Raw genomic sequence first — 57,671 nt, 5'->3', positions numbered from 1 at the left:
AACACCTTAGTCGATGCTAAGAATGTATTGTCGAATATGGATGATGCGCAATCCCCTGTGCTGGCACAAAAAGCCACCAAGGTATTTGGCCAGTTAACCGATTATCTAAATAGCAATCCAACACTGAGTGACAGCCAAAAGCAGTTATGGCAGGGGCTTAAATCGACCATGCAAGTGGCTTCCTCCATGGGGATGCAGCAATCGGCATCGGGGCAACTGAGTAGTTATCTTGCCTTAGCCAAGCGTTAACCCTGTCTGAATGCAAACCTTGGCTAAGGGCAAACGCCGAGCTAAGGACTCCTTTTATTCCAAGGACTTTTAATTCTAAGGATTTTTTATTACAAGGACTTTGGCTTTAGGGCCAAGGTCCTTTGTCGTGATTAGCGGGTATTTTTAGCGTCCGCTATCCTGCTTTATGGCTAAGGTCAAGGCTTAAAACTGAGATCATTGGGCTTGGCTACAGTTCTTCTTTGTTCTTTTTATCCATCCGATAAATCATGATCTGGATCATGGAATTTTAGGTGTTAATGCCGCCTAATTGCCTAGATATTGTGTTTTTTGACTATCTAAGCACTATATGTAGTGTTAATTTTAATCGGAATGGAGAGGAACTGAACAATGCCAGTCGTGATCAAGCGGGATGGTTGCCGCACACCTTTTGATGAAACAAGGATAAGAGATGCAGTGATAGCGGCTGCAAACTCGGTTGGGATAGAGGATGCAGACTATGCCGCGACGGTTGCCGCTTGTGTGAGGGAGCGAGTGGCCAATCTGGCAGAAGTCGAGATCCACCATTTACAGGACGCAGTTGAAAACCTACTGATGGAAGGGCCTTACAAGTCCTTGGCGCGTGTCTATATCGAGTATCGCCATGACAGAGATATTTGCCGCGATGCGACCAGTAAGCTCAATCTCGAAATCCGTGGTTTAGTCGAGCAGAGCAATGCCGCGCTGTTAAATGAAAACGCCAATAAAGACTCTAAAGTGATCCCAACCCAACGGGATTTACTCGCGGGTATCGTCGCGAAGCATTACGCCAAGAGCCATATTCTGCCTAAGGATGTGGTGGCCGCCCATGAACTTGGTGAAATCCATTACCACGATCTCGATTATTCGCCGTTTTTCCCGATGTTTAACTGCATGTTGATTGATTTGGCGGGCATGTTGACCCACGGTTTTAAGATGGGCAACGCCGAAATTGAAACCCCAAAATCCATCTCCACCGCTACGGCGGTAACAGCGCAGATCATTGCCCAAGTGGCGAGCCATATTTATGGCGGCACCACGATTAACCGTATCGATGAAGTGCTCGCGCCATTTGTGGCGAAGAGCTATGACAAACACTATCAAGTGGCGCTCAACTGGCAGATTAAAGATGCCAAGGCCTATGCGACGGCGCTCACCGAAAAAGAATGCCATGATGCTTTTCAATCCCTTGAATATGAAGTGAATACCTTACATACCGCCAATGGGCAAACGCCCTTTGTGACCTTTGGTTTTGGTCTTGGTACCTCGTGGGAGTCGCGTTTAATTCAGCAATCCATGCTGAAAGTGCGTATGACGGGCCTAGGTAAAAATCGTAAGACTGCTGTGTTCCCTAAGTTAGTGTTTGCGATTCGTGATGGCATTAACCACAAGGCTGGTGATTGCAACTACGATGTCAAACAAATGGCCCTAAAATGCGCCAGCATGCGCATGTATCCAGATATTTTGAACTACGAGCAAGTGGAAAAGGTCACGGGTTCATTTAAAACCCCTATGGGCTGTCGTAGCTTTTTAGGCTCCTATAAAGAAAATGGCGAACTGGTCCATGAAGGGCGCAATAACCTTGGGGTGGTGAGCTTAAACTTGCCCCGTGTAGCCCTCGAGGCCAATGGCAATGAAGCTGAATTCTATCGCATTTTAGATGAGCGTTTACTGCTTGCCCGCCGCGCATTAGACACCCGCATCGAACGCTTAAATGGCGTTAAAGCTAGAGTTGCGCCGATTCTGTATATGGAAGGCGCCTGCGGTGTGCGCCTGCGCGCCGATGATGATATCGCCCAAATCTTTAAAAATGGTCGGGCATCGATTTCATTAGGCTATATCGGTTTGCATGAAACCATCAATGCGCTCTATGGCACTGAAACCCATGTATTTGATGATGCCAAGCTTAGAGAAAAAGCGGTGGCGATTGTCGCGCACCTTAAAGCGGCTACCGATGCATGGAAGGCCGAAACCGGTTATGGGTTTAGCCTTTATAGCACCCCGAGTGAGAGCCTCTGCAGCCGTTTCTGCAAACTCGATGCGCGCCAATTCGGCGTGGTTGCAGGCGTAACTGATAAGGGTTATTACACCAATAGCTTCCACTTGGATGTGGAAAAGCGGGTGAATCCTTACGATAAAATTGATTTTGAGCAACCCTATCCTGCGATCGCCAATGGCGGATTTATTTGCTACGGCGAATACCCCAATATGCAGCACAACATTGAAGCGCTCGAAAATGTGTGGGATTACAGCTATAGCCGCGTGCCTTACTACGGCACTAACACGCCGATTGATGAATGCTACGACTGCGGTTTTACCGGTGAGTTTAGTTGTACCAGTAAAGGCTTTACTTGTCCTAAATGTGGCAACCATGAGCCAAGCAGGGTATCTGTGACGCGTCGGGTATGCGGTTACTTAGGTAGCCCCGATGCCAGACCATTCAACCATGGCAAGCAAGAAGAAGTGAAACGCAGGATCAAACACTTGTAACACTTTTGCCTTGTTTGTTTTGTTACACTGGCACAGTCGCACTGGTGGCGACTGTGCTTTGATCTTTAGCCCCTAACCATATTGGGCTTTAGCGCGGACGCAGCAATGAACTATCACCAATATTATCCCGTTGACGTGGTGAACGGCCCCGGTACTCGGGTCACCCTATTTGTGTCCGGTTGTGAGCACCAATGCCGAGGTTGCTATAATCAAAGTACTTGGGATGTGCGCTCAGGCCATTTATTTGATAAGGCGATGGAAGATACGCTTATCGCCGATCTGCAGGATGAGCGCATTGTGCGCCGCGGCTTGTCACTCTCTGGGGGCGATCCACTTTTACCCGCCAACCTTGAGGGAATGCTCGCGTTAGTGAAGCGGGTGAAAACCGAATGTCCGGGTAAAGATATTTGGCTGTGGACGGGTTATACCTGGGATGCGCTAACGGATAAGCAGCGGGCGGTACTGGAATATGTGGACGTGCTGGTGGATGGTAAATTCGAACAGAGCCTTGCCGATCCGAGTTTGCCATACCGTGGCAGCAGCAATCAGGTGATCCGTTTCTTATAAAAGCGGTAACGAGGATCGCTAACTTGCTGTTATAATCCCACACCTTGACACAGTGACCCAGACATTCAGGCTCAAAATAGTGCAAATATCGACTGGGATTCACTTAAGTAATTTAAGGTAACATGATGAATTTAAAGCAAGAACTGCAGCAGCTTAACGATAAGTTAGATAAGTTTCGTCGTAAACTGGCGGCAGCAGAGCAACGTGGCGATGCCGTTATTGTGGCGCAATTTAAACGCGAGATTGCGGCGGTCACTAAGCAAATCAATAGTGTAAAAACGCAGCAGTCGCGCCTTTTACAAAAGCAAGGTACAGATATTCAACACTTGCCATTCCACCGTGCCCTCACCAAAGCTGAGCAAGCCGACATGGGTCAACTGAAAAAGTCAGTCAAGGGCCTAGTGGTTGTGCATCCTATGACGGCATTAGGACGCGAAATGGGCTTAACCGAAGTCACGGGTTTTGCTCCAGCTAAGTTTTAAGTTTTATTGGCAAGTTATTCATTGAGTTGCAAAATAAGGCACATACTTATTTTGCAGCGCCTTGAATGGTTGTTCGACGGATTGAGCTATACCCGTGATAGCGCCGCAGGTTTCGATTTATAGTTGATTAAATTACTAAAGTATTTCGTGATTATGGAAAACGCTTTAGAATAGGCGCTCAGTAGGCGAAGAGCCCAATCATCGTTTTGTTTATGGATGTTCCTTCCGTCTCATGGAATGAGAGTAGTCGTTAAGGTTAAGTCATGTCGATAAAATATGTCGCGACGTCAAAATTACCCACTCCCTGGGGCGTTTTTGCCATGCACGGTTTTGAAGATACCGAAACCAGTAAAGAGCATGTTGCCCTCACGTTTGGCACCCTAAGTAGCGATGCCCCCGTATTAGGCCGTATTCACTCTGAGTGTCTTACGGGCGATGCCTTGTTTAGCTTACGCTGTGACTGTGGCTTCCAGCTGCAAACTGCGATGCAAAACATTGCCGAAACTGGCAGTGGATTTATCTTATATTTGCGTCAGGAAGGCCGCGGTATCGGTCTACTCAATAAGATCCGCGCCTATGAATTGCAGGATAAAGGCGCCAATACGGTTGAGGCGAATGAGCAATTAGGTTTCCCGGCGGACATGCGTAAATACGATATGATCCAACCTATGCTTGAACAAATTGGCGTGAAGCATGTACGCTTAATGACCAATAACCCTCGCAAAGTCAAAGCGATGAAAGAAATCGGCATCGAAGTGGTTGAGCGTGTTCCCCTGCAAGTCGGTAAAAACCGCTACAATGAAGCTTACTTAAAGACCAAATCCACCGAACTTGGCCATATGATGTCTGAGTATCATTTTACGGATGAAGAGTAATCTTTAACCAAAGCGATAACCGATTAGGCTTAGCAAATCAGGATCTGTTTGCATAAATTGAAGACCATTTTTAGCCGGTTACTCGTTAAATGCTTTTGCTGTTCGGCGCTATCAATGGGGTGCGTCTTCCCACTGTTGGCGTCGACCGCTCCCATTGTAAGCCACACCCAACCGCAGGCTGCGCAGCTATCTCAGTCGTTTGCTCAAATGAGCCCCGAATCACCGATTGATGGGCAAAATAATCCCAACTCTGTTTATGCCTTTGGCAGTTATCTTGGCACGGGTGTGTATCGGGCTGCCGATCAAAATGCCACTGTGGTGAGCATTCCCTTAAGCTTTGATTTCTTAAAGGACGAAAGTAGTCAAACCTGGCTGCGTTTACCCTTGTCCTTCGGTTTTTTTGACTACTTAGCCAAAGATATTACCGATGGTGAATTGCCTTCCTCGGTCGGCACTATGACGATGACGCCAGGCATCGAACACCACTGGCAGGCAACGGCAAATACGCGGATGGAAGCCTATCTGGATGTGGGGTTTGGGACGAATTTCGATACCGATGCGAACGTGGCGATTTTAGCCTCGGGCGTGAGTAGCCTGTATGATTTCAGCCTAGCGGGTGAAGACAGCGTTTGGGTATCTAGGCTAAGGTTTGCGGGCTACAGTGAGCGGGTAGGAAAATTAACCGACCAATTTGCGGTATTGCAAACCGGAGTCGATATTGGCCTTTCACCCCGCTGGCAATGGTTGAATATTCAGATGCAGCCGAGAGTTTTTGCAGTCGGTTATTGGTATTTCAACGAGCTGGACTTTAGCCAAAATGCTGAAGATGAAACCATAGTCTCCGGCAGCTACGAGTTTGGCGCTACACTCGCCTTTGCTAAGCCTTTGGGTGGCGATCTCCTCGGCATAGATAGAATTGGGATCAGTTATCGCACTGGCGACGGATTAAATATCTGGCGTTTATTATTTAGTTTTCCTATTTAATCTGTTTCAACCCAAGCTCATGACGTGTTGATATACAAAGACTAACGCAGATTGGCGCTAAGTCTTAGCCTGCAGATTTTTGCGCATCCCGCATTTTCTTATCCATTAACACGGCAATTTGATTACCGAGTTGCATAATTTGCTCCTGCAATAGCTTACGTTGTTGAGCCGCAGCTTCAGAATCATCTCCTTCGAGTTTCGTGAGCATTTCCTGCAAGGCTTTGATTTGTTCCTTTATGCGTTTAATTTGCTCATCAATAATCGATGTGGGCTCTTCGGTATCAGTTGTTTCCGTTTGCTGCAATTTTTCTGCTGCTTGCCCCCTTAAAGCTGAACCTACTTCAGTGGCGAGGGCTTGTCTTCCCGCATTGGAGATATTGACCGTTTCTTGAGGTGACGAGTCTATGGTCTCTGTTGAGCCGTTGGATGAAGGCGTGGTGGTGATATAGGCACTGGACACTGACTTAAAGGCGCCGCTGTTTGCAGTAGTATTTAATCCATTAATGTTCACGATAGATTCCTTTAATACTTCAATGTGGTCGCTCAACTATGTTCAATAGCGTAACCAATGTGAGTGACAAGTGTGCTTTATCGAGCTATCGGCTGATGGATAAAAAACTCAAGCAGATTTTCATCCTTATTTTGCAAAGGACGCGATATGTGGGATTGAGAAAGGGCAAATTGGCAGTGAGTTATTTGTTAAGGAAACTTCCAAGTCGGATTGACATGCTAAATCAGGGGATTTGGTAATACGGTATATCTAAGGTAACGTAGGCCAATTAATTGTACGACAATAATTTTACCCTACTAGGATGCGAGTCAATGGATCATAAAAAACGCGCCGCACTACTCACGACAGCCAGTTTTAAGGCGGTTTCTCTCTTATCACTCAGTGTCTTGAGTGGCATTTCTGCGCCGGCAATGGCCAAGAATATCTTAGATAAATTGACGGTTGCCGAAGGCTTTAACGTAACTCTTTTTGCTGATGATGTTGAAAATGCGCGTGAAATTGCCGTATCCGATAAAGGTATCGTCTATGCGGGCTCGATGAAGGCGGGGAATGTTTATGCCCTAATCGACCGTAACCAGGACGGCGTTGCCGATGAGAAAATCCTAGTTGCCTCAGGACTTAAGCTACCTTCAGGTGTGGTCATCAAAGATGGCGATCTGTATGTCTCCGAAGTCGAGCGCATCATTCGATTCAAGGATATAGACAACAACTTAAACTCACCCAAATTTGAGGTGGTGTTCGATGGCTTTCCAAGTGAAACCCACCATGGCTGGAAAGTGTTAGGGGTTTCACCGACAGGCGAGTTAATCATTCCGGTGGGCGTGCCCTGCAATGTGTGCGCGGAGAATGAACGCTATGGGCGCATTTTCTCGCTTAATCTTGAGACCAAAAAATTAACGACGATTGCCCAAGGGGTTCGTAATTCCGTCGGGTTTGATTTTCAGCCTGGCACTCAAACCCTTTGGTTTAGCGATAATGGCCGCGACATGATGGGCGATGATATTCCTCCCTGCGAAATCAATAAGGTCAGTTACTTGGGTGAACATTTTGGCTTTCCTTATGTGCATGCAGGTACGATTCTTGACCCTGAGTTTGGCCAAGGTAAAGATCCTGCCAAATACACTGCACCGGCACTCTCCCTAGGGGCGCATGTTGCGCCGCTCGGCATTCATTTTTATTTGGGTAAACAGTTCCCTAGCGACTATCAACAGCAGTTATTTGTGGCCGAGCATGGTTCGTGGAATCGCACTAAGAAAGCGGGTTATAAAGTGGCCGTGGCAACGATTGAGCAAGGCAAGGTGGTGAAATACACCCCGTTTTTAACTGGCTTTATGCAGGATGAACAAACCTTCGGTCGCCCAGTGGCGTTTGCCGAATTGGCCGATGGCAGTTTACTCGTATCGGATGATTATGCGGGGGCGATTTACCGTGTGACTTATCCGCAGACAAAGTAGCCGATAGCTAAGGCTTAAACGTTAATCCGGCTGTTAAACCACTTAAAAAATAATGCGCGGGATAATCGAGTGAATTATCCCGCGCATTTTTGTCTGTTCTTGTGAATGCGCTTTTGAATATTCTCGCGAAATTAGTCGCGCTTGCCCCAGATATGGCTATTGATCTGGCCATCCGTTGCAGTTGTCGATGCGGCTGCATTCGTCTGAGCAGGTTTTTGTGCGGGTTTTGCAGGCTTCTTGGCCGCTGCTTTCGCCGGAGCGTTAGATGATTTTGCGCCTGGCAGTGGTAGTTTATTGGTTTTTAAATACAAATATTCCACTTTTTCCCGCGCCCAGTCGGTTTTTCTTAAAAAGCGCAGACTCGATTTGATACTCGGATCTTCGGTAAAACAACGGATTTTGATGCGCGCGCCGAGTTCTTCCCAACCATAGTGTTCCACCAGTTGGGTGACTATGGCTTCGAGTGTGATGCCGTGTAATGGGTTATTTGATTGAGTCATCTTGAATAAACTGCCGTGAACAATGGCGGGATTATACCAGCATTATGGGCTTAGGCTTAAGGCGATGGATAAAAAAACGGACACTGATGAGTGTCCGTTCAATTTGAGTCGCGATATTTCTAGTGGTTTTGCTCGAAATTAAGCTTCATCGGGTAATTCGCTGTCGCTGTCGCTATCGACTTCGCCTTTACCTTTGGTTTTCACAATCAATAACGCAGTGATAACTAAGGTTGAAATGCTTCCTGCGATGGTCGACAGGGTCATAGGCAAACCTGCGCCTAAGGTTGCTGAATTGAGCAGGAAAGTGATAACCACGGTAGTCATAAACATCGCTGGAATAGTGGTGATCCAGTGCAGTTTATTGTGACGTAGTAGGTAAGCAGAGGCTGTCCAGAGCATTAATACTGCGGTCGCTTGGTTAGCCACACCGAAGTAGCGCCAGATCACGCCGAAGTCGACTTGAGTCAATAAACCACCAATCACAAACAATGGGATGGCCAAGACTAAACGTTTTGGTAGGGCAACCTGTGGCATTTTAAAGAACTCAGCCAAGATCAAACGGGCAGAGCGGAAAGCGGTGTCGCCTGACGTAATAGGCAGAATGATGACCCCAAGGATGGCCATAAAGCCACCTACAGCACCTAATAGACCGGTAGAGGCTTCGTAAACTACGTTTGCAGGGTTGCCCGCCATGCCTGTGCTTAATCCTTCAACACCGTGGAAGTAAGACAGTGCAATCGCACACCAGAGTAGGGCGATGATACCTTCACCGATCATGGCGCCAAAGAACACGAAACGGCCGTTCTTTTCGTTTTCAACACAACGTGCCATCAGCGGCGATTGTGTTGCGTGGAAGCCTGAAATCGCACCACAAGCAATGGTGATAAACAGTGCAGGCCACAGTGGCATGTCTTTCGGGTTTAAGTTTTGGAAGAAGTCACCCGCTTGCACATTAGGCAGCAGTGTATGTTCGCTCGATAATATGATCGCAAAGGCTAAGCCAAAGGACATAAAGAACAGCAGCGCGCCAAAGAAGGGATACAGACGGCCGATAATTTTATCGACAGGTACCACAGTGGCAATCAGGTAGTAAACGAAGATAATCGCAACGAAAATACTGACATCCCAACCCGTTAGCTTGCCTAACAGACCCGCTGGCGCAGAGATAAACACCACACCCACAAGTAACAGCAGTATGATGGCAAACACGTTCATAAAGTGTTTGGCACTCTTACCTAAGTATTTACCCGCAAGGTTAGGCACAGATTGGCCGCCGTTACGGACCGACAGCATACCCGAAAAGTAATCGTGCACCGCACCGGCAAAAATACAACCGATCACAATCCACAGCATGGCCGCAGGACCGTAAAGCGCACCTAGGATTGGGCCGAAGATTGGACCTACACCCGCGATATTCAATAGTTGGATTAAGTACACTTTGCCTTTCGACATAGGCACATAGTCTACGCCGTCGGTTTGGCTAAAAGCCGGTGTTTGACGTTTTTCGTTGATACCAAATACCTTTTCAACAAAGGTACCGTAGATAAAGTAACCGCCGATCAATAAACCGACGCAGAGTAGGAACCACATCATTTTAGTTATCTCCCCATTTTGAGTTGTGCAGAGTGTAAACAAGTTGTTTACACAAAACAGCGCTAACTGGGTGAGAGGTCGATAATGCTGACTCAGCGGTAATAGAATGGGGCGAGCGGTTGCATACGTATGTCATTCATAAGTATTAACCGTCCCGAGCGGTTAGGAGATGAGTATAAGCGGTCAATAATCGGACTATTGGAAGCCAAATAATTGCTTAAGGCTTTTGAGATAGCGGCGGGATACGGGCACTTTGTCGCCAAGCAGGGTAGTGACTTCGGCGCCGGTATCAAGCAGTTCTATCTCGGCAATGGCCTTGGGCGAAATCAGATATTGACGATGACAACGCACTAGCGGCGTTTTTTCCTCTAATACCTTCAGGGTGAGCTGGGTGTGGACCTTGCCCTTAGTACAGGCGACATGGATACCGCTTAAATCGCTAAATACATATTCAACATCTTGAATGGGGATGACTTTTAACTTACTGCCGCTGTAACAGGGCAAATGCTCCAGCGTCGATGGCGCGATCAGATTCACGGCTTGTGGCGTCAGATCCTTACGGACTCGTTTCAAGGTTTGGCTGAGACGTTCGGCATCTATGGGTTTAAGCAGATAATCAAAGGCATGATTATCAAAGGCTTTGACTGCAAACTCATCGAACGCAGTCACAAACACGATTTTTGGCAAAGTGTCGGGGTCGAGCATGGCAATCAACTCCATGCCGGAAATCCGCGGCATTTGGATGTCGAGAAAAATCAATTGAGGTTTTTCTTTGGCAATGGTTTGCAGCGCCTCAATCGCATTGGAGCATTGGCCGATAATCTCAATATCAGCTTCTTGACCGAGCAGATCGGCAAGCTCTTCGCGGGCAAACAATTCATCGTCGACAATTAAACAAGTGATCACGTGCTGGTTTCCGTCTGTTCTATGGGTAAGCGGATAGTGACTTTGGTGTACTCATCCGGCTCGCATTCCACCTGAATGCCGTACTGCTCACCAAACAGGTTTTGGATCCGTTTATGGACTAAGTTCATGCCTAGCCCTTCAGAACCAATAATCGGCTGGTAAAGCCCAGCATTATCAGTGACTTCTAAGACCAATATCTGTTCATCCATTCGGCCTGTCACCTTGATTTGCCCTTGCTCAATCATATGGGAGGTGCCGTGTTTGACGGCATTTTCAATGATCGGTTGCAGGGTAAATGCAGGCACTTTGCAGTGATAGAGTGACTCAGGAATAGCGATATTGACCTGTAATTTATCAATAAATCTGGCTTTCTCAATGGTGAGATAGGAGGCGATGTGATCGAGCTCATCCCCGAGTGTCACTAAACCCGTGGTACGCTTTAAATTGATCCGCAAAAACTGAGATAACTGCTGTAGCAGTTGCTTCGACATATCGGGATCGCGCTTAATAATCGCACTGATGGTATTGAGTGCGTTGAATAAAAAATGCGGATTAACTTGAGCTTGCAGTAATTTGAGCTCGGCTTGGGTCAGCAGATTTTGCTGCTGTTCAAAGCGGCCATAGAGGATCTGGTTCGACAATAGCCGCGCGATCCCTTCCCCTAAGGTGCGGTTAATGTTCAGGAACAGTTTATTTTTAGGCTCGTATAACTTGATGGTGCCAATGACTTCAGTGTCGCTGCGAAGTGGGATCACTAGGCTCGAACCGAGTTTACACTGGCTCGAAATCGAGCAGGAATAGGGCATTTCTACCCCATCGGCGAACATCACTTTGTTCTGGTTAATGGCCTCAAGGGTTATTTTTGAGGAAATCGGTGTGCCGGGAATATGATGGTCAGCGCCTATGCCAATAAAAGCCAAGAGTTTTTCGCGGTCGGTAATGGCCACTGCGCCGACATTGGTTTCTTGGATCACAATTTGCGCAACCTTACCGCTACTCTCTTCATTAAAGCCCTTGGAGAGTAAGCCCACGCTGCGCTCGGCAATCTTGAGCGCCTTGGTCGAGAAGCTGGAGGATAGCTTATCGAACATGGTTTTTTGGTCACGGATCATGCTCATAAACAGCGCCGCACCGATGGAATTAACTAAGAGCATCGGCGGTGCAATCTGTCGAACTAATTCCCAGGCATCATCAAATGGGCGGGCGATCAGTAGAATAATGCTCATCTGCATCATTTCGGCGTAAAAGGTCACTAGGCAAACTAACAGTGGATTGTAGATAAGCTCGCTCTTGCCCGCGCGGCGCAGGTAAAAACTGATCATGCCCGCTGACAGGCCTTCGAGGGTAGTGGAAATGGCGCAGGCTAAATCGGTAAAACCACCCATACTGTAGCGGTGCAAACCTCCCGTGATACCGACTAAAAATCCCGTGACAGGACCGCCGAGTAAGCCACCTAATACGGCGCCCATCGCGCGAGTATTGGCAATGGCGCCCGAGGTTTGCTCGCCAAAATAAGTCGCCATGATACAAAAGCTTGAAAAGATAAGATAAATAAATACCTTGTGCGGTAGGCGTGGCGCGGTTTCGGCGAACAGTTTAAAGAGTGGCGTTTTACTGACCAAATACACTATCACTAAGTAGAGTGACATCTGTTGAGTCAGGAGCAAGATCAAGGACATAGTAGCTCACTTTATCGTCATTGCAGTCGGCACAGGCATTGAAATCGGCAGTATGTGCGCAAGATCAGGGTTAAAATTCAACAGTTCGGATATAAAGCTTAATCTTTTTTACATCTTTTACATCTTTTGGAGAGACTATGTCCGATTCTGTTCACGGTCATGACGTTATGGCGCTGATGGTAGCGCAAGAAAATCCGCTTTTAAAGCCTGAGTTTATCGCCTTGATGGCCAAACCTTTGGCGACCATGCGCGTTATCACACTTGCAGCGCCGATAATCTACAGGCGGAAGAGCTGATTAGCTTATTACTGCGCAAAGGAAAAATGCTGGAATCGGAGCAAGGGTTGACTCTGGTGGCTGGGCGGCAGTGCAATCATTCACACCACTAAGATGATTGAAAGTACTCTTGTTAATCGAAGCCTAGCTAATCGAAGCTTAGGCAATAGAAGTTGAAGCAAATTGTAGTCTAGGTTCATATGAGCCTAGGCGAACTGCCCTTAGTCGATATAGCGTCAGTCAGGTTCAGAACCATTGGCCGCATTAGGTTGCGGCCAATTAAATCTCTCTAAAGCGGGATTTTATAGAGGTTTGCATCGCGGCAGTTTTATTGCAGAAAACTTAAGCAGTTATCACTCCCGATAACCGCTAATATCAATGCATAAAGAGTCGAGTTAACCCTCATTTTTCTTACTTTTATTGACTACTTTGAGTTGTTCCTCAGCCGTTCTGTGGCTGAACTCATCAATCAAAATCCGCAGCAGCCGCGATTTAGCAATCTTGGTTTCCTTTGCCAGGCCATCGAGCTGGGAAATACTGGTTTCGGTTAAGGTAAAAGTGGCGTGGCGGTAAATCTTGGCGGACTTTTTATCTAATCCCTTAGGCTCGACTGTGGGGATGTTAAGAATACTCGCCTTGCCAAGAGCATAGTTATTGGCATCTTCAATAAAATCATCAACAGAAACCGACTTGATGACTTGTTTGGGTTTCTTACGTTTAAGATCAGTTAAGCTCATAACTATTTTCTGGAGGTAAGGTGAACAGCTCATCCACAATTGCGCGGATTTCGTCGGCCGCTTTTCCATCGGGCTCAATTTCTATCACAGACGATCCTTTTTCCTCACTGTCATCGTAAATGTTACGGCAAAACGTCACCGAGTTAAGCACGCGTAACCCGAAGGATTGCACCACTTCTTTGGCCTCTAAAATACGTTTGACCTGTGTGGGCAGCGCGGGGCATTGGGTGAGCACTATGGTGGCCACCATTTTGGGGTTAACCATCTTACAGGTGCTGAGCATGTCTTCCATATGGGGTAAGGTTTTTAGATCGCGACGCTTAGGTCTTAGGGGGATCACCACATATGTGGCCACCGACATCGCGGCGCGCATCGCAAGGTTATCTTGACCACCGCAGTCGACAATCACATAGTCGAAACGCTCATTGAGACTGAGCAAATCGTTACGAATTTTACCGTAGAGTTGAATACAGTTAATGGCAGGGAGGCTAGGGTCGTTGTTTCGGGCTTGGATCCAATCGGATGTGGTACGTTGTGGGTCACAGTCGACCATCAGCACATTGGCGTCAAATTTCTGCTTTATATAAACCGCCAGATTTTGCGCGAGGCAACTCTTGCCACTACCACCTTTTTCACCACCCACCAGCAATATCATAGCTATGTCCCCTGTACGAATAGTTCAACTAATTCAGTGTAGAACAGCTCAATCGACCCTGCGTAGCTGGATTGAAATTAAAGCAATTGCATAGCGACATGATAGCTTTGATCATGACGTTTAGAGCAGCGGCAGACCTGACCTTTAACGCTATTCTCATGATCGGTGTCAGGATTAAAGGTCACTGTGACTAAGTCACCCAGCGAGAACGGTTTTTTATAATCAAACAAAATGCCTCTACGGGCTAAATCGATGCACACGCCTTGGTCGGTATGGTTTACATCGTCGTTATCTGTCCAATGTAAGAGTACGCGCTCGGCTTCCATATCCACGCGAAGCGACCCACGTTTTTCTTCAAATCCTGTTGGATGGTCACCCATAACTCAATTGCCCCGTAAATAATTGATCTCAGTAAAACTAGCATAATTGCTTTTTGGCAGAATACCAATGTGAAAGCGAGGTCTTTGGTGGGGATTTTACTGGCAAGAACATCGCGCCATTGCCTTTGGCTGGCAATGGCGCGCAGGAAGGTTAATTATCGTATTCTTGATTTTTAGGGTAGGGCATTTTTAATTGGCCCCAACGGATAACGATAACCGTCGCCGCTAAAATCAAAGTCGAGAGTGAAATGGCGGCAATGCGCCAGTCATCCATACTCTTCATATCTAAGATTAAGTACCGCGCTAGGGCGACAATCGCAATGTACAGCGGCATACGCACGGGTAATTTGCCCGATTCGGCGTAGTTGGCCACCATGGCGAGCACTTCAAGGTAAATAAACAATAACAGTAGATCGGCAAGCGCTACGGCGCCGACATTAAAGACATGAACAATTTCTTGACCGATGGCGACAACGGTCGCAATGGCGATGATGATTAATACCAGATGCTCAACGGCTTTTAAGCCCTTGGCACCGTATTGACGATAAAATGGCATAGGTACTCCCTACTGAATATTTTTATAAATAGTAACAGTAAAAATACCTTAGGTAGGGAAAAGAGGCGTGATTCTCTGTGACTCAATTCACAAGATAACAATTGCTTGTTGAGCCACAGAATCAAAGCGCCACGATTTTAGACGCCGCTTTAGCCAGGGCGTCCATCGGCCCTTACGCGACAAAGCATAGGTCCATAACAGTAACAGAAACAACCGAAGGCGAAGATCCACAGCGCAATGGCGGCGAGCATGAGTTCGATAAACCAAGTACTAAGTAAGCCCGCAAGGACGCGCAGCACTGTGGCTATGAGGATTAAAGCAAAAGCCAGCGCCATTGGCCGCGGCGGTGTCAGTGTGCGCCCCGTATGCCCGAGCGAGACCCGTGACATCATCGCGAGGATCATTCCGCCCAATCCCCCAACAGTAATGGAATGCATACCAACGGAAAGTGGCAATCCTGCGGCAATTAGCCCTAAACCTATGGGGATACATAAGTAACTTAAATGCAGCGACCATAATAGTGGCACTGGCCAACTGGCATTCCATCCCCAGCGAAACCAACGAATAAAGAGTACTAAGCCTGCGACACCTGCAAGAATACGGGTCAATAATGTTTCTGTTAAAAAGAGACTTATCACTAGGGCTAATAGGCTAACGAAACTTAAATACTCTATCGCTGGGATAGGAGACTGCTTTTGCCATTGGGTCGCTCGCTCAGTAAAAAATGGGATCACCCGTCCGCCGAGCAGCGCAACAATAACCGCGACCAATATCACTGCGGCATAGAGTCCGTTATTCATCCAATTCAATTGATTAGTCATTAAGCCGTAATAACTCACGCCGTTGAAGATGGTAAGTAAACTCAGAATGGGGATAAACACAAAGTTGCGCCACTGGCGAACCTCAATCACCGAAATGGCTAACAAGACCGCTGTTAAGGGTAAAAACAGCAGATCGATGACCATAATGGCCACAAGCGGAATGTTGAAGGGCAATATTAACAACAACCGAGGCAGTAGCCATACTAAAAATAGTCCAGCTAAAGGCAAACCTTTAATGCCAGGGCGTCCCGTCCAGTTTTGAACGGCTGTCAGTAAAAAGCCTGCAACTACAGCGCAGACAAAACCAAAAATCATCTCATGGCCATGCCACCAGAGTGGATTGAGTGTGCTTGGCAGTAACGACTTGCCTGAGAGCAAACCGCCCCATATACCCAGACTTAAGAGACTAAACAGGCTGGCAAATAGGAAAAAGGGTCTAAAACCTAAGCGAAACAAGGCTACTTTGGGTTGTAAGTGTGCGGGTTCATCAATATTCAGCATACAAAGCAGTGGTGAAGGTGAACATGGGAATATTTTAAGCTGCAAATAAAATGAATGTATATATCTCCTTTTGAGTAACAGTCAGTTTATTGCCGTGTAAGCTGTTTATTTTGCGGTGAGATGTGACGGATTGGCTCTTAGATGTGAGATTGCGGGTAGCTTAAGGATTTAAGTTTAGCAAGCGGCAAGTGTTACTGGGGCTGAGAAGGTCATGCTTAGAGGAGTTAACTGGTTCAATATCTTGGGTGAGCTTGACTACGAAACCCAATGCAACAAGTTAAGCAAATGTATCTAAGCTGGATCACTTATAAGACATCTAAGCGCTAATCAAAGTGCTTAGATGCTATTGGATGCGTTTAGATACAATCCTGGTGAGCTATGGGATGGTGTGGCAAAGATGCGGCAATTATTTTGTCTTACGCTTTTGCCATTTAAACATGATGGAGTATTTCCACAGGTTACTGATCGTCAGGTATCCCAAGGCGGAAAATATCACCCCTAACACTAAGCAACCAAGCAAAAATGCGGGGCCAATGGTGGCCAATGAAGACTCAATCCACTGCCAGCTGGCTTCAAAGGCAAACTCCTGCGGCGCATGCCCAAGAATTTTTGCACCTAATAAATAAGCGCCATAAAACATTACCGGCATGGTGAGCGGGTTGGTGATCCACACTAATGCGACAGAGACAGGAATATTGACATTAAACAGGATGGCGAAAGCGGCGGCGACCACCATTTGAAACGGCATTGGGATCCAAGCGACAAACAAACCTATGGCAAAGGCCCCCGGGGCAGAGCGGCGATTAAGCGCCCACAGATTGGGGTTATGTAATAAGCGACCGAAAATGCGTAGGTGTTTGTGCTCACGCAGGGTTTCAGGCTTAGGCATATATTTTTTGATTAATTTTTTTGGCATAGGCTGAAATTGCTGTCTTAACTTAATTCACTATGAATGGATTCATTTTTGGCTTTAGTGCCACCTTATTATCAGCGATGTTGTGGCCCTCGCTGCTGCCAATTAATTCTTTACCCTACCTTTGCCTTGGGGCACTCATCTTATTCAAAAAAGCGCCGAGTTTGTCTGGCATACTCTTCGCGATGTGTTGGCTTACAGGGTTTTGCTTAGTCTTATCTCGGCAGGATCTTCCTTTATCGCAACAGCCAATTCAAGTGAGGGCCGAAATCATATCACTAGTTAGTCAAAACAGCGACTGGGTTAGCTTCGATATTATTGTCGATAAACCAAATTTAATCTTTTGGCCAAGGGCGAAGTTGCGACTCACTTGGCAATCTCCCGAAGCGGTGCAAGTGGGGCAAGTTTGGTCATTTACGCTGATGCCTAAAACTATCTCGAGCGTGTTAAATCAAGGTGGCTACAACGAACAAAAGCAATTGATTAGTCAGCATATTGTTGGCAAGGGCAGGGTACTACATGCAACGTTAGAAACATCGCATTTTTCATTAAGAAATCATCTGATTAGCCAATTGTCCCCTAAGCTGCCGACATTCGAGCAGGGGGATATTTTGCTCGCGCTGATTTTAGGCGATAAGCAACTTATACCCGCCAGTAAGTGGCAGGCATTAAGGCAAACGGGAACCGGGCATTTAGTGGCGATATCTGGGCTGCATTTATCTGTGATCACCGCCTGGGTTTATGTATGCACGCTGTTTCTATTAAGCCGCTTCGCGGCGCATCCGAGCAGGCGTAATCTAGTGATTGCGCTATTGCTTGCCGGTGGTTGTGCTTTATTTTATAGCTATTTAGCGGGATTTGCCGTTTCGACCCAACGCGCGTTAGTGATGATTTTATTGATCATGCTGCTGAGTTTATTAAGGCGCTATTCGAGTGCGTGGGACCGTTTACTGTTTGCACTCTTTATTGTGCTTTTGCTCGATCCGCTTGCCTGTTTGAGTGCAGGTTTTTGGCTGTCGTTTTGCGCCTTGGCGATTATTTTATATACCTTGGAAAGCGCGCCGCGTATTCAGCCCGTTGAAGGTAACGCCACCTTTAGGGCAAAAGCGAGAGGGAGACTCGCGCAATTTTGGTCAATTCAATGGCGTTTAAGTTTGGTGTTAGGGCTGGTACAGGCGGTGTTTTTCGGCGGCCTAAGCGTACACAGTCTGTGGATGAATATGCTGGTGGTGCCTTGGTTTAGCTTAATCGTTATCCCCTTGTCTATGCTGGCGTTTATCCTCTGGTGGGTAGGCACTCTTTTGGGGCAAGCATGGTTTGCGTTGTTCCATCTGGCTGATTTAACACTGTTACCCTATGGCAAGTTATTGGAACTTAGTGGTGATTTACCCGCCCATTGGCATTCGGTCTCTGAGACCTTGCTCGGGGCCAGTCTGTGCGCACTGTTGGCCTTGATACTGTGGCGTTACCTTCCGCATCATAGTCGGTATGGGCTCTGGCATTTACCTTTAGCCTTGCTGTTTATTCCGTTCATATTAGTGATTTTTCCACGTGTGACTGAGTCCTCTTCCCCTCAGTGGACACTGCATCTACTCGATGTGGGGCAGGGATTAGCCGTGGTGATTGAACAGGATAAACGCGCACTTATCTATGATACGGGCGCCGCCTTTGGTGAAGATTTTAGCTATAGCGAACGGGTGGTCATTCCGTTTCTTAACAGCAAAGGCTTAGCTCAGGTGGATTATATTGTCGTGAGTCATAGGGATAACGACCATGCAGGTGGTGCCGAAGTACTGGCTAAAGCCTATCCAAGGGCAAACTGGATAACCGATGTGGCTCATTTGGCTGGTATGCCTTGTGTGCCGCAGCAAATTCAGTGGCAGCAATTAACGTTAAACTTTATTTCGCCGCAGACGGCCAAGGGAGGGAACAACGCCTCCTGTGTGCTGCGTATCGATGATGGCGCGCACAGTTTGTTACTCAGTGGTGATATTGAAAAGGAAACCGAAGCGGTATTGATTGAACAAGCGCTCAAAGGTGCCGAGCTTAAAAGCCAAGTGCTCATTGCGCCGCACCATGGCAGCCGCACCTCATCAACCCCTGCCTTTATCGATGCTGTCGCTCCTGAGTTAGTGTTGTTTCCTTCAGGTCTCAATAACCGTTATGGTTTCCCCAAGCCCGATGTGGTTGCGCGCTATCAAGCGCGGAATATTCAGTATTTAACGACGGGGCGAGAAGGGCAAATCAGCGTTTCTTTTAATGCTGGACGGCTTGAGGTGAAGACCTATCGGCGTGATTTGGCGCCATTTTGGTATAACCGCTTGTTTAGATTTGGTGACTTGATTAATCCAGAGTAGAATGGCCACTTTGCCATAATTTAGTGTTTTCAATGACAGCATCTCCTAAAGACGAAATGTGGAAAGTTTTCAAACGATTACTGGGCTACCTCAAACCGATGAAGGGCATGTTTTTGCTTTCAGTTGTCGGCCTGATTGTATATGGGCTTGTCGACGCGGCCTTTATTTCTTTTATCGGTCCTTTTATCGATAAAGGCTTTTCCAGTGCTCCTGCGATCAGTAACGGTATCGCACTCCCCACTAGCCAAGGCTTCCATGCCGATAACCAAGTGTTATTAATGGCACCGATAGTGGTTATTTTAATGTTTTCCCTGCGCGGTTTTGCGAACTTTGTCTCCACCTACGGCATTTCTTACATGAGTGCGCGTTTGATCATGGATATGCGTCAGCAGGTGTTTGAGCATTATCTAAGCTTGCCCGTGAGCTACATGGACAAAGAAAACACCGGGAACTTGATTTCAAAAGTCACCTTCGATACCGAACAAATTGCCCGCGCATCGGGTAGTGCCTTGATCTCCATCGTACGTGATGGGGTGACGGTTATCGGTATGCTTGCGCTGATGTTTTATAACTCTTGGAAGCTTTCCCTCTGTATTTTAGTGATTGGCCCAATTATGGGGTTGGTGATCACTATTGTCAGTCGCCGCTTCCGTAAGGTATCGAAACAAATCCAAACGGCGATGGGCGATGTCAGTGCCGCCACCGAGCAGATGATCAAAGGCCATAAAAACGTCTTGGCCTTCGGCGGGCAAGAAACCGAAACGGCGCGTTTTGCCAAAGTGAATGACAGAAACCGTCATCAAAACATGAAACTCGCCGTGGCGCAGGCCATTAGCCAGCCGCTGATCATGGTGATTGGCTCCTTTGCCTTGGCCTTTGTGCTGTATGCGGCGAGCCTCGATAGCATGAAAGCCGATTTGACCGCAGGTACCTTCGCGACCATCCTTGGCGCTATGATGGCCATGCTGCAACCTATCAAAAACCTCACGCGTGTGAATGCCGAATTTCAGCGCGGTATCGCGGCCTGTACCACGGTCTTTGAATTGTTAGACACTTTGCCTGAATCCGATACGGGGACTTATACCGTCAAGCGTGCTAAGGGCAACTTACGTTTTGATAATGTGTCCTTCAGCTACGACGGGCAGGAGCGCCGCGCCTTAGATAATATCGATTTCGAGGTCACCCAAGGGCAAACCTTGGCCTTGGTCGGACGTTCTGGCTCGGGTAAATCCACTATCGCCAGTCTGGTGACACGTTTCTACACTGGCTTGGAATCTGGCGACATTCTGCTCGATGATGTCAGCATCTATGATTACTCATTGAAATCATTGCGTAATCAAGTAGCACTTGTGTCGCAGCAAGTGACGTTGTTTAACGATACCATTGCTAATAACATCGCCTATGCCTATCCCGGCGAAGCGACCCGCGAGCAGATTATTCAAGCGGCGACCTTGGCCCATGCGATGGAGTTTATCGAGCAACTGCCCGAAGGTTTAGATACCCAAGTGGGTGAAAACGGCGTGTTATTATCGGGCGGTCAGAGACAACGTATCGCGATTGCCCGCGCTATGCTGCGCGATGCGCCTGTGCTGATCCTCGATGAAGCCACCTCAGCACTCGATACCGAATCTGAGAAGGCGATTCAGCAAGGGCTGGATAATCTTCGTCAAAACCGCACCTCGGTCGTGATTGCCCACCGTTTGTCGACCATTGAAAGTGCCGATCAAATTTTAGTGGTCGATCAAGGTCGTATCGTTGAGCGCGGTACCCATAAATCCCTGCTGGAACTTGGCGGCATGTATGCCAAGTTATACCAAATGCAGTTTGGTAGCTAAATGCAGGCGCTGGTAAATAAAATTTGGTACGAGGGCCACCCATTGCGGTGGCTCTTGCTGCCGTTTTCTGTGCTATTCGCTTTAATCACCGCGATTCGTCGCAGCCTGTTTCGCTTAGGACTCAAATCCCAAACCGCATTACCCGTGCCCGTTATCGTCGTCGGTAACATTACCGTTGGCGGCAGCGGTAAAACCCCCACAGTCATCTATTTAATTGAGTTGTTACGGCAACATGGGTTTAATCCAGGTGTGATCAGCCGAGGTTATGGCGCGGATATTCAAGGGGTCAAAGTTGTTACTGCGGTGGATAGCGCGGCGGCTGTGGGCGATGAGCCCGCCATGATAGTAGCGCGCACCAGTGTGCCTATGGTGGTGGGAGCCAAACGTGTCGATACCGCCAAGGCATTGCTGGCAGAGTTTGCCGTGGATGTGATTATCTGTGACGATGGCTTGCAGCATTACGCCCTCGGCCGTGACATTGAGCTGGTGGTGATTGATGGAAAGCGCGGTTTAGGGAATCGTCATTTGCTGCCCGCAGGGCCGCTACGGGAAGGGGCTTGGCGCCTTAATCAAGTGGATTTTGTGGTGGTCAATGGTGGGCCCGCTCAGGCCAATCAATTTGAGATGCAGCTGAGTCCGAGTGCAGTGTTACCAGTCAACCCTAAGGCTGAGGCCGTGTTTAACCCGACGCAGCCCGTGGTGGCAATGGCGGGTATTGGTCATCCGGCGCGCTTTTTTGAGACGTTAACGCAGCAAGGCATTCAACTCGCGTTATCCCATGGTTTTGATGACCACCAAGCCTACGATAAACACGTGTTATGCGAGCTTGCGGCATCTCGCCCGCTGATGATGACAGAAAAAGATGCGGTTAAATGTCGCGATTTTGCACAAGAAAACTGGTGGTATTTGGCTGTGGATGCCAAGCTATCGCCACAATTTGATCAACAGCTGCTGAGCCGTGTGCGCTCTGTGGCTGCAGCTAAACAAGGAAAATCCCATGGCGTTTGATAAAAAACTGTTAGACATAGTCGCTTGCCCTGTGTGCAAGGGAAAATTGGAATACGATAAAACAACGCAGCAATTGATTTGTAAGGCAGACAAATTAGCCTATCCAATCACGGATGGGATCCCTGTGTTACTCGAAAACCGTGCAGTTCCCTTAAACGAAGCGGTTTAATTGCAGACTGAATGAATTGGGGCTTTGATTTAGCGTTCAGTGAGTTAGCTAAGTAAAGCGTTGAAATAAGGGCGATAACCTCGCCCTTATTTTTTCTTTTTTTACTGGTAAAGATAAGCACTCAAACTTGCTAAAAGCGCGCAAATTTTTGTTTATCTTCCTCGGTGGCGCCTTCTTTACATTCTCCGCGAATTTCACCGCGTCCCGATTCAATATTTCTACTCAATTCGAAATAACCCTCGCGGCAATAGCCCGTCATTTCTAAGGTTTTTTCTAACCCCAGCTCCACTTGTTTGCCCCAAATCTCGAGTGAGTCGGCCTGCTCTTTATGACTGCGGCGCTGCTCTCTAGGATCTTGGGCGACTTGGCGCATGCGTTCTTCGTGGGGGAAGGGGCGCTCGGCATTATCCTTTTTCGATTTGTCTTCGGCTAAACCGGCTTGATAGGTAAAGAGTTTTAGGCCATCGGCTCGCAGATCTGTGGTGAGCTTATCTTTAAACTTACCCGCAAACTCAGTGGGATCTATCGGGGCGCTGCTACAGGCGAGTAGGGTAAAGCAGCTCAACAGTGTCAGACTTATCGATTTTAATAGCATATGAAGGATTACTCTTAGGTGATTCTCTTATCGAAGAATACCTTAATATGCCGCGAAATATCATGCAATTATGGGTTTTATTCGCGATATACTCACTCTCGTAAACCGCGATTATCTTTACCGCTTTATCACGCCGAATGGCGCTGTACTGAGGGAGCCTTTTTCATGTTGGACTTTTGGGCGAATCGTTTGGCACAAATCGAATGGGGTATCAGCCCATTGCAGTGCCTGAGTCTGTTGCTACTGGCGCTGTGGATTTATGCCATTTGGCCTAAGGAGGAGCTACAGCAAGTACTGAAGGACAAAGGCTTACAATGGCGGCTGTTATTGACCCTGATTGCGGTGAATACCCTGTGGTTGCTCAATGCCAGTATTCAAGTGGGATTGCATTTACACTTCTTAGGCATAGTCACTTGCCTACTGATGTTTGGTTGGCGTTTAGCCACGGTCGCCTTGCTGCTACCGAGTGCATTTTTCAGTATGTTTGTGTTAAAGCAACCCGCCGAGTTTGGGGCTTTTAGCTTGTTTGCTATCGCTATTCCGCTGTTCTGTGCCTTTATCCTCTACAGCCGTAGTTATCATTTGTTTCCTAAGCATATTTTTGTGTTTATTTTTGTCGGCGCCTTTATTAACGCAGGATTGTCGACGGTTTTTCATCAATTCAGTTGGGCATTCTGGCTGTGGTTGTCAATGGATTATGACTGGGGCGTGTTGATTGATAACTATCTGATGTTAATCCCGCTATTAGCGTTCCCTGAAGCGTTACTCAATGGCATGGCGGTGACGCTGCTCGTGGTGTACCAACCCCAGTGGTTGTTTGACTATTCCGATCGCGAATATCTTTGGCGTAAATAAACGTGGCGTAAGTAAAGAAAGGCGCAAATAAAAAGCGCGCCATAGGGCGCGCATTTATTTAGGCAAAGCGTTGATCTAAGTAATTAATAATTTCTTTCGACTCATACAGCCATTGTACTTGGCCATTTTCTTCGATGCGTAAACAAGGAACCTGTTGTTTACCGCCCTGAGCGATAAGCTCATCTTTGTGCGGGGATTGTTTTGCATCCACCGTTTGAATATTCAGTCCTTGACGACGCATGGCGCGGCGCACTTTAACGCAGAAAGGGCAGGCATTGTACTGATATAAGGCCAGCGCTTGGGTCTGGGCGTCAATCTGTTGTTGTTCTGCCTGTGGGCGTTTGCGCTTCTTTGGGGTGAACACAAAGTTCAGTAACAAAATGATCCGGCCTAAAATCCAGCGAATAATAAACATAATTACCTCGAATAAAGTGTGTTAGCGCGCCGCAGTATGGGTGGTGCAATAGGGTATTCCGCTGTCGAAAAGACTTGGCGAAATGTGATTCCGCTCGCATAAAGCCGCAGAGTGTAACCTAAGGGATGCGTGAGGCCAAGCAATTGAGAGTGAGGCGGTTAGTCGACTTTAGCTATAAAAACGCCCAGTGGTCACTAGGCGTTTTATTATCCATGTTTTGATGTTGGTGAGTATTAGTTCGCGTCGATGCTCATATTCACCTGCGCCGCATCTTGGCTCAGAGTCACGCGGCTCTCGAGTAGGAAAATCCGCTCTGGCGCGATTCCTTTACTGTCGACAAGATCGGCTTTAACCGACTTAGCCCTCTCTTGGGCTAAATCGCCTAACATGCCAGGGCTAACTGTTTGCGCTTTTACCGTGAGGTTATACAGCGCAATGTGCCAACGGGTGGTGAGTTCCTCTTTGCTCAGTGGCGTATCTTTGGTCTCGGCAACAATAGTGTCTTTCACATCATCCGGATTGGTTTTGACTTCCTGCTCGTACAGTTTGACCAGCGCATCGGCCAGTGGGCCTTCGGTTGGGAATTGGCTCGGGCTGAGATCCGCGGGTAATTCCGTCAGTGGCAGATTGGCTAGTGTGGCCAGCTTGCGTTTCATCATGCGCTCGGCAATCGCTTGGCTATCCTTGACGGCATCGACGCTGCCTTCGAGGCTCAATTTAAGCATTGGGCGATCGTCTAAGCCTTTAGCGAGTTTATCTAAGCTTTCCTGCTCAGTTGGGCTGAGTACAAATTGCCCTGGGTTGAAGGGGATTTTATCCAAGGTTTCATCGGAGCCTACCAGACCCGCAAGGAAAGAGAAGGGCGCCGTCACGGCCTTAGTGATCACATTGGTGATGGCCGTCATGATAATACCGCCGACACTAAAGCTGGGTGAGTCTAAGTCGCCGGAGACTTCCATCCCAAGGTCAATCACGCCGTGGCGGTCCTGCAACAGAGCAATCGCTAAGGTCACGGGCAAACTGGTGGCTAAGTCACTGTTGCTGCGTTTACCCAGCTTGAGCTGATCAATCACTAAGTGGTTGCTGCCCTTGAGTTGGTTTTGTTCCAGTTTGTAGTTGAGCGCTAAGGACAATTGCCCCTTATCGATGTAATAGCCTGCATAGGTGCCTGAATAAGGATTCACAGAGGTCAGCTCGACACTCTTAAACACTAGGTCTAAGTCAAGATAAGGCTTATCCAGCAGTGGGTTAATATCCCCTTTTAGGGTCACTGGCGCATACCGATCGATTTTCCCTTTAATATCGACCGATGCTGTAGTGCCGGGTTTGGAGGATAAGTGACTGATATTGCCGTCAAGCTGCTCAATGCCTGAGGCAAAGTTAGGCGTGAGGGAGTTATCGGCGAAAAACGCCGAGCCTTGGTTAAAGCTGATTTTCTGAATATCTAAGCTTAACTCGGGCTGCTTAGCCGTTGTATCGGGGCTGCTCTGCGGCCTAGCTACTGTCTTGGCCGTTGTTGCAGTCGTCTTAGACGCGTCGGTCGCAGGCGTTTCCACAATCAGATTACTGATATTGGTCGTACGATCCTTAGCGATAACCACCTTAGCGTAGGGCTGATTAAAGCTTAAATGGTCGATATTAATTTTATTCAGCTGCTGGTCAAAATCGAGCTGATTAATATGCATTTTTTGCCATTTAACCAAGGGTGCTTTACGAATGTTGTCGAGGATACTCAAATCATCCAGTTCAACACTGCCTTGATAAATCGCTTTGCCTTTGCCGTCGGCATTTAGCTTGCCATCACTGCTGAATAGGCCGCTGCTCAGCTGCATATTCACATAGGGCGCAAGGTAGGGTTGGAATTGGGCTAAGGCAAGCTGCTTGACTTTAAGGTCGGCGTTAATTGACTCACTAGGCACATCGACTTGCCCCTTAGAGATAAACCTTCCTTTATCATTTAGAGCAAAGGAAAGCTCGTATTCGATAGGCGCCTTTAAATCGCTCACTATGGTTTGTGTTGCAAAATTAAGGGGATAAACACGCCATTGCTGTGCGGTTTGGGTGAGTTTATGTTCCGCAAGTTGAATATCGTAGTTTTCTATACTCAGTCCGCCCAGTGTCACTGACCAGGCATCTTGCTGTTCAGCTGCGCTCGTATCCGAGGCTGCTTGTGAAGCCGATGCGGCTGACGCGTTCGTTTCAGCTGGCGCTTCTGGTGTTTGTGCTTCAGTTGATGTGTTTGGCGCTGCGGTATCTGTGCTGGCAGCCATAGATTTTGGCATTAACAGCTGCGCTAAATCGATGCCTTGTTCGTCTAACTTGGCTTTAAGGCTTAAACCTTCACTGTGGATTTGCTTAATGTCGACGCGCTGCTTGGCGAGGTTGAGGTTAATTCCATCAATCGCCAGCAAGGGTAAGGCGATAACGGACTGGTCGCCATTGAGTAAATCAACTTTCTCTACAATCACTTGGCCGCGTTCGACCGTGAGTTGTACGTTTCCATCGGCTGGCAGCTCAACTTGGTAATGGCTGCTGATACTGAGTTCACCCGCCGCCAGTTTTACCTTGAATTGCTCGGCTACAAATTGCCAGAGTGGGGCGAGTTGCAGTTTGGCGAGCTGTGCATCCCCGACAAGCTTAAAGGGGAAAAGTTGGAATTGTCCGGCAAGGCTGACTTCGCCCGCATGGACATCCTGCAGCTGGGCGACAAATTGGTTATGCAAAATGCTCGGAGGATTCGATGTAGAGTTGGCCTGAGTTGTAGGTGTATCCGTTGCAGGCTTATCCTGATATGTCGTCGCTTGGCCTTTTACAGGGCTTGCAGGATTGGCCGTCATCAAATATTCAGTATCTAACTGACCGAGTTTGAAGTTGATATTGGGGTAATCAACCAAGGCTTGGGTGATTTTATCATCAAATTTGACCTTGCCCGCCGTTAAGCTGAATTCACCTAATATCACTCGCGGTGGGGGGGTATTTTCAGCCGCGGTTTCAGGCTCACTCGGCGTTTTAGCCTGATTGAGGGTGGTAATAATATCGTCGAAGTTAAACTGGGTTTTCCCTTGGGTTTTCCCTTGGGTTTGAAACCGACGGATATTGGCGAAGGGGCCTTGCAGCTGGATATGATCGATCACCACGGCTTGATTAAACACCGACTGCCAGAAGTTGACTTCAAACTGCAGCTGAGATAATCCCGCAAAGGCTTGATTATCTTTCTCTTTAACTTCGAACTGTTCGATATTGACTTGGAAGGTAAAAGGATTGACCCGCATATCCTGCAGCGTCACAGGACGGCCCAATACTTCTGCAAGCTTCTCTGGGGCGAAAGACACTACGGCCTTGGGGAGTACCAGTCCAAGGATAATCAGGTAACTTAAGTAGATTATCGTTAAATAGGCGAGAATTCGTTGGTATCGAGGACGGCTAAAGAACGCCAGTTTTAACCGTGATAGCTGAGTCAACATAGTGAGATTAAGGCTCCAATACGCACGCAGGCGCGAAATCTATCAATAAATGCGACTATTCTAGCGAATAATGCTCAGGTTTACATGAGTTGTTTTTAGTTTTTCCAATTAAATCTGAGCATTACCTTATGGTAACGAGTTTGAACGTCAAGCAATATTAAACAATAACCCTCTGTTCACAGCAGTAACGTTTCTGCCAATCAAACGCAATTAAACGTGGTAGAAACGGCTTAGGCTGATAGGTAACTAATTGCGGCGATAATGGCGCCCTGTGGATCTTTTATCCAACAAAAACGACCCACTTTAGGAATATCCTCTGGGCCGAAGAGAATATCACCGCCGAGTTTTTTCGCATTAATAGCGACCAAATCGACGTCGGCCACTGTGACGTACCCCGTCCAATGTGAAGGCAAGGCAGGGATTAGATTATCGGTAATACCGCCAATACCTACGCCTTGATTTTCAATGAGGTGATATTGACCATGGGGCATTTTGACCGTTCTAAACTGCCAACCAAACACTTCGCCATAAAAGCGCATGGCTTCTTCGGTATCGTGGGTCGTGAGTTCATGCCAACCTAAAGCACCAGCGGTATTAAATGCAGAGTCCATAAGCACATCCCTTATGTTTACGTGATTGAACAAGGTTGTGGAGTTTTTATCCCCTTGAGTGTAGACGATGCTTTTCAATAATTCCTAAGCGCATTGTGAAATGTGCAATTATTTTTCCTTAAAATCATTAAACTAAGTTAATGTTAATTAATGAAATAACCTGATTGACGCCACTCGCCGTTAGCGATGTAAGGCTTGCCCGGCTAGCGCTTGAGTTAGCTGGGTTTGCACAATGTTTTATCGGTATTTGGCTACGTTTTCATCCTTTTTCTGCATTAGACCTGCATCCCTTTCACTTGCTAAACTAGCGCCATTTGCAATCGCATCGATAGCTTAAGAGGGGAGTAAGATTGAATAAGAGTTTAGTGACAAATGTGCTAGCGGCCATTTGCGTTGCATTGGGATACGCATTGAGCCAACCCATTCTGTTTAATGTTGGTTTATTTGCTTTATCTGGCGCCATTACTAACTGGCTTGCGGTGTATATGCTGTTTGAGAAGGTCCCAGGTTTGTACGGTTCGGGCGTCGTGCCATCGCGTTTTGAAGAATTCAAAGCGGGGATTGCGCATCTTATGATGAAGCAGTTCTTCACCACTGAGAATATCGACCGTTTTCTGTCGGAAAAAGAAGGGATTAGCCAAATCGATTTAGCGCCTGTGATTGATAAAGTGGACTTAGCGCCATCCTTCGATGCTTTAGTTAACACTGTGGCACAATCTTCCTTCGGCGGCATGTTATCCATGTTTGGCGGCACTGAGGCGTTAATGCCGTTAAAGGAACCCTTTATCGAGAAGATGAAAGCCTCTTTGGTGGAAATGTCCGAGAGTGAACAGTTCCGCAACCTATTGAAACAAGAGATTGAGCAGCCGAATGTGATGGCCGATCTGCAAACGAAGATCGCCAATATCGTTGAACAACGCTTGAATGAATTAACGCCGCAAATGGTTAAGCAAATTGTGCAGGAGATGATCCAGACACATTTAGGTTGGCTCGTAGTGTGGGGCGGGGTATTTGGTGGCGCTATCGGACTTGTCGCCGCCTTAGTACAAGGTTAATCTGGCAATAGCCAGCATACTAAAGGGAGCATTGGCTCCCTTTTTGTTTGATTAATCATGAGCAGGGAAGATTATGGATCATCACAGCATTAATTATTTAGAAATCCCCACCACAGATATTGGTCGCTCGAAGGCCTTTTTTAATACGGTATTTGGTTGGCGCTTTGAGGATTACGGCCCGCAATATAGCTGTTTTATTGATGCGGGGATCACGGGAGGTTTTTATCAAGCAGAGGTAAGTTTTAACCTCGAAAAAGGTTGTCCGCTCATCGTGTTGTACAGCAAGGATTTAGAACAGACACAAGCGGCGGTGAAGGCGGCGGGCGGCGCTATTAGTACAGATATTTTCAGCTTTCCCGGTGGACGGCGTTTCCATTTTATTGAGCCTGCTGGCAACGAATATGCGGTCTGGTCAGAGTAATCACCTCGAACATCCCTGTGTGCGAAATTGCTGCCTCGATCAGCAAGATATCTGTATGGGCTGCTTTAGGCATTTGGATGAGATCTTAGCCTGGCGCACCATGACACAGGCGCAGCGCGAGGATTGTTACTTAAGAATGGCTGAGCGTAAGATTGCATTCGAGGCAAAACGAAGCGCTAGTCACTTAGCTAAGTGACTTAGAACCGCTAGAGGTAAGAGATGAGAAAACGGCGCCCAGCAAATACGATTGTGTAAAGCTAAAGCGCCGCCGGACTCTTGTTAGACGGGGTCGACCACAATATGCTCAAGTTCGATGGCCGCAACGGCATGTAACGCATCCATGGTTGCGCCCACTAAACTGATTTTCCCCTGTGATGACTCGACCAGCACCGCGCGGCGGATCTCGCCAAAATCACGGTTATGTCGAGTCAGATTCGATAAGGCCATTTGCATTGGCAGCATGGAAGGGTTAAACGCCGCGTTTTCAGCGTAGCGACCACAATAGGTTGCGCCGTCCGCTGTTTCTAATACGACGGCCGCATAACTTTGGGTATAAGGCGCGTAGCTTAAACCCGCATGATCTAACGCCTCAATCACCATAGGATCGCTGCTATCGAGGGCAAATTCGGTTTCCTGCTTGACCAGCAAGGGCGACTGCACATTTAAGTCCTTCGGCCCAAACGCGTAGGGTAGGTAATAGGACAGTAAATGGCTGTCTTGCGATGGCAAATGGATCTTGATTTGACCACCTTCGACGAGTTCGTTCATAAACTGACGGCAATGACCGCAGGGACTGGCGTTGACTATCATATCGACAATTTGGCTCTCGCCACTTAACCAAGCGTGACTGATGGCGCTTTGCTCCGCATGCACAGAGTGAAACAGGGCCTCGCCGAGCAGCTCAAGGTTAGCGCCCATATAGATGTCGCCACTTTTCCCTTTGGCAATCGCGCCGACATAAAACTCGCTAATCGGCGGTTTCGCCAAGGCGGCGGCAATAGGCAGCAGCGCCAGTAATACTTCGGCTTCGGTCATTTTGCTGCTTTGGACTAACTCTGCCAGTTGCTGTGCATCAATATGTCCCGCAAAGTTTTGATGTAATAGGGGAATTAATGCGTCAGCCAATGGTGTTGGCAGCTGGGTTATGCTTTTGATAAATCTATCTTGCATTTCCCGACTCCTTGTTTGTTAAGTTCATGGAAGAACATTCTAGTAATTTTGTTACGGTATAAATGCGAGTTAGTTCGCGTTTATACCTCAATTTAACGCCAGTTAAGTGACAACTGAAAGAAGTTATCAATGTCTGGCGTTAAATAACGGTCTTATCTGATTAAACTCTCTGCTTAGCGATTGGCTATCGGTGTTGTAGAGTCCGCGTAGCTTTAGAGCCCGCGTAGATAGTGACACAGGGCCGCGAGTAACTTCTGTTTGTGTTCATCACCCTCGGTATCTTGCAGCAGATTTTCAAGTTTGAGTAAATAATCCTGATCGCTCAAACGTTGTTGGCAGAAAGTACGCCAACGCTGAGCTTCTTGATCATTTAGCAGCTCAGGATAGTTACGTGCTCGATAGCGGAACAGCATCTCGGGTATGCGTCCATCATCAAACTGCAGATCCAGCGCCGCTAAATTTTGTGGCAAGGTATGACGAATGATCTCCATCTTGGCTTTATCGGCGGGGCTGAAAAAACCACCCGAATACAGCATTAAGTCAGGATCTGTGGTTGTGACTTCACCTTCATGCTCAAAGAGTTGTGCCAGTTTTTCCCGCAATTCAGGGTGAGCCTTTAAGCGTTTGTATTGCTCTCTCGCAAAGGCTTTATCGATATTGAGTCTTTCTGCCTGGGCATCATCCAAAATCTTGGCCGAGGTAATAAAAGGGCATTTGTTAAGATGAACTTGTTTGACTGGGATAGGTAACTCATCCGCGGCAAGCTCGGCTCTCGGCGTATACATGCGAGTCTTTATTTGCTCGACATCTAACTCAAACAGCGGGCTTAAATCCATGGCTAAGTTAACGCAAATAATGGCGTTTTTGTTGCTTGGATGGTGGGCAACAGGGGCAATAAGAGTTGTACACCCCTGCAGCGCACTGATTTTGGAACTCACATGGGCAAGCGGCTGCATATTCAACACATCGATTTGGGCACTCACGGCCTGTTTACGGCGTAGCTCGAAATAGTATTGATATAACTTGGGTTGCTTTTCTTTAATTAGCTTGGCCATAGCGATGGTGGCGTACACATCAGACATGGCATCGTGGGCTTTTTCATGGCTTAAACCATTGGCTTGCGTTAGGTGCTCTAACTTAAAGCTGGGCGAGCCATCTTCTTTTAATGGCCAATGGATCCCGTCTGGTCTAAACGCGTAGCAAGCTCTGACTAAATCGATGATATCCCAGCGTGTATTGCCATTTTGCCATTCGCGGGCATAGGGGTCGATAAAGTTACGGTAGAAACCGTAGCGGGTGACTTCATCGTCAAAGCGTAAGGAGTTATAGCCTGCGACACAGGTATTCGGTTGGCTAAAGAGGGCATGAATACGCCCCATAAACTCGGTTTCAGGCAAACCCTTTAAATTGGCTAATTGTGGTGTGATCCCTGTGATTAAAATAGCTTCTGGCGAGGGGAGATAATCCGTTGATTGTTTACAGTAAAAAGTCTCGGGTTCACTGATGATATTGAGATCTAAGTCTGTGCGGATCCCGGCAAACTGGGCCGGTCTATCCTTGGCGGGATTGGCTCCGAAGGTTTCATAATCGTGCCAAAAAATACTTGGCTGAGATGCTGTATACATAATTTCAATCAAATGACGGTTTTGTCGAATGATAGCATCTTAACACTTAAACTCACCGCAATATTCATTAGCAAAAACCGAGATTGAGAAATTATATTGAAAAGATAAGCGCTTAAGAGGTGATCTTTACCTCGGTTGGCAGTTACAATTCCCTTCAGAACAGGGAATAAGTCTTATGCATCATCAATATCTTAATGAACCTATGGTACTCGATGTTGGGCAGAGCTCGACACTGTCCTTAACCTTGCCCAGCAATATCAGCGATTTTATTGTGCTTGAGGCGATGGGGGCACCATTGCTTGAGTTGATTGTGGTGTCTGAAACACCGCAGCCGCAGATTGCCATTCGCTTTCAACCTATTTTGGGACTCAAACTCAATGCCGAGATAGTGGAAGCGACAAGTTTTGCAGCATCAACGTCAAGATCTTTGGGGCAAGGAGTCCGGCTCTACCATCGTCTAGGCACTGCACCCAAATTTTGCGCGCAGGAACTGCGCGCGGGCATTGCCATTAAGGTCGATGCGCAGGCCGGGATCAGTGTGTCACTGCAAGCGGCATCTAAATTTGAGCTCGTCGCACTCGAGTCCGATGGCCGAGGTTTGCATGAGCCGAAAGTGTTGATGATGGCGAAAGCGATATTAGCGCGGGAATATGACTATAATGCTACCGCTGAATCCTTGGCCGTATGCTTGACTGAAATAGAACAAGTTCGGCTCGAGCTACAAGCGTTTTTACGGGGAGACTTGGGGCATTGTCATACGGGGTTAGCCGAAGAGGCTGTGCGACTTGATCCCTTGCTGCAACAAAAGCGCCAATGGTTATTTCGCACTTATACTCATATGTTCGAACGACCTAATTTTAGCCGTGCGGCCAATGACGGTTTGAATATCGATAAAGCCTTAAGGAAGCTCGAATGTTTTGAGCTGCTCGCCTCCCCTGAATTACTGCAAATGGTGGAGCGACTCATGGAAGATGAGGCATAAGCCAGCCATTCCAATCATTTATAGAGTTAACCAATGCAATATATATGTCCTTTGTGTGCCTTACCGCTCACCTTGACTGAACGAACTTGGGGATGCCCGCAGGCACACAAGTTCGACATGGCCAAAGAAGGTTATGTGAATCTGCTTCCCGTGCAGAAGAAAAATTCCAAAGATCCCGGTGACAATCAACAGATGATGTTGGCTCGCAGGGAGTTTTTAACTGCGGGTTACTATCAAAGTTTGAGTGACAGAGTGAATGAACTTGCACTTGCGTATGCCAGCGAGGCCCGGCAGATCCTCGATATCGGCTGTGGTGAGGGGTATTACAGCCATCGTTTGTACAATACGCTTGTCGCCGAGCATCCTTGCCAGTTAAAGGGCGTGGACATCTCCAAATCTGCGATAAAATATGCGGCTAAACGTTACCCGAACCTCAGCTTTTGTGTGGCGAGCGCCTACGAAATGCCCATTCCATCGCATAGTATCGATTTAGCGATTCGTATTTATGCGCCATCGAAGGTGGAAGAGTTACAGCGGGTCATGGCGCCCAATGGCATTTTGATCACTGTATCGCCAGGACCTTTACATCATTTTGCGCTAAAACAGCAAATTTATGCCGAACCGAGATTGCATCCAGCGTCCGATGCCAAGATTGCGGGGTTCGAATGCTTATACCAAGAGCGCCTTAGGTCACAACTTGAGCTAAATAATAGCCAAGATATTAGCCATTTTCTGGAAATGACTCCCTACGCTTGGAAGTTTACAGCCGAACAAAAGCACACATTTGCACAGAGCGGATTAAGCTGCGAATTAGACTTTCAGATTGAAGTACATCGCATTTCAGTCTAGAGGTTGATTTTAAGCTATTGAAATAAATTATTTAAAATGCTTAACTGTCGATGCTTACGCCGTAAGAACATGCTGTTCTGCGAGCCGGTGGCAAAACCTGAGATGGGCTTGGTTTAAATAAATTTTTCAAAGTGTCGCAGTATGTTGACTTATCTTTAGAATGGTTTATAGTCTTACTAGCTTGAAGGTTGGGCTTATATTTATGTGTTCAATACGACCAGTTCGTCCTGTAAACATAAGTAATACCGGCATTTTCCAGCTCCACCGCCGTTAAGGCTTTAATTTTTTATTTACAGGATTTATATCATGTCTCAAGTTACTGGTGTTGTTAAGTGGTTCAACTCTGACAAAGGTTTCGGCTTCATCGAGCAAGAATCTGGTCCAGACGTATTCGTACACTTCCGTGCAATCAACTCTGACGGTTTCAAAACTCTTGACGAAGGTCAAAAAGTGTCTTTCACTGTGACTCAAGGTCAAAAAGGTCCTCAAGCTGAAAACGTAACCGTAATCGGTTAATTTTCAGTGCTGTTAGCCTAGCGCTGATAGCAATGGATTTAAGAGCTGTGGTTGATACCATGGCTCTTTTTATTTGTGTAGCTTTTAAGTTTTTACACTCTTGCTTTGTATATCTGTGAGTGGATTAGGCGGTATTCTTTCTCAACCTCTCAACCTCTCAACCTCTCAACCTCTCAACCTCTCAACCTCTCAACCTCTCAACCTCTCAACCTCTCAACCTCTCAACCTCTCAACCTCTTAACCTCCTTTCCTCTGTTTTGGAGCCTATTTATCTAGCAAAAGTTGAGTAGTGAAAGTTGAGTTTGATAGTTAAGCTATCTGCATCGGTGCACATCAAGTCTTGTTTTGCCAGCAATAATAAACCCACAATCTTTTGCGAAGTTAGCCTTCAGATCGTGGGTTAGCAGTTATTGCAGCCTTATTAGGTGCTTATTTAAGAATCGAGCTTATCGTCCGCAACTTTATAGTGGGGATCGTCTAGCAAATTCACTTCAACCAGATCGCCTGCTTTGTGAAGTAAGGCTTTACAATCGGCACTTAAATGCACCAAATGCAGCTTTTTCCCCAGCGCAACATAACGTTCGGCAAGGGTATCTATGGCTTCTAATGCTGAATGATCGGCTACGCGTGAATGTTTGAAATCGATAACGACATCCTGGGGATCCTGCGAGGCATCAAATAATTCGAGGAAACTGGCCACTGAGCCAAAAAACAATGGGCCGTTCAGCTCATAGACTTTCCAGCCAAGGCTATTTGAGGTTACTTTTACGCTGATGTGCTTGGCATGTTGCCATGCAAACACAAGCGCCGATACCACGACGCCGACAAAGACGGCAAAGGCGAGATCGGTAAAAACGGTCACAGTAGTCACGAGCACAATCACAAAGGCATCATGTTTAGGGATTTTGCCCATAAACTTAAAGCTTGCCCATTCGAATGTGCCGAGCACCACGATAAACATCACGCCAACCAAAGCGGCTAGCGGAATGATTTCGATAAAAGATGCGCCAAACAGGATAAAAGTCAATAAACCGATAGCTGCGGTAATACCGGATAATCTGCCGCGTCCACCCGAGTTAATGTTAATCATCGATTGACCAATCATAGCGCAGCCGCCCATAGCCCCAAAAAAGCCGCTGGTGATGTTGCCCACGCCTTGACCTATACATTCTTTATTGCTGCGTCCTCGGGTATTAGTCATCTCATCGATAACCGTCAAGGTTAACAGGGATTCGATTAATCCGACGGCGGCTAAAATAAAGGAATAGGGCAGAATAATGTAGAGTGTCTCAAGGTTAAACGGCACCTGTGGGATCGCAAAGCTTGGGAGTGAGCCTGCGATTGTGGCGTGTTCGTCACCACTCATGGTTTTAAGAAAATCCAACACATTACGGGTTTCTAAGTCAAAACCCACCACGATGGCGGTCACGCTTAAAATCGCAACTAACGATGAGGGGACCGCTGTAGTCAGTTTGGGGAGAAAGTAAATAATTGCCATGGTCAGTGCGACTAACCCTAACATCAGCATTAAAGGCTCTTGTGGTAGCCAGACTAATTCCCCTGCGGCATTTTTGACTTTAAATTGCCCGAGCTGAGCCAAGAAAATCACAATGGCAAGGCCATTCACAAAACCTATCATCACAGGATAGGGCACAATACGGATAAACTTACCCAGTTTAAATATCCCAGCGCTGATTTGGATTAACCCCGCCAGCACCACAGCGGCGAATAAGTATTGCACGCCATGTTCAACCACTAAGGACACCATCACCACGGCCATGGCCCCTGTTGCGCCCGAAATCATGCCTGGGCGGCCGCCAATCAGTGCGGTAACCAATCCCATAATAAAGGCCGCATAGAGGCCGACCATAGGTTCGACATTGGCGACAAAGGCAAAGGCAACGGCTTCTGGGATAAGCGCAAGTGCGACCGTCAGCCCCGAGAGAATATCGGCTTTGTGACTAGATGTTTTGTGGCGAAAAAGATCGAACATGAAACCTCTGTTAATGACTTGTGTTGGCAAAATAGCCGCGCATACTAACAAAAAAGCCGATTGAGCTAAACCTTAAATATGGCTTAATTTGCTGAAAATAAAAAAGCCATGCAAGTGCATGGCTTTTTTCACTACAGGTTGAGGATTATGGACGAGCCATATCCGATTCGGCGCTGTTGCTGTGTTTCAGTTTAGGCGCAGCCGCTTCGGCAGAGGCGACACTGTCATACTCGCGACCTTTTGGTACTTCAACCTGAGCTCTAACTTCTACCGTTGGCTTGGTCATTTCTGATGACACCATAGAACCAAAACGACTCGCCGCTTTGGGTTTGCTCACCACAGCTTCAGCTGTAGGCGCTGCTTCGACAGATTGAGTCACAACGGGTTTTGCCTGTGGTTTAACGATAGGAGCGGGTTTTGCCATTGGCGCAGAGGCCACAGACTTCATGGCTTCTTTTGCTTCGGCTTTGTCTGCTTCAGGCGTTACGGCTTCAACTGCAACGGCCTTTGCTTCTGCTTTTGGTTGAGCCGGAGTTTCGGCTGGAGCCACAACGGCTTCCGTTACCGCTTCTACAGTTTTCACTGGCTCAACAGCAACTTCTTTTGTTTTAACGCTTGTCTCAGCCTTGTTGTTTACCGCAGTGTCTGCAGGAGCTTTTGTTGTTGCAACTTCGGCTTTAATCTCAGCCACTTGCTCGGTAGCAACTGCCTCAATAACTTCAGTCTCAACAGCGTTACTGGCGGTGGTTTCAGCAACCACACTGACATCTGCTGCTTCGACTACAGTTGCAGGAGAAGTCACAGTCGATTCAGCCGCGACTTCAATTGCTTTTGCTTCAGTGGTCTCAGCTGCTTCTGCCGTTTGAGCGCTTGGAGCAGGGTAGTCTTGATCGTCACCCAATGCATCGTTTGGTACGAATTGCGCAGGTGCAGAGGCGCCTTGCTCATCTTCATCACGGCGACGACGTTGGCCAGCCGCTCTCAAATGACGTGGGCTGCGGCGACTACGACGTTGTCCATCGCGAGATTCACGTTTCGCTTTATCATCTGCATCGGCGCTGACGTCTGCGTTATCCGCATCGGTCTCGGCTTCAGTCTTAACGCTTTCTGTTACGTCAGAAGGCGCATCAGCACGGTTTTCTACTACAGGCGCTTCTACAGCCACTTCAGTACTTGCTTCAGCTTGGCTTACTGCATCAGTAGCTTCTGCTGTCTCATTGGCAACCGCGGTTTCTTTACGTGGCTGGCGACGTGAACGTGGTGCTTTGGTTTCAGATTGTGGTTCAGTTGCAACGTCAGTATTGGCAGCATTAACAGCGGCCACTTCGGCTAATATCACTTCTTCTTGAATTGGCGCTTCAGAGGTTTCATTGGCGTTATCGATGCGTACTTTACGACGCATGTTACGGCGCTGACGACGCTCACGGGCCACTTCTTGCTTTGGCGTGTCGTCTTGAGACTCCGCGACCACTTCTTTTGGTGCTTGGTTACGGCTCTTAGGCTCTGGCTTAGTGCGTTTTGCATTCTCGTCTTTTTCACGAGCTGGACGCTCCTGAGCCTGAGGTGCATCAGCCGACTTCTTGGCATTGCGGGTGCGTGGCTCGCGGGTGCCTTCTTTCGCTTTGTCTGCATCTTGGTTATTGCGAGTACGGCGAGTGTCATTACGACGATTACGACGGTTCGCATTGGCCGTTTGGCTGTCAGACTTTTTGGTTTCTGTGGTCTTTTCAGCCGCAGGCTTATCGCTTGAGCTGAAGAAGGCGCCAATGGCACTGAACAGTTTGCTGAAGAAACCTGGCTCTGTTGCTTCCACTTTGTTGGCAGTTGGTGCGGCGGCTTGTTCTACTTTCTGTGGTGCAGTGAAGCCTTTTAGGGCTGGTGCAGGCGCAGCAGTGCGTTCCAGTTTACGGGGTTCGTATAACTTGGCTTCTGGCTGTTCGATGCGCTTGTAGCTAGATTCATCGATTTCATCGTCGGTGCGGTGACGAATGACGCGATAATCTGGGGTCATCATGTGCGGATCTGGGATCACATAGACTTCCACATCATGGCGTTGCTCTGTGATACGAATCGCTTTGCGTTTTTCGTTCAGCAGGAAGGCCGCCACATCGACAGGCACTATGGCTTCGATTTGTGAGGTGTTTTCTTTGATGGCTTCTTCTTCCATCAAACGCAGAATCGACAGAGCTAAAGATTCGGTACTACGAATAGTGCCTTGGCCATGACAGCGAGGGCAGATATGCGCAGCCGATTCTTCTAACGAAGGGCGCAGACGTTGACGTGACATTTCCATCAGGCCGAAGCGAGAAATACGGCCTAATTGCACGCGGGCACGGTCGTGGTGCACGGCATCGCGCAGGCGGTTTTCGACTTCGCGTTGATGGCGCACAGGCGTCATATCGATGAAGTCGATCACGACCAGACCACCTAAGTCACGCAGACGTAATTGACGGGCAATCTCATCGGCGGCTTCAAGGTTGGTATTTAATGCGGTTTCTTCGATATCGCCGCCCTTAGTTGCGCGGGCAGAGTTGATATCGATTGAGGTTAATGCTTCAGTCGGGTCGATAACAATCGAACCGCCCGATGGCAGACGCACTTCACGTTGGAACGCCGATTCGATTTGCGACTCGATTTGGAAGTGAGTGAATAATGGCACTTCAGCTTCGTAGAGTTTTACACGCTCAACAAAATCAGGGCGTACCAGTGCGATATGCTGTTTGGCTTCTTCAAAAATACGTGGGTGGTCGATTAAAATCTCGCCCACATCGCGGCGCAGATAGTCACGAATTGCACGTACAATCACGTTACTTTCTTGGTGAATTAAGAAAGGAGCGGGTTTGCTTTGCGCCGCTTCGGTAATCGCAGCCCAGTGGTGCTGTAGAACTTTTAAGTCCCATTTCAGTTCAGTCGATTCTTTGCCAACACCTGCGGTGCGCACAATTAAGCCCATACCCGCAGGGACTTCTAAATCGGCCATGGCTTCTTTTAATTCGGTGCGCTCGTCACCTTCGATACGGCGAGAAATACCGCCAGCACGAGGGTTGTTTGGCATCAAGACTAAGTAAGAACCCGCTAAACTGATAAAGGTCGTCAGTGCCGCACCTTTGTTGCCGCGCTCTTCTTTGTCAATTTGAACAATAACTTCTTGTCCTTCACTGACCACTTCTTTGATGTTTGGGCGACCTTGGAAAGAATAACCTTTAGGGAAGTATTCTCTGGCGATTTCTTTTAGCGGTAAAAAGCCGTGGCGCTCGGCACCATAATCAACGAAAGCGGCTTCTAAAGAGGGTTCTACGCGGGTAATTTTACCCTTGTAAATGTTGGATTTTTTTTGCTCGTGACCAGGACTTTCAATATCCAGATCGTACAGTTGTTGCCCGTCAACCAGGGCAACACGCAACTCTTCTGATTGAGTTGCATTGATTAACATACGTTTCATGATGACGTCATTCTTCTTTAAATGGAGGTCATCAAACAATCGCGTTTCGCTGCATTACGGGCCTAGCAGTAGGTCAACGAAGCCTCACGGCTGGTGGCTAGGCAAGGTGCGCATTACTGTTAGACGCAGTCGCTGCGTGTCGCATCCTATTTATGGCTTATTTTTTAATGATTACAAAAACAAGGAATTCGTTGTAAAACATCAACCAACCCCATAAATTCTTTCATTTCGTTCCGGTAATGCCCAAGTCGAATCGGTTTGTCTGACGACAAGTTAAAATATATTTCGAAATCGGTGAGAAAAACTTTAGATAAACCTAGTCAAAGTAAGGTTAGATTCTCGATTTAATCGTAAAAAACGCATTTGTGGTATTTTTACTCAGTATACGATTTGCAAATCAATGAGTTGCTATCAAGAAAATCTTTTTTAATCTATAAAGCTTTTCACTTGGGACTGGGACCTTGTGAACACTTTATTCACGGCTTATCCCTAATCGCTGGTGAAATATAGCAATAATCAAAAAATTCAGCAATGGAAAGGCACAATTCTTCTTAAGTGTTGTACAATGGCCGCCGTTTTAAGCAGATGGCACATCATGAATACAGAATCTCCACAGCTACAGGTGCAGTTGATCACGATTGACGAAGACCACCTCGACCAACGAATCGACAATTTTTTAATCACAGTGCTCAAGGGCGTCCCTAAGAGCATGATTTACCGTATCGTCCGTAAGGGCGAGGTACGGGTGAATAAAAAACGCATTAAGCCCGAGTACAAATTGCAAATCGGTGATGTGGTTCGCGTGCCGCCGGTCAGAATGGCTGAGCAGGACAATCGCACCGCGCCTTCAGCAAACTTGAGTAGAGTGTCACAGCTTGAAGACCGTATTTTACATGAAGACAATCATCTGATTGTATTAAATAAACCTGCGGGGATTGCGGTGCATGGTGGCAGTGGCGTCGATTATGGTGTGATTGAAGCATTGCGTTCCTTACGTCCACAACAAAAGTTTTTAGAACTGGTTCACCGTCTCGATAAAGACACCTCGGGCGTGTTACTTGTGGCGAAAAAACGTAGTGCGCTTAAGCATATGCATGACCAACTGCGTTATAAAAAGATGCAGAAGGATTACTTGGCCTTAGTTAAAGGCGAGTGGTCGGCGCAGGATAAAGTGGTTAAACAACCACTGTTAAAGCTGACACTTAAGTCGGGCGAGCGTATCGTTCGAGTCAATGCCGAAGGTAAACCTTCTGAAACGCGTTTTAAAATTGTACAGCGTTATCAAGGTTGTACGCTTGTGCAAGCGAGTCCTGTGACAGGACGTACCCACCAAATTCGGGTGCATTGCCAATATATGGGACATCCTATCGCCTGTGATGAAAAATACAGCGAGCAGGCGTTCGATGACAGTATGCGCGCACTGGGTCTGACTCGACTGTTTTTACATGCGGCAGAGTTAATGTTTATTCATCCTGAAAACGATGAGGTGATGCGAGTCTCAGCGCCGCTTGATGATAATTTGCAGCAACTGCTAAGCAAGTTAAAGCGCGCTTAGTGTTTCTCTGCGCCTATTACCCACGTATAACCTGAGAGCGTGAAAGTGTCAGTGAGTCATTCAACCCAACGAAAATATGATTTAGTGATTTTTGATTGGGATGGCACGTTAATGGATTCCATCGGCAAGATTATTGTTTGCATTGAGAATATGGCAAGGGTGCTGGCGTTACCCGTGCCTTCAGAAGTGGATATTCGCAATGTGATTGGCTTGTCGATGACGCAGGCGTTACAGGTATTATTTCCCGTCGGTTTGACTTCAGGGCAGTCGTGTATCGGATGTGCAAGCAGTGCAACACAAGAAAATGCTGCTCAAGCGCTTGTAGGCACCGATGATTGCTATATGAAGATGCGCGCCGAGTTCAAGACGCAGTATTTGCACCTTGATACCACGCCAACGCCGATTTTTAACCAAGCCCCCCAATTACTCGAATCATTATCAACGGCTGGGTATCAACTTGCTGTCGCGACGGGTAAGGCGAGAGCAGGCTTAGTGCGCGTGTGGGAGCAATCTGGCTTAGGTCACTACTTTATCGCTTCTCGCTGCGCCGATGAGGCGCAGAGTAAACCTCATCCTGAAATGATCTTAAGTTTGCTGCAGGAGTTAGGCGTTCAGCCTGAACGAGCCTTGATGGTCGGAGACTCTTTGTTGGATTTGACCATGGCGGCGAATGCGGGGATTGATGCTGTGGGCGTAACTTACGGCGCACATAATGAAGCAATGCTCCAGCAAGCCAATCCCATCGGCATAATTGATTCCCCTGAAAAACTCTTGCTGCATTTATAGTGATGGACTCATTAGTGCAGATTAATGAGCACTGAAAACTTGTACCGTGAGTAATCCAAATGCTTTTTGAATCATTTGAGCAAGCGATATGGGCAAGTGTCATCTAGCTTGCCTATATCGAGCCGCACTTGTGTAATATCACCTTAATAACCGCTTTGCGCTAGTCGGCTAAGACATCGATTCCTTGATTGAGCAGCATTTCAGTTAACAGTATTAAGGGCAGCCCAATCAGGGTGTTAGGATCTCGGCCTTCTAAGCGATTAAACAAGGCAATCCCTAAGCCTTCACTCTTAAAGCTACCTGCACAATAAAAAGGTTGTTCTTTATCGACATAAGCAGCGATTTGCGCGGCCGTCAGCTGACGAAAATGCACGGTGAAAGGTTCGACCTGAGCCGTCATTTCTCCAGTCTTGGCATCATAGAGTGCAAGACCGGTATAAAAGATGATTGCTTTGCCCGAGGCTTGGCTGAGCTGCTTGATCGCATTGTCTCGATTTAATGGCTTACCAATAATCTTGCCGTCAATCACGGCGACCTGATCTGAGCCTATAATGAATCCACTCGGAAAATGATTTGCACCTGCCTCGGCCTTAGCTTTGGCGAGTCTTAAGACTAAGTCTTGGGCGGACTCATTTGCCATGGGGCTTTCATCAATATCCGGATTGCAAGTCTCAAAGGCTAAGCCTAACTTTTGTAATAGTGCTTGTCGGTAAACAGAGGTGGAAGCGAGGATTAACTGGGGCGTCATCGGTAAAAATCCATAAGAAAACCTGACTTATTGTCGCTAACCTGGCCGCTTGAATGCAAGCGAGTGGTGGCAGATAGCATGACTTTGGGACGGTAATCGGGGATTCTTACGATGAGTGCGGCTATTTTAGACGGCTTACGCTTGTGCGCCGCCCCGTGCTTGGGTAAAATTTCGCTTCCGTTAATTTCAATGTTGGGGCTAGAGAATCACTTAAGTCGCAAACTGGGACTTAAGTTAGAAATTTTTCTTTGACTCTAGCGTTTTCAAACTATAATATGCGCGCCTTATGCAAACAGTAAAGATACCGGTTTCAATTGATCCTTTTCGCGCCGCCTCGAGCCGTTCTACCTATGAGGGGATAGTGCCTGGGCAGCAATTGAGAAGATTAAATGAGTTATGTGCCGGCGACTGTTCCGATGTGGCAGTGTCGATTGAATGTGGCGTAGATTTGCAGGGGATAGTCTACCTGAAAGGGAAGGCTGTGACGGAGCTCACTCTGGTTTGTCAACGTTGCATGACGCTATTTACCACTGAGGTTACGGTCGAGTTTTGCTTCGGTCCATGCCGGACTAAGGCAGAAATCGATGAGCTCCCGGATGCGTATGACCCAATTGAGTGCAATGAGATTGGCGAAGTACGTCTGCATCAATTGATCGAAGATGAATTGATAGTCGCTATGCCTATCATCCCGATGCATGAAGAAACTGATTGCAACACCGGGTCAATGGACATAGTTGTAGGCGAGATCGAACCCGCTCAAGAGGAGCGTCCAAATCCGTTTGCAGTGTTAGAAAAACTGAAGAGCAAGTAATCTAGGAGACAGGGCCAATGGCTGTACAACAGAATAAAAAATCTCGTTCTAAGCGCGGTATGCGCCGTTCACATGACGCACTGAGCACTGCTCAGCTGTCTGTTGACGCTACCAGCGGTGAAGTCCATATGCGTCACAACGTGACTGCTGATGGTTTCTATCGCGGTAAAAAGGTAATCAACAAGTAATTTGTTGGTTTCCTAATGACGAGTCTGACGCTCGCGTTAGATGCGATGGGTGGCGATCATGGCCCCCACGTCACGGTGCCTGCAGCCTTGCGGGCACTAAAATCTCACTCTTCTCTTAAAATCATTTTAGTCGGCGATAAGACTGAAATTGATGTCTATCTGCGTCAAGCAGAACAACCGTTACTCTCACGTATTGAAGTCATTCACACCGATGAAGTGGTGAGCATGTCCGATAGACCCGTGCACGCTTTGCGTACCCGCAAGAATAGTTCGATGCGCTTGTCGATTGAACTGGTGCGTGATGGACGAGCGGCGGCGTGTGTGAGTGCGGGCAATACTGGTGCCTTAATGGCCATGGCCAAGGTGTTATTAAAAACCTTGCCCGGCGTAGACAGACCCGCGTTGGTCAGTTGCTTACCCTCGGTCACGCAAAAGCCAGTTTATTTATTGGACTTAGGTGCCAATATCTCCTGCGATTCAGAAACGCTTTTCCAATTTGCCGTGATGGGCTCTGTGCTGTGTGAGGCGGTGGATAAAAAATCCCGCCCTAAAGTTGCACTCCTTAATGTGGGTACAGAAGAAATCAAAGGCAACGATCAGGTTCAACAAGCGGCGCAAATACTGCAAAACACCGATCAGATTAATTACACCGGCTTTATCGAAGGTGATGAAATCTACTTGGGCAATGTGGATGTGATCGTTTGTGACGGTTTTGTGGGTAACATCACGCTCAAAACCTCTGAAGGCATTGCCAAGTTATTGGTTCATCAGTTAAAACGTGGCCTAACCCAAGGTTTCTTCGTGCGTTTTTTGGCAAAACTCATCGCCCCACGCATTCAGGCGGTCCTCAGCCAGATGAACCCCGACCACTATAATGGTGCAAGTCTGATAGGATTGCGCGGCATAGTTGTAAAGAGCCATGGAAATGCGGATGAAACTGCCTATTTACAAGCAATTAGTTTGGCAGTGACTGAAGCGCAACGTCGACTCCCCGAAATGATAAAAGATCGTTTGGAGTCGATTCTTTTAGATATAAATAACTGATTCCTCCTTATGCATACAAAAATTCTCGGAACTGGTAGTTATCTGCCAGTGCAGGTGCGTAGCAATCAAGATTTGGAAAAAATGGTGGAAACCAGTGACCAATGGATTGTTGAACGTACAGGTATTTCAGAGCGTCGTATCGCGGCGCAAGACGAAACTGTCTCAACTATGGGCTATCAGGCGGCATTAAAGGCGCTCGAAATGGCCGGCATAGAAGCATCAGAGTTAGATATGATCATTTGTGGCACCACCAGTGCGGCAAATGCGTTCCCTGCGGCGGCCTGCGAAATCCAAGCCATGCTCGGCGTACATACCATTCCTGCCTTTGATATTGCGGCGGCTTGTTCAGGTTTCGTGTATGCCTTATCCGTGGCAGATCAATTCGTTAAAAATGGTACCGCGAAAAAAGTATTAGTGATTGGTGCTGACGTATTATCCCGTCTGTGTGAGCCTGAAGACCGTACTACTATCATTCTGTTTGGGGATGGTGCAGGTGCTGCGGTTATCGGCGCCTCCGATGAGCCAGGGATTATTTCAACACACATTTATGCCGATGGTCGCCAAGGTGACTTACTCAAGTGCGCCTTCCCACCTCGTCAGGGGGAGACCTCTGAAGCGGTTGGCTTTATGACCATGAAAGGTAATGACGTCTTTAAAGTGGCGGTGACTCAGTTATCCCATGTTGTTACTGAAACATTGCGCCTGAATAATATCGATAAGTCGGAAATCGACTGGTTGGTTCCCCATCAGGCTAACTTCCGCATTATTAATGCCACAGCGAAAAAGCTAGACATGAGCTTAGATAAAGTGGTGTTAACCCTTGCTAAACACGGTAATACCTCGGCGGCATCGGTACCTATTGCCTTAGACGAAGCTGTGCGTGATGGCCGGATCCAACGTGGCCAGCTATTGCTGCTTGAAGCCTTCGGTGCCGGTTTTGCGTGGGGCAGTGCGCTCGTCCGTTTTTAACCGTATCTGTATACGACTAAATTCCTAACTATCGTTATCTTGGTTTGCTGTCCAAGATAACGGTTTAGTGTTCAATAAATTAAGTTCGCCATAGGTAATTTGATATGGAAAATGTAGCTTTTGTATTCCCAGGCCAAGGTTCACAGGCTCTAGGCATGTTAGCCGAGCTGGCTGGTGCACAGCCGATTGTGGGACAAACCTTTGCCGAAGCGAGTGAGGTGTTAGGGTATGATCTGTGGGCATTAGTGCAAGACGGCCCCGCAGAAACCTTAAATGAAACCGATAAAACCCAGCCTGCTTTATTAGCGGCAAGTGTGGCCATTTGGCGCGCTTACGTTGCTTCAGGTAAAGCTATGCCTGCAATGTTAGCGGGTCACAGCCTAGGCGAATATTCTGCATTAGTTTGTGCTGGTGTCATCGACTTTAAAGATGCGATCAAACTGGTTGAGCTACGTGGTCAACTGATGCAGCAAGCCGTGCCAGCGGGTACTGGCGCTATGTACGCGATTATCGGTCTTGATAATGACGGTATTGCTAATGCGTGTATTGAAGCAGCCCAAGACGAAGTGGTGAGCCCAGTTAACTTCAACAGCCCAGGCCAAGTGGTTATCGCCGGTCAAAAAGAAGCGGTTGAACGTGCAGCTGCTGCCTGTAAAGCGGCGGGCGCCAAAATGGCGGTTGCTCTGCCTGTCAGCGTGCCATCACACTGCGCATTAATGAAACCTGCTGCTGATAAATTAGCGGTAGCTTTAAATGATGTGCAGTTTAATGCGCCAAGCATCACTGTTATCAATAACGTAGATGTGGCATCACCCACTGCGGTTGCCGACATTAAAGATGCGCTGGTTCGTCAACTGTATTGCCCAGTACGCTGGAGCGAAACCGTTGAATTAATGGCCGAAAAAGGTATTACACAGTTAGTTGAGTGTGGTCCTGGTAAAGTATTGACAGGTCTTGCGAAACGCATTAATAAATCTCTTTCTGCCCAAGCAGTTAATGACGTTGCATCCCTTGCCGCGTTAACTGAATAAGGAGTTTGTATGAGTATCAATCTGAGTTTAGCGGGCAAAGTTGCCTTAGTGACAGGCGCGAGCCGTGGTATCGGCCGTGCGATTGCTGAAACCTTAGTCGAAGCCGGTGCGATTGTGGTAGGAACTGCCACAAGTGAGAAGGGCGCCGCAGCAATTCAAGAATATCTGGGTGACAAAGGTTTTGGTTTAGTGCTTAATGTTACCGATAGTCAATCCGTCACCGATTTATTCGATTCGATCAAAGAAAAAGCGGGTGATGTTGATATTCTAGTCAACAACGCGGGTATCACCCGTGATAACTTGCTGATGCGAATGAAAGATGATGAATGGAACGATATCATCGATACCAACCTGACATCATTGTTCAGACTATCAAAACCTGTGATGCGTACCATGATGAAAAAGCGCTTCGGCCGGATCATCAATATCGGTTCAGTGGTAGGCACTATGGGCAATGCAGGTCAAGTTAACTACTCGGCAGCAAAAGCTGGTTTGATCGGATTTACAAAATCTCTTGCAAGAGAGGTTGCATCTCGTCAAATTACAGTTAATGCTATCGCTCCTGGATTTATCCAGACCGATATGACTGATGAGCTGACCGAAGATCAGCAAAAAGCTATCATGTCTCAGGTTCCGATGGAACGATTAGGGCAAGCGCAAGAAATTGCCAATGCCGTACTCTTCTTGGCGTCGGATTCTGCCGCTTATATCACAGGCGAGACTTTGCATGTGAATGGCGGAATGTACATGGTTTAAGGGCGGATGGCAGGGATACTGTCGCAACTGAGTAGTGATCTGTATCAATTGGTCGCTAAATTTCGTGGTTAGACCACGAAAACTAAGCTTGCATTGTCAGCCAAATCTAATAAACTACTCGCAATCTTACGCAAGTGCGTAATTTGAATAGGAAAGAAAACTAATGAGCAACATCGAAGAACGTGTAAAGAAAATCATTGTAGAGCAACTGGGCGTAAAGAAGAAGACGTTAAACCAGCGGCATCTTTCGTTGACGATCTGGGTGCAGATTCTCTGGACACTGTTGAGTTGGTTATGGCTCTGGAAGAAGAGTTTGATACCGAGATCCCTGATGAAGAAGCTGAAAAGATCACTACTGTTCAAGCAGCGATCGATTACGTTTCTAAGAATCAGTAATTCTGAATTCTAGAGAACAGGCGGCAAATATGCCGCCTGTTTTTGTTTTAGCCCCGCCCAATTCTGCAATAGTGCCATTCAATCGTCTCTGGAACCTGTGTTGCATTTGTCCATGAGATGCTCGCCGCAGATTGGCGAAGATTCTTTATGATAGAAACACCATTATCTGTCATAACCTTATCTATTTAGCATTAAAAGGTGACTGCCGTGTCTAAACGTCGTGTAGTGGTAACCGGTTTAGGGTTAGTAACTCCCGTGGGTAATACTGTCGATACTACTTGGAAGGCGCTGCTTTCGGGTAAGAGTGGTATTGCACCTATAACCAAATTTGATGCCAGCGAATTCACCACTCGTTTCAGTGGTTCTGTAAAAGATTTTGATGTTGAGCAGTACTTAACCAAAAAAGACGCCCGTAAAATGGACCTCTTTATTCAATATGGTATGGCTGCTGGCATCCAAGCTATCCAAGACTCGGGTCTGGATATGAGCAAAGAAAACCCAGGCCGCGTCGGTACCGCAATAGGTGCGGGCATGGGCGGTATGTGGTTGATTGAACAAAACCACAGCGCGCTATTAAGCGGTGGCCCTCGTAAAATTTCGCCTTTCTTCGTGCCAAGCACCATCATCAACATGATTGCTGGCCATTTATCGATTATGTACGGTATGACTGGGCCTAACTTTGCCGTCACGACCGCTTGTACTACCGGTGTGCACAACATTGGTTTTGCGGCGCGTACCATTGCCTATGGCGATGCTGATGTGATGATCGCAGGCGGCGCCGAAGATGTGACTTGTCCATTAGGCGTAGGTGGTTTTGGCGCGGCCAAAGCCCTATCAACCCGTAATGATGACCCAACGGCGGCCAGCCGTCCGTGGGACAAAGACCGTGATGGTTTCGTCATCGGTGATGGCGCGGGTGTGATGGTGATGGAAGAATACGAACATGCTAAGGCGCGCGGTGCGACCATTTATGGCGAACTTGTTGGCTTTGGTATGAGCGGTGATGCGTTCCACATGACATCGCCTCCAAGCGATGGTGCGGGCGCTGCTGCGGCTATGGTTAATGCGGTGAATGATGCCAAGCTGTCATTTGAAAAAATTGGTTATATCAATGCGCACGGTACTTCAACGCCAGCGGGCGATAAAGCCGAAGCGGCAGCGGTGAAATCTGTATTTGGCGACCACGCTTATAATCTGCTAGTTAGTTCGACTAAGTCTATGACGGGTCACTTGCTGGGCGCTGCGGGTGCGGTTGAAGCGATTTTCACTTTGCTTGCGCTGCGCGATCAAGCCGTACCGCCGACCATCAACCTCGATAATCCAGACGAAGGTTGTGATTTAGACTTCGTGGCACACACTGCCCGCGATGTGAAGTTAGAGTATGCTCTGTGTAACTCCTTCGGTTTTGGTGGCACTAACGGTTCATTGCTGTTTAAGAAAGTCTAAACAGCGATTAGCCCGATAAAAAAATGCGCCTATGGGCGCATTTTTTTTATGCTCGAATTGTGCCGGATATCACTTTCTAACATGCTGATATCCTAAGGGTTAACCTTTGTTCATCCTACTTGTTTAATCTTACTTGGCGCCGATAATGACAGGCATATTCTATTTAAAAGGAAGCTTGTCATGCTAAACCCTCTGGTGATCCCGCTTGTGCCTATCGTTGGGGCGGTAACCGCTAATTTAACCGAATTAATTCGTGGTGAATCTAAAGCTTGGCATCCTAATATGGATATCGGCATGAAGACCTTCACCTTTGCGATTGCGGCATATGTGCTGGTGTGGTTCGCCTTATTGGTGACTGCCATCAGCGTCGGTGGTAACAACCATTTATCGTCGGGATTTGAAGTGATTGGGCTGTTTCTATTTGGACTTGGGCTTTATACCTTTGGTAAGGGGACTCGCTTTGTCAGCAGCCAATTACAGCTGTGGTTGTATCGCTTAGCGTTGCCGGGATTATTACTCTCCTGTGGGCTGATAAGCTACTTTGGCTAAATCGGTTATCTTCACGAAGGCAATCGCAATTATCTTTACGCTATTGACCATTTCTATCGTAAACTCAACTTATTGCAAAATCATTGAGCCACAGAGGCTGAATAAGTTGAGGTTATATGGCTGGTATCGATAGACAAATTACCCTGAGATTTTTGTCTGAGCCTGCGGATGTGAATTTTGGTGGTAAGGTTCACGGTGGCGCTGTGATGAAATGGATTGACCTTGCGGCCTATGCCTGCGCAGCAGGTTGGAGTGGTAAATATTGCATTACCGCCTATGCGGGGGGGATCCGATTTGTACAACCGATCCTAGTGGGCAATATTGTTGAAGTCAGCGCTAAGGTGATTTATACCGGCAAGACCTCGATGCATATCGGGATTGATGTACGGGCAGGGGATCCTAAGATCTCTGAGCGCCATCTCACGACTCATTGTATCGTTATCATGGTTGCCGTGGATGAAAACGGACAACCGACACCCGTGCCTGAATGGGTGCCGCAGACTGAGCATGATATTCATCTGCGTGATTCTGCGCTGCGCTTAATGGAAATGCGCAAGAAAATTGGCGCCGAAATGGAAGCTCACGTGCAAAAGTGATTTTGGCTCGTGATAAAAAGCAAAGGCGCCAATGTGCGCCTTTGTTGTTTCTGTCGAACACTGCGTTTGCTGCCGAGGGCATTTTTACTCTGACGCTTGCCTAAGCGAGTGCTACACTGCCGCCAGCGTTTTTTGCTACGGATTGACCCTTTAAGTTGAAACACTTGCTCGCATTTTTTTAGTTTAGGTCGGGTCTTTCTCGGAGTAACATAAGCGCGCGTTCTGCGTGTCGTTAGTCCATTGTTGTCAATTCAGTGTTTTCAATAGAGTGATGCTAATGAACGCAGTACAAATGTGTGGTGTAAAACGTTTCACCTTGTTTATCAATTAAAGGAATTCCTCATGGCAAAAGTCGCATTTATTGGTTTAGGCGTAATGGGTTACCCCATGGCAAGACACTTACTCAACAAGGGCCATGAGGTTACTGTGTATAACCGCACTTTTGCCAAGGCACAAACCTGGGTCGAGAACTACGGCGGTCGTTGCTGCCCAACGCCTAAAGAAGCGGCTATTGGCCAAGATATTGTTTTTACCTGCGTAGGCAACGATAACGACTTGCGTGAAGTGGTATTAGGCAATGATGGCGTGGTCCATGGCATGGCGCCAGGTACAGTACTAGTTGACCATACGACGGCTTCTGCCGATGTGGCCCGTGAATTACATAAAGTGCTGGCCGAAAAAGGCGTCGATTTTCTCGATGCGCCTGTATCGGGTGGCCAAGCTGGCGCCGAAAATGGCGTACTGACCGTGATGGTCGGGGGTGATCAAGCCGTATTCGAGCGTGTTAAGCCCGTTATCGAAGCGTTTGCGCGCTGCGCAGAGCGTTTAGGTGAGGTTGGTGCAGGCCAGCTCACTAAGATGGTCAACCAAATTTGTATCGCAGGTGTGGTTCAAGGCCTTGCCGAAGCACTGCAATTTGCCCGTAAGGCTGGTCTTGACGGTGAAAAAGTGGTTGAGGTGATCAGTAAAGGCGCGGCGCAAAGCTGGCAGATGGAAAATCGCTACAAAACCATGTGGGGCCAAAGCTATGATTTTGGTTTTGCCGTCGATTGGATGCGTAAGGATTTAGGCATTGCCCTAGAAGAAGCTCGCCGCAATGGCTCGCACTTACCCTTAACCGCGCTAGTGGATCAGTTTTACTCCGAAGTTCAAGCCATGGGCGGCAATCGTTGGGATACCTCAAGCTTGTTAGCGCGTTTTGAGAAAAGCACTAAGTAGGTTGTTGCCTAATAGATGGCCATCATAAACTTGATGGCATAAAAAAGCCCAGTCATGCACTGGGCTTTTTCACTGATGGGGTGATAAAGACCGATTAGTCTGCCCAGCGAATATGGGTAACTAAACTGTGACTCTCGCCGGGAGCCAGCGTTAATTTATCTTCAAGCACATTGGCGGCTTCCAGACACACCATGGTCAGATAGTCATCGTCATTAAAGCGGGCAAGGCGAGTCGATTTTTCAATCCAAGGGTTCCACAGCACGGCCGAGTGGCTATTTTCGCGGCTCACTTCAATCACACCTTGGGGCGTATATAAGTGTTGTACTGGGCCTAGCTTGGTGTAAACGCGGTCGGTTTCGCGGTCAAATAGCACATCATCTGTCGTTTGCGGATAAGGCCCCTCGGCAAACTCAATATATTGAGCGCCACTAAAACCAGTGGCTTTAAGCTGGTGAATATCTTCAATCGGAAAATAGCTGTGTAGTGCTTGGGTGAGCGTAACGGGCACATCGCCAAGGTTAGTATTAACTAAGCTGATACTTAAGGTTTCACCTAAGGTAAAGAGCACGTTGACTTGGGTATGGTGCGGCCAAAAGACCTTGTCTTCTTCGCTGATGGTTAAGCTAAAACGTAAATCCACCAGTTGATTCCGCATCTCAACTGACTCGAGTGTCCAAATACGGGTGCGGGCAAAACCATGTTGTGGAAAATTAGCTTGATTGCTCATGCCAAACCAAGGCCAGCAGACGGGTACACCGCCACGGATCCCATTACCGGGTTGATAGTCATCCGCCGAAGACACCCATAACAAGGGCGGCTTACCTACGGGTTGAAAATGGTCGATTTGTGCGCCCTGTAAAAAAATCCTTGCTTGGCATAACGCAGTGTTTACTTCGACATAATCGAGCCCGTTTGCGTGTTTTTTGGTGGTAACAGAACCCATAGTAACAATATCCTCAACCTGATGACATATCAGCAATACAGACACTTAGCTTACAAACTTTTGCACTTGAGCATAAGCCTTTGTTGCGATCAATTTACGGTTTCGCTGTTCGATTGTGTAAACAAAAGTCACTGTACAGAGGCTCAGATGCTTCCTTTTTCAACAGATTTAGCTAAAGTGGTCAGAGCACTTAGTCCATTGCCATAAAACAAGAAAGGGAAGCGATTATGCCAGTCTATCAAGCACCACTACGTGACTATCAATTTATCCTCGATGAAATGTTGCATATTTATCAGCAAGATGCTCTTAAAGGCTTCGATGAAATCGACCCCGATCTGGTCGATGCCATCCTGCAAGGTATGGCGGATTTTAGTACTGAGGTGATGTTGCCGTTAAATAGCGTGGGGGATGTGCAGGGGTGCAAACTCGTTGATGGCAAAGTGGTTACCCCAGAAGGTTTTGCCGACGCCTATCAGCAGTTTGTCGACAATGGATGGCCGACACTGACCTGCGATCCCGCCTATGGTGGTCAAGGACTGCCCGAAGTGGTCGGGATTTTTGCGACCGAGATGCAAACCTCGACCAACATGGCCTTTGCCATGTATCCCGGCCTTACCCATGGCGCCTATTCGGCCATTCACGCCCACGGCAGTGAGGCACTTAAACAGAAATATTTAGCCAAATTAGTGAGTGGTGAATGGACTGGCACCATGAACCTCACCGAATCCCATGCCGGAACCGATTTAGCGCTACTGCGCACTAAGGCCGTTCCCACGGCGGACGGCTACTTTGCCATCACTGGGGAGAAGATTTTTATTTCCTCGGGCGACCATCAATTTACCGATAACATAGTGCATCTGGTACTCGCCCGTTTACCCGACGCGCCCGAAGGTGTGAAGGGGATTTCGCTGTTTGCCGTGCCCAAAGTGTTAGTGAACAGTGATGGCAGTTTAGGTGAGGCGAACAGCCTCTATGCTAGCGGCCTTGAGCACAAAATGGGGATCCACGGCAACTCAACCTGCGTGATGGTATTTGAGGGGGCACTCGGTGAGTTAGTCGGCGAACCCCACCAAGGTCTGCGCGCCATGTTTACCATGATGAACCAAGCACGCTTAGGTGTTGGGATGCAGGGGTTAGGCGTGTCCGAAATCGCCTATCAAAGCGCCTTGGCCTACGCCAAGGACAGATTGCAGAGCCGCGCCATTAGTGGGGCTAAGGCGCCCGAAAAAGCCGCCGATCCGATTTTGGTGCACGGTGATGTGCGCCGGATGTTGTTATCGCAAAAAGCCTTTAACGAAGGTGCCCGTGCACTCGTTGGCCAGCAGGCGCTGTGGCTCGATGAGGCAGAGCGCCATAGCGATCCTGCCAAAGCAAAAGTGGCTGCCCAATTAGCGGCGTTATTTACCCCTGTGGTGAAAGGCTTTATCACAAACCGTGGTTTTAACGCCTGTGTGGATGCACAGCAAGTATTTGGCGGCCATGGCTATATCCACGAGTGGGGCATGGAGCAATTCGTGCGTGATAGCCGTATCGCTTTGATTTATGAAGGCACAAATGGCATTCAGGCGCTCGATTTAGTTGGGCGTAAGCTGCTGAGCGATCGCGGCGCCGCCATGCAGCAATGGTCTGCGCTAGTGACTGAGTTTATTCAATCACAGGGCAAAGATCCGCAAATGCAGCCCTATATCAGTGGGCTAATGGATTGCGCCACCGATTTACAAAAGGCGAGCGGTTATTTAGCGACCCATGCGGCTAGCAATCCCGACATTATCGGCGCGGCATCGATGGCGTATCTCGAGTTATTTGGCATTACTGCCCTTGCCTGGATGTGGGCGCGTATGGCGAAGATTGCCCTGACTGCACTCGAAAATGGCACGCAAGAGTCCAATTTTTACCAAGCTAAACTGAAAACGGCGGACTTTTATATGGCGTATTGGGCCGTGCAGAGCCGCAGTCTGCGTAAACAGTTGGAGCAGGCGAGTGAGATGTTAACCACGCTCGATGAGGCGATTTTTTAAGTTTACCTTCAAAGTGTTACAACCAGTCAAAGCCAGCAGCGTGATGCTGGCTTTTTTATTAAGATGGCTTTTATTAAGCGCCATTCAGTAAGAGCTATGCACTAAGATCCATTCACTAGGAGCCATGCCGTTACATCCATACATTACGAGTGGACTCTCTTTACAATTGTTACAAATCCCGACCGATGTAAATTTAAATGAGAATTATTGTCATCTAATAATCAAACTTTATAATGACGGCACATTTTAGATGACATGGGTAAACCACAGGTTTGCTCAAGGTTGGGGGACTTTGTGAAATCACGTTTTGCCTATTCAATACTAACGCTTGCCCTGATGCCGCATTTGGTCTTTGCGGCTGCGCCTAACGCTCAAGAGCGTCAACCCGAACAAGAAAGTGTTTCAACGGCACAAGCCGCTATACAAACCAACACACAGGCCGAAGCACAAGCTGAGACTAAGGCGCCAGAGCGCATTGTTGTGCGCGGTCGCGCCATGCAAATGTATGTCGATAAAGAGACGGAAATCGGCACTAAAACGGCCATCAATGTGATGGAGCTGCCGCAGTCAGTACAAGTGCTGACCGAGCAACTGATTGACGATCAAGCCGCCCGCAATATTACTGACTTATACCGCTCCATTGCCGGTGTCAGTGAATTTAGCTATTCCGGCGTGACCTTTCGTGGCTTTCGCGACGATGCCAACGTGTTTTACGATGGCGTGCGTGGCGACCCGTATTCGGGATTTTCGGTGCCACAACTGTTCAACGTACAGCGGGTTGAAGTATTAAAAGGCCCTGCATCGGCACTCTATGGCGGTGGCGAACCCGGCGGCATGATTAACTATGTCACCAAAAAACCAACCTTTGTCGAGCGTAAAGAGCTCACCCTAAGCACGGGCAGCTACGACATGATGGGCGGCTCGCTGGATTTCACCGGCGGCTTAACCGAGGATTTAGCCTATCGATTGGGAGGCTATTATCAACAGGAAGATAGCTTCCGTAACAATGCCGATAGTTTAAATGCCGAAGTAGCAGGTGGCTTACTGTATGAAATCAGTGACGATACTAAGCTGACCACCACATTCGATCTGATAAGACAGGACTTGGGCGGTAATCGACTCCGTGGTGTACCCGTGGATGATGCGGGGAATTTCCTCGTTGACCCTTCCTACAATGCCAACGAGAAGAGCGACTTCCAGAAAATGGATGCCTTGGTGCTGCAAGCGATTCTCGATCATCAATTTAGTGATGATTTTTCGGTAAAAACTCAAATTCGTTATCTGAATAATGAATCCGATCAGCAATATCACGAATCCCGTGGCTGGGTCGATGTGAACGGTGATGGTAAGGCAAACAGCGCAGATGGCACCATCAAACGTGAATATCGTGTCCAATCCCGTGCCAATGACGAAATCAGTTTAACCAACGATTTTGTCTATCGCTTTAATGCCTTAGGTTTTGAACATGAGTTCCTGTTTGGTGGTGATTATCACTATGTCGAAACCGAATACCATTACAAGTTGGCGACCAGCAAGGAAGGCGTGGGTAATCTCTATATCTTTGAGCTGAATTACGGTGAAACAAATCCGAGTACTTACCAATTAAAAGACATGGATACCGACGGTACCCGCTCCAACCGTTTTGGCCTTTATCTGCAAGAACATCTGCATTTCAACGAGCAGTGGTCTTTAATTGCGGGTCTACGCTTTAGCCAGTTTGATGATTACGACAAAAAGACCGGATTCTCCTTTAGCGATAATGCCATTACCCCAAGGGCTGGGCTGAATTATCGTCCAATCGAATCTATGTCTTTCTATCTGAACTACTCAGAGAGTTTCAATCCGGCATCATTGTCGGATCAAGAGAGTATTAAAAGTGACGGCGCACTCGATCCCGAAACCGGTAATCAAATAGAGCTTGGGATGAAAAACGAGTGGCTTGATGGCCAGTTTATGACCACGCTCGCACTCTATCGTATTGAAAAACAAAATGTGGCCCAGGCAAACCCTCTAGATACCGGCGATGACGATGGTATTCCTAACTTAGTCAATTTAGGCGAAGTACGTAGCCAAGGGGTAGAATGGACGCTGGTGGGGGATCTTACGGATAACCTTACCGTAACGGCCAAC

53 protein-coding genes and 2 pseudogenes (2 of these 55 only partly in view) are annotated in these 57,671 nt (G+C 47.6%); 34 read left to right on the top strand and 21 right to left on the bottom strand.

Translation table 11 applies throughout. The annotated features are described in order from the left end of the window. The 6 genes from SHEWANA3_RS13725 to SHEWANA3_RS13700 all read left to right on the top strand — a co-directional run. On the top strand, window positions 1-249 hold the end of the coding sequence (locus tag SHEWANA3_RS13725; protein ID WP_011717503.1) for a hypothetical protein. Its footprint begins 447 nt before the window's first position; the window shows 249 of its 696 coding nt (coding positions 448-696); its start codon lies beyond the left edge, outside the window; its stop codon occupies window positions 247-249. Window positions 250-618: 369 nt separating this feature from the next. Beyond that, window positions 619-2,736: an anaerobic ribonucleoside-triphosphate reductase gene (gene nrdD / locus SHEWANA3_RS13720; protein ID WP_011717502.1), complete on the top strand. Its 2,118-nt coding sequence runs from the start codon at window positions 619-621 to the stop codon at window positions 2,734-2,736. A 105-nt stretch (window positions 2,737-2,841) separates the two neighbouring features. Beyond that, window positions 2,842-3,303, top strand: coding sequence for an anaerobic ribonucleoside-triphosphate reductase-activating protein (nrdG, locus tag SHEWANA3_RS13715; RefSeq protein ID WP_011717501.1), 462 nt, complete (start codon window positions 2,842-2,844; stop codon window positions 3,301-3,303). A 125-nt stretch (window positions 3,304-3,428) separates the two neighbouring features. After that, a complete protein-coding gene (locus SHEWANA3_RS13710) occupies window positions 3,429-3,785 on the top strand; it encodes a YibL family ribosome-associated protein (RefSeq protein ID WP_011717500.1) in 357 nt (118 codons plus the stop codon). Window positions 3,786-4,048: 263 nt separating this feature from the next. Next, a complete protein-coding gene (gene ribA / locus SHEWANA3_RS13705) occupies window positions 4,049-4,660 on the top strand; it encodes a GTP cyclohydrolase II (protein ID WP_011717499.1) in 612 nt (203 codons plus the stop codon). Window positions 4,661-4,867: 207 nt separating this feature from the next. Then, entirely contained in the window at window positions 4,868-5,644 is a 777-nt protein-coding gene (locus tag SHEWANA3_RS13700; RefSeq protein ID WP_244096622.1) for a hypothetical protein, read from the top strand. A gap of 64 nt (window positions 5,645-5,708) precedes the next feature. Here the strand turns inward: SHEWANA3_RS13700 and SHEWANA3_RS13695 are convergent, their stop codons facing one another. Further along, window positions 5,709-6,155: a FlxA-like family protein gene (locus tag SHEWANA3_RS13695; protein WP_011717497.1), complete on the bottom strand. Its 447-nt coding sequence runs from the start codon at window positions 6,153-6,155 to the stop codon at window positions 5,709-5,711. 410 nt (window positions 6,156-6,565) lie between these two features. Between SHEWANA3_RS13695 and SHEWANA3_RS13685 the strand changes: the two genes are divergently transcribed. Beyond that, window positions 6,566-7,609, top strand: coding sequence for a PQQ-dependent sugar dehydrogenase (locus tag SHEWANA3_RS13685; protein ID WP_166485386.1), 1,044 nt, complete (start codon window positions 6,566-6,568; stop codon window positions 7,607-7,609). 131 nt (window positions 7,610-7,740) lie between these two features. Here the strand turns inward: SHEWANA3_RS13685 and SHEWANA3_RS13680 are convergent, their stop codons facing one another. From SHEWANA3_RS13680 to SHEWANA3_RS13665, 4 genes are all read right to left on the bottom strand, one after another. Continuing rightward, window positions 7,741-8,109: a VF530 family protein gene (locus SHEWANA3_RS13680; protein ID WP_011717495.1), complete on the bottom strand. Its 369-nt coding sequence runs from the start codon at window positions 8,107-8,109 to the stop codon at window positions 7,741-7,743. A 138-nt stretch (window positions 8,110-8,247) separates the two neighbouring features. After that, the gene (locus SHEWANA3_RS13675) at window positions 8,248-9,702 is read right to left on the bottom strand and encodes a carbon starvation protein A (protein WP_011717494.1); all 1,455 of its coding nucleotides are present in this window, start codon (window positions 9,700-9,702) and stop codon (window positions 8,248-8,250) included. A gap of 195 nt (window positions 9,703-9,897) precedes the next feature. After that, entirely contained in the window at window positions 9,898-10,608 is a 711-nt protein-coding gene (btsR, locus tag SHEWANA3_RS13670; RefSeq protein WP_011717493.1) for a two-component system response regulator BtsR, read from the bottom strand. Beyond that, window positions 10,605-12,287 carry a sensor histidine kinase gene (locus SHEWANA3_RS13665; RefSeq protein ID WP_011717492.1) on the bottom strand — a complete coding sequence of 561 codons (1,683 nt, stop codon included), beginning with the start codon at window positions 12,285-12,287 and terminating at the stop codon, window positions 10,605-10,607. Before SHEWANA3_RS13665 ends, btsR begins: the two co-directional genes overlap by 4 nt. Before the next feature lie 137 nt (window positions 12,288-12,424). On the opposite strand from SHEWANA3_RS13665, the pseudogene SHEWANA3_RS13660 reads away from it, so the two are divergent. Next, window positions 12,425-12,675, top strand: a pseudogene (locus SHEWANA3_RS13660) (YecH family metal-binding protein). 282 nt (window positions 12,676-12,957) lie between these two features. Here the strand turns inward: SHEWANA3_RS13660 and SHEWANA3_RS13655 are convergent. The 6 genes from SHEWANA3_RS13655 to SHEWANA3_RS13630 form a co-directional block, all read right to left on the bottom strand. Next, on the bottom strand, window positions 12,958-13,299 hold the full coding sequence (locus SHEWANA3_RS13655) for a hypothetical protein (protein WP_011717490.1): 342 nt from the start codon (window positions 13,297-13,299) through the stop codon (window positions 12,958-12,960). Next, window positions 13,286-13,954, bottom strand: coding sequence for an AAA family ATPase (locus SHEWANA3_RS13650; protein ID WP_011717489.1), 669 nt, complete (start codon window positions 13,952-13,954; stop codon window positions 13,286-13,288). Before SHEWANA3_RS13650 ends, SHEWANA3_RS13655 begins: the two co-directional genes overlap by 14 nt. Before the next feature lie 77 nt (window positions 13,955-14,031). After that, window positions 14,032-14,334, bottom strand: a complete 303-nt coding sequence (locus SHEWANA3_RS13645) for a PilZ domain-containing protein (protein WP_011717488.1) — start codon at window positions 14,332-14,334, stop codon at window positions 14,032-14,034. 151 nt (window positions 14,335-14,485) lie between these two features. Continuing rightward, a complete protein-coding gene (locus tag SHEWANA3_RS13640; protein ID WP_011623180.1) occupies window positions 14,486-14,890 on the bottom strand; it encodes a phosphate-starvation-inducible PsiE family protein in 405 nt (134 codons plus the stop codon). A gap of 149 nt (window positions 14,891-15,039) precedes the next feature. After that, on the bottom strand, window positions 15,040-16,212 hold the full coding sequence (locus SHEWANA3_RS13635) for an NnrS family protein (RefSeq protein ID WP_011717487.1): 1,173 nt from the start codon (window positions 16,210-16,212) through the stop codon (window positions 15,040-15,042). A gap of 406 nt (window positions 16,213-16,618) precedes the next feature. Continuing rightward, window positions 16,619-17,128 carry a DUF2062 domain-containing protein gene (locus tag SHEWANA3_RS13630; RefSeq protein WP_011717486.1) on the bottom strand — a complete coding sequence of 170 codons (510 nt, stop codon included), beginning with the start codon at window positions 17,126-17,128 and terminating at the stop codon, window positions 16,619-16,621. Between the two features lie 32 nt (window positions 17,129-17,160). On the opposite strand from SHEWANA3_RS13630, the gene SHEWANA3_RS13625 reads away from it, so the two are divergent. Genes SHEWANA3_RS13625 through SHEWANA3_RS13610 form a run of 4 tightly spaced genes read left to right on the top strand, consistent with a single transcriptional unit; the run spans window position 17,161 to window position 22,494 of the window. Beyond that, window positions 17,161-19,482 (top strand): DNA internalization-related competence protein ComEC/Rec2, encoded by a 2,322-nt coding sequence (locus tag SHEWANA3_RS13625; RefSeq protein WP_011717485.1) that lies wholly within the window; start codon window positions 17,161-17,163, stop codon window positions 19,480-19,482. A 32-nt stretch (window positions 19,483-19,514) separates the two neighbouring features. Further along, complete coding sequence (gene msbA / locus SHEWANA3_RS13620) at window positions 19,515-21,317, top strand: lipid A export permease/ATP-binding protein MsbA (RefSeq protein ID WP_011717484.1); 1,803 nt, start codon at window positions 19,515-19,517, stop codon at window positions 21,315-21,317. Next, window positions 21,318-22,325: a tetraacyldisaccharide 4'-kinase gene (lpxK, locus tag SHEWANA3_RS13615; RefSeq protein WP_011717483.1), complete on the top strand. Its 1,008-nt coding sequence runs from the start codon at window positions 21,318-21,320 to the stop codon at window positions 22,323-22,325. Continuing rightward, window positions 22,315-22,494: a Trm112 family protein gene (locus tag SHEWANA3_RS13610; protein ID WP_011623174.1), complete on the top strand. Its 180-nt coding sequence runs from the start codon at window positions 22,315-22,317 to the stop codon at window positions 22,492-22,494. Before lpxK ends, SHEWANA3_RS13610 begins: the two co-directional genes overlap by 11 nt. Before the next feature lie 130 nt (window positions 22,495-22,624). Here the strand turns inward: SHEWANA3_RS13610 and SHEWANA3_RS13605 are convergent, their stop codons facing one another. Continuing rightward, on the bottom strand, window positions 22,625-23,089 hold the full coding sequence (locus SHEWANA3_RS13605; protein ID WP_011717482.1) for a hypothetical protein: 465 nt from the start codon (window positions 23,087-23,089) through the stop codon (window positions 22,625-22,627). Between the two features lie 165 nt (window positions 23,090-23,254). Here SHEWANA3_RS13605 and SHEWANA3_RS13600 point away from each other — a divergent pair, with 165 nt between their 5' ends. After that, entirely contained in the window at window positions 23,255-23,944 is a 690-nt protein-coding gene (locus SHEWANA3_RS13600; protein ID WP_011717481.1) for an energy-coupling factor ABC transporter permease, read from the top strand. Between the two features lie 58 nt (window positions 23,945-24,002). Here SHEWANA3_RS13600 and SHEWANA3_RS13595 read toward each other — a convergent pair whose 3' ends face one another. The 3 genes from SHEWANA3_RS13595 to SHEWANA3_RS13585 form a co-directional block, all read right to left on the bottom strand. Further along, window positions 24,003-24,359: a glutathione S-transferase N-terminal domain-containing protein gene (locus SHEWANA3_RS13595; RefSeq protein ID WP_011717480.1), complete on the bottom strand. Its 357-nt coding sequence runs from the start codon at window positions 24,357-24,359 to the stop codon at window positions 24,003-24,005. A gap of 233 nt (window positions 24,360-24,592) precedes the next feature. Continuing rightward, window positions 24,593-27,823: a DUF748 domain-containing protein gene (locus SHEWANA3_RS13590; RefSeq protein WP_011717479.1), complete on the bottom strand. Its 3,231-nt coding sequence runs from the start codon at window positions 27,821-27,823 to the stop codon at window positions 24,593-24,595. A gap of 230 nt (window positions 27,824-28,053) precedes the next feature. Then, window positions 28,054-28,434: a VOC family protein gene (locus SHEWANA3_RS13585; RefSeq protein ID WP_011717478.1), complete on the bottom strand. Its 381-nt coding sequence runs from the start codon at window positions 28,432-28,434 to the stop codon at window positions 28,054-28,056. A gap of 350 nt (window positions 28,435-28,784) precedes the next feature. Between SHEWANA3_RS13585 and SHEWANA3_RS13580 the strand changes: the two genes are divergently transcribed. The 3 genes from SHEWANA3_RS13580 to SHEWANA3_RS13570 all read left to right on the top strand — a co-directional run bounded on the left by SHEWANA3_RS13580 (window position 28,785) and on the right by SHEWANA3_RS13570 (window position 30,106). Continuing rightward, window positions 28,785-29,489 (top strand): DUF445 family protein, encoded by a 705-nt coding sequence (locus SHEWANA3_RS13580; protein WP_011717477.1) that lies wholly within the window; start codon window positions 28,785-28,787, stop codon window positions 29,487-29,489. 73 nt (window positions 29,490-29,562) lie between these two features. Then, the gene (locus SHEWANA3_RS13575) at window positions 29,563-29,910 is read left to right on the top strand and encodes a VOC family protein (RefSeq protein ID WP_011717476.1); all 348 of its coding nucleotides are present in this window, start codon (window positions 29,563-29,565) and stop codon (window positions 29,908-29,910) included. After that, the gene (locus tag SHEWANA3_RS13570; protein ID WP_011717475.1) at window positions 29,891-30,106 is read left to right on the top strand and encodes a DUF1289 domain-containing protein; all 216 of its coding nucleotides are present in this window, start codon (window positions 29,891-29,893) and stop codon (window positions 30,104-30,106) included. Before SHEWANA3_RS13575 ends, SHEWANA3_RS13570 begins: the two co-directional genes overlap by 20 nt. A gap of 83 nt (window positions 30,107-30,189) precedes the next feature. On the opposite strand, the gene cdd is transcribed toward SHEWANA3_RS13570, so the two are convergent. Next, complete coding sequence (cdd, locus tag SHEWANA3_RS13565) at window positions 30,190-31,080, bottom strand: cytidine deaminase (RefSeq protein WP_011717474.1); 891 nt, start codon at window positions 31,078-31,080, stop codon at window positions 30,190-30,192. A gap of 212 nt (window positions 31,081-31,292) precedes the next feature. After that, window positions 31,293-32,705, bottom strand: coding sequence for an exodeoxyribonuclease I (gene sbcB, locus SHEWANA3_RS13560; protein WP_011717473.1), 1,413 nt, complete (start codon window positions 32,703-32,705; stop codon window positions 31,293-31,295). A gap of 175 nt (window positions 32,706-32,880) precedes the next feature. Here sbcB and SHEWANA3_RS13555 point away from each other — a divergent pair, with 175 nt between their 5' ends. The 3 genes from SHEWANA3_RS13555 (at window position 32,881) to SHEWANA3_RS13545 (ending at window position 35,052) form a co-directional block, all read left to right on the top strand. Then, on the top strand, window positions 32,881-33,687 hold the full coding sequence (locus tag SHEWANA3_RS13555; RefSeq protein ID WP_011717472.1) for a hypothetical protein: 807 nt from the start codon (window positions 32,881-32,883) through the stop codon (window positions 33,685-33,687). A 33-nt stretch (window positions 33,688-33,720) separates the two neighbouring features. Continuing rightward, the gene (gene rlmA / locus SHEWANA3_RS13550) at window positions 33,721-34,536 is read left to right on the top strand and encodes a 23S rRNA (guanine(745)-N(1))-methyltransferase (RefSeq protein ID WP_011717471.1); all 816 of its coding nucleotides are present in this window, start codon (window positions 33,721-33,723) and stop codon (window positions 34,534-34,536) included. A gap of 306 nt (window positions 34,537-34,842) precedes the next feature. Further along, window positions 34,843-35,052 (top strand): cold-shock protein, encoded by a 210-nt coding sequence (locus SHEWANA3_RS13545; protein WP_011072720.1) that lies wholly within the window; start codon window positions 34,843-34,845, stop codon window positions 35,050-35,052. A gap of 433 nt (window positions 35,053-35,485) precedes the next feature. Here the strand turns inward: SHEWANA3_RS13545 and SHEWANA3_RS13540 are convergent, their stop codons facing one another. Both SHEWANA3_RS13540 and rne read right to left on the bottom strand, forming a co-directional pair. Further along, a complete protein-coding gene (locus SHEWANA3_RS13540) occupies window positions 35,486-37,045 on the bottom strand; it encodes a SulP family inorganic anion transporter (protein WP_011717470.1) in 1,560 nt (519 codons plus the stop codon). A 145-nt stretch (window positions 37,046-37,190) separates the two neighbouring features. Next, window positions 37,191-40,487 (bottom strand): ribonuclease E, encoded by a 3,297-nt coding sequence (gene rne / locus SHEWANA3_RS13535; RefSeq protein ID WP_011717469.1) that lies wholly within the window; start codon window positions 40,485-40,487, stop codon window positions 37,191-37,193. A gap of 595 nt (window positions 40,488-41,082) precedes the next feature. On the opposite strand from rne, the gene rluC reads away from it, so the two are divergent. Both rluC and SHEWANA3_RS13525 read left to right on the top strand, forming a co-directional pair. Then, window positions 41,083-42,042, top strand: a complete 960-nt coding sequence (rluC, locus tag SHEWANA3_RS13530; RefSeq protein WP_041413077.1) for a 23S rRNA pseudouridine(955/2504/2580) synthase RluC — start codon at window positions 41,083-41,085, stop codon at window positions 42,040-42,042. 39 nt (window positions 42,043-42,081) lie between these two features. Next, complete coding sequence (locus SHEWANA3_RS13525) at window positions 42,082-42,828, top strand: HAD-IA family hydrolase (RefSeq protein WP_041412670.1); 747 nt, start codon at window positions 42,082-42,084, stop codon at window positions 42,826-42,828. A gap of 160 nt (window positions 42,829-42,988) precedes the next feature. Here SHEWANA3_RS13525 and SHEWANA3_RS13520 read toward each other — a convergent pair whose 3' ends face one another. Continuing rightward, window positions 42,989-43,576, bottom strand: a complete 588-nt coding sequence (locus tag SHEWANA3_RS13520) for a nucleoside triphosphate pyrophosphatase (RefSeq protein WP_011717466.1) — start codon at window positions 43,574-43,576, stop codon at window positions 42,989-42,991. A gap of 286 nt (window positions 43,577-43,862) precedes the next feature. Between SHEWANA3_RS13520 and yceD the strand changes: the two genes are divergently transcribed. The 11 genes and pseudogenes from yceD (at window position 43,863) to SHEWANA3_RS13465 (ending at window position 52,580) form a co-directional block, all read left to right on the top strand. Next, window positions 43,863-44,387, top strand: coding sequence for a 23S rRNA accumulation protein YceD (yceD, locus tag SHEWANA3_RS13515; protein WP_011717465.1), 525 nt, complete (start codon window positions 43,863-43,865; stop codon window positions 44,385-44,387). Window positions 44,388-44,404: 17 nt separating this feature from the next. Next, window positions 44,405-44,575 (top strand): 50S ribosomal protein L32, encoded by a 171-nt coding sequence (rpmF, locus tag SHEWANA3_RS13510; RefSeq protein WP_011072715.1) that lies wholly within the window; start codon window positions 44,405-44,407, stop codon window positions 44,573-44,575. A 15-nt stretch (window positions 44,576-44,590) separates the two neighbouring features. Then, window positions 44,591-45,619, top strand: a complete 1,029-nt coding sequence (gene plsX, locus SHEWANA3_RS13505; protein ID WP_011717464.1) for a phosphate acyltransferase PlsX — start codon at window positions 44,591-44,593, stop codon at window positions 45,617-45,619. Between the two features lie 9 nt (window positions 45,620-45,628). Next, window positions 45,629-46,588, top strand: a complete 960-nt coding sequence (locus SHEWANA3_RS13500; protein WP_011626536.1) for a beta-ketoacyl-ACP synthase III — start codon at window positions 45,629-45,631, stop codon at window positions 46,586-46,588. Between the two features lie 104 nt (window positions 46,589-46,692). After that, on the top strand, window positions 46,693-47,619 hold the full coding sequence (gene fabD / locus SHEWANA3_RS13495) for an ACP S-malonyltransferase (RefSeq protein WP_011717463.1): 927 nt from the start codon (window positions 46,693-46,695) through the stop codon (window positions 47,617-47,619). Between the two features lie 9 nt (window positions 47,620-47,628). Then, the gene (gene fabG / locus SHEWANA3_RS13490; protein WP_011623152.1) at window positions 47,629-48,375 is read left to right on the top strand and encodes a 3-oxoacyl-ACP reductase FabG; all 747 of its coding nucleotides are present in this window, start codon (window positions 47,629-47,631) and stop codon (window positions 48,373-48,375) included. 163 nt (window positions 48,376-48,538) lie between these two features. Further along, window positions 48,539-48,771 (top strand): annotated as a pseudogene (acpP, locus tag SHEWANA3_RS13485) (acyl carrier protein). Window positions 48,772-48,978: 207 nt separating this feature from the next. Beyond that, window positions 48,979-50,217 carry a beta-ketoacyl-ACP synthase II gene (gene fabF, locus SHEWANA3_RS13480; RefSeq protein ID WP_011717462.1) on the top strand — a complete coding sequence of 413 codons (1,239 nt, stop codon included), beginning with the start codon at window positions 48,979-48,981 and terminating at the stop codon, window positions 50,215-50,217. Window positions 50,218-50,397: 180 nt separating this feature from the next. Beyond that, window positions 50,398-50,766, top strand: coding sequence for a hypothetical protein (locus SHEWANA3_RS13475; protein ID WP_011623150.1), 369 nt, complete (start codon window positions 50,398-50,400; stop codon window positions 50,764-50,766). A 116-nt stretch (window positions 50,767-50,882) separates the two neighbouring features. Beyond that, the gene (locus SHEWANA3_RS13470) at window positions 50,883-51,362 is read left to right on the top strand and encodes an acyl-CoA thioesterase (protein ID WP_011717461.1); all 480 of its coding nucleotides are present in this window, start codon (window positions 50,883-50,885) and stop codon (window positions 51,360-51,362) included. A gap of 342 nt (window positions 51,363-51,704) precedes the next feature. Further along, complete coding sequence (locus SHEWANA3_RS13465; protein WP_011717460.1) at window positions 51,705-52,580, top strand: NAD(P)-dependent oxidoreductase; 876 nt, start codon at window positions 51,705-51,707, stop codon at window positions 52,578-52,580. 94 nt (window positions 52,581-52,674) lie between these two features. Here the strand turns inward: SHEWANA3_RS13465 and SHEWANA3_RS13460 are convergent, their stop codons facing one another. Beyond that, window positions 52,675-53,523, bottom strand: a complete 849-nt coding sequence (locus tag SHEWANA3_RS13460) for a D-hexose-6-phosphate mutarotase (RefSeq protein ID WP_011717459.1) — start codon at window positions 53,521-53,523, stop codon at window positions 52,675-52,677. Between the two features lie 227 nt (window positions 53,524-53,750). On the opposite strand from SHEWANA3_RS13460, the gene SHEWANA3_RS13455 reads away from it, so the two are divergent. Together SHEWANA3_RS13455 and SHEWANA3_RS13450 are read left to right on the top strand one after the other, a co-directional pair. Beyond that, window positions 53,751-55,541, top strand: coding sequence for an acyl-CoA dehydrogenase C-terminal domain-containing protein (locus SHEWANA3_RS13455; protein WP_011717458.1), 1,791 nt, complete (start codon window positions 53,751-53,753; stop codon window positions 55,539-55,541). Window positions 55,542-55,835: 294 nt separating this feature from the next. After that, window positions 55,836-57,671 carry the 5' portion of a TonB-dependent siderophore receptor gene (locus SHEWANA3_RS13450; RefSeq protein WP_011717457.1) on the top strand. The gene runs 381 nt beyond the window's last position, so 1,836 of the gene's 2,217 nt are visible here — the first part of the coding sequence; its start codon is at window positions 55,836-55,838; its stop codon lies off the right edge, out of view.

Origin of the sequence: Shewanella sp. ANA-3 (assembly GCF_000203935.1) — a bacterium.
Classification (GTDB): Bacteria; Pseudomonadota; Gammaproteobacteria; order Enterobacterales; family Shewanellaceae; genus Shewanella.
This window is presented reverse-complemented; position numbering and strand designations above follow the sequence as displayed.

Bases quoted from the DNA above. Each gene is read 5' to 3' on its own strand.
- nrdD (WP_011717502.1), top strand. From the start codon at position 619: ATGCCAGTCGTGATCAAGCGGGATGGTTGCCGCACACCTTTTGATGAA.
- nrdG (WP_011717501.1), top strand. From the start codon at position 2,842: ATGAACTATCACCAATATTATCCCGTTGACGTGGTGAACGGCCCCGGT.
- SHEWANA3_RS13710 (WP_011717500.1), top strand. From the start codon at position 3,429: ATGAATTTAAAGCAAGAACTGCAGCAGCTTAACGATAAGTTAGATAAG.
- ribA (WP_011717499.1), top strand. From the start codon at position 4,049: ATGTCGATAAAATATGTCGCGACGTCAAAATTACCCACTCCCTGGGGC.
- SHEWANA3_RS13700 (WP_244096622.1), top strand. From the start codon at position 4,868: ATGAGCCCCGAATCACCGATTGATGGGCAAAATAATCCCAACTCTGTT.
- SHEWANA3_RS13685 (WP_166485386.1), top strand. From the start codon at position 6,566: ATGGCCAAGAATATCTTAGATAAATTGACGGTTGCCGAAGGCTTTAAC.
- SHEWANA3_RS13680 (WP_011717495.1), bottom strand. From the start codon at position 8,109: ATGACTCAATCAAATAACCCATTACACGGCATCACACTCGAAGCCATA.
- SHEWANA3_RS13675 (WP_011717494.1), bottom strand. From the start codon at position 9,702: ATGATGTGGTTCCTACTCTGCGTCGGTTTATTGATCGGCGGTTACTTT.
- SHEWANA3_RS13665 (WP_011717492.1), bottom strand. From the start codon at position 12,287: ATGTCCTTGATCTTGCTCCTGACTCAACAGATGTCACTCTACTTAGTG.
- SHEWANA3_RS13655 (WP_011717490.1), bottom strand. From the start codon at position 13,299: ATGAGCTTAACTGATCTTAAACGTAAGAAACCCAAACAAGTCATCAAG.
- SHEWANA3_RS13650 (WP_011717489.1), bottom strand. From the start codon at position 13,954: ATGATATTGCTGGTGGGTGGTGAAAAAGGTGGTAGTGGCAAGAGTTGC.
- SHEWANA3_RS13645 (WP_011717488.1), bottom strand. From the start codon at position 14,334: ATGGGTGACCATCCAACAGGATTTGAAGAAAAACGTGGGTCGCTTCGC.
- SHEWANA3_RS13640 (WP_011623180.1), bottom strand. From the start codon at position 14,890: ATGCCATTTTATCGTCAATACGGTGCCAAGGGCTTAAAAGCCGTTGAG.
- SHEWANA3_RS13635 (WP_011717487.1), bottom strand. From the start codon at position 16,212: ATGCTGAATATTGATGAACCCGCACACTTACAACCCAAAGTAGCCTTG.
- SHEWANA3_RS13630 (WP_011717486.1), bottom strand. From the start codon at position 17,128: ATGCCAAAAAAATTAATCAAAAAATATATGCCTAAGCCTGAAACCCTG.
- SHEWANA3_RS13625 (WP_011717485.1), top strand. From the start codon at position 17,161: ATGAATGGATTCATTTTTGGCTTTAGTGCCACCTTATTATCAGCGATG.
- msbA (WP_011717484.1), top strand. From the start codon at position 19,515: ATGACAGCATCTCCTAAAGACGAAATGTGGAAAGTTTTCAAACGATTA.
- lpxK (WP_011717483.1), top strand. From the start codon at position 21,318: ATGCAGGCGCTGGTAAATAAAATTTGGTACGAGGGCCACCCATTGCGG.
- SHEWANA3_RS13610 (WP_011623174.1), top strand. From the start codon at position 22,315: ATGGCGTTTGATAAAAAACTGTTAGACATAGTCGCTTGCCCTGTGTGC.
- SHEWANA3_RS13605 (WP_011717482.1), bottom strand. From the start codon at position 23,089: ATGCTATTAAAATCGATAAGTCTGACACTGTTGAGCTGCTTTACCCTA.
- SHEWANA3_RS13600 (WP_011717481.1), top strand. From the start codon at position 23,255: ATGTTGGACTTTTGGGCGAATCGTTTGGCACAAATCGAATGGGGTATC.
- SHEWANA3_RS13595 (WP_011717480.1), bottom strand. From the start codon at position 24,359: ATGTTTATTATTCGCTGGATTTTAGGCCGGATCATTTTGTTACTGAAC.
- SHEWANA3_RS13590 (WP_011717479.1), bottom strand. From the start codon at position 27,823: ATGTTGACTCAGCTATCACGGTTAAAACTGGCGTTCTTTAGCCGTCCT.
- SHEWANA3_RS13585 (WP_011717478.1), bottom strand. From the start codon at position 28,434: ATGGACTCTGCATTTAATACCGCTGGTGCTTTAGGTTGGCATGAACTC.
- SHEWANA3_RS13575 (WP_011717476.1), top strand. From the start codon at position 29,563: ATGGATCATCACAGCATTAATTATTTAGAAATCCCCACCACAGATATT.
- SHEWANA3_RS13570 (WP_011717475.1), top strand. From the start codon at position 29,891: ATGCGGTCTGGTCAGAGTAATCACCTCGAACATCCCTGTGTGCGAAAT.
- cdd (WP_011717474.1), bottom strand. From the start codon at position 31,080: ATGCAAGATAGATTTATCAAAAGCATAACCCAGCTGCCAACACCATTG.
- sbcB (WP_011717473.1), bottom strand. From the start codon at position 32,705: ATGTATACAGCATCTCAGCCAAGTATTTTTTGGCACGATTATGAAACC.
- SHEWANA3_RS13555 (WP_011717472.1), top strand. From the start codon at position 32,881: ATGCATCATCAATATCTTAATGAACCTATGGTACTCGATGTTGGGCAG.
- rlmA (WP_011717471.1), top strand. From the start codon at position 33,721: ATGCAATATATATGTCCTTTGTGTGCCTTACCGCTCACCTTGACTGAA.
- SHEWANA3_RS13545 (WP_011072720.1), top strand. From the start codon at position 34,843: ATGTCTCAAGTTACTGGTGTTGTTAAGTGGTTCAACTCTGACAAAGGT.
- SHEWANA3_RS13540 (WP_011717470.1), bottom strand. From the start codon at position 37,045: ATGTTCGATCTTTTTCGCCACAAAACATCTAGTCACAAAGCCGATATT.
- rne (WP_011717469.1), bottom strand. From the start codon at position 40,487: ATGAAACGTATGTTAATCAATGCAACTCAATCAGAAGAGTTGCGTGTT.
- rluC (WP_041413077.1), top strand. From the start codon at position 41,083: ATGAATACAGAATCTCCACAGCTACAGGTGCAGTTGATCACGATTGAC.
- SHEWANA3_RS13520 (WP_011717466.1), bottom strand. From the start codon at position 43,576: ATGACGCCCCAGTTAATCCTCGCTTCCACCTCTGTTTACCGACAAGCA.
- yceD (WP_011717465.1), top strand. From the start codon at position 43,863: ATGCAAACAGTAAAGATACCGGTTTCAATTGATCCTTTTCGCGCCGCC.
- rpmF (WP_011072715.1), top strand. From the start codon at position 44,405: ATGGCTGTACAACAGAATAAAAAATCTCGTTCTAAGCGCGGTATGCGC.
- plsX (WP_011717464.1), top strand. From the start codon at position 44,591: ATGACGAGTCTGACGCTCGCGTTAGATGCGATGGGTGGCGATCATGGC.
- SHEWANA3_RS13500 (WP_011626536.1), top strand. From the start codon at position 45,629: ATGCATACAAAAATTCTCGGAACTGGTAGTTATCTGCCAGTGCAGGTG.
- fabD (WP_011717463.1), top strand. From the start codon at position 46,693: ATGGAAAATGTAGCTTTTGTATTCCCAGGCCAAGGTTCACAGGCTCTA.
- fabG (WP_011623152.1), top strand. From the start codon at position 47,629: ATGAGTATCAATCTGAGTTTAGCGGGCAAAGTTGCCTTAGTGACAGGC.
- SHEWANA3_RS13475 (WP_011623150.1), top strand. From the start codon at position 50,398: ATGCTAAACCCTCTGGTGATCCCGCTTGTGCCTATCGTTGGGGCGGTA.
- SHEWANA3_RS13470 (WP_011717461.1), top strand. From the start codon at position 50,883: ATGGCTGGTATCGATAGACAAATTACCCTGAGATTTTTGTCTGAGCCT.
- SHEWANA3_RS13465 (WP_011717460.1), top strand. From the start codon at position 51,705: ATGGCAAAAGTCGCATTTATTGGTTTAGGCGTAATGGGTTACCCCATG.
- SHEWANA3_RS13460 (WP_011717459.1), bottom strand. From the start codon at position 53,523: ATGGGTTCTGTTACCACCAAAAAACACGCAAACGGGCTCGATTATGTC.
- SHEWANA3_RS13455 (WP_011717458.1), top strand. From the start codon at position 53,751: ATGCCAGTCTATCAAGCACCACTACGTGACTATCAATTTATCCTCGAT.